This is a genomic window from Saccharothrix luteola (assembly GCF_020859565.1).
In the GTDB taxonomy this organism is placed as follows: domain Bacteria; phylum Actinomycetota; class Actinomycetes; order Mycobacteriales; family Pseudonocardiaceae; genus Actinosynnema; species Actinosynnema luteola.
On sequence record NZ_JAJHUO010000015.1, the window covers coordinates 1 to 56632 of the forward strand.

52 protein-coding genes and 3 pseudogenes (1 of these 55 cut by a window edge) are annotated in these 56632 nt (G+C 73.0%); 28 read left to right on the top strand and 27 right to left on the bottom strand.

Annotated elements, in window-relative coordinates; all coding sequences use genetic code 11:
- Together LNK82_RS21090 and LNK82_RS21095 are read left to right on the top strand one after the other, a co-directional pair.
- Positions 1-797: mandelate racemase/muconate lactonizing enzyme family protein (locus tag LNK82_RS21090; RefSeq protein ID WP_230568754.1), on the top strand; the 797-nt coding region annotated here is incomplete at its 5' end.
- Between the two features lie 16 nt (positions 798-813).
- Positions 814-1743 carry an AEC family transporter gene (locus tag LNK82_RS21095; RefSeq protein ID WP_230568755.1) on the top strand — a complete coding sequence of 310 codons (930 nt, stop codon included), beginning with the start codon at positions 814-816 and terminating at the stop codon, positions 1741-1743.
- Positions 1744-1746: 3 nt separating this feature from the next.
- Here the strand turns inward: LNK82_RS21095 and LNK82_RS21100 are convergent, their stop codons facing one another.
- The 7 genes from LNK82_RS21100 to LNK82_RS21130 all read right to left on the bottom strand — a co-directional run bounded on the left by LNK82_RS21100 (position 1747) and on the right by LNK82_RS21130 (position 11555).
- Positions 1747-4326 carry a carbohydrate-binding protein gene (locus tag LNK82_RS21100; protein WP_230568756.1) on the bottom strand — a complete coding sequence of 860 codons (2580 nt, stop codon included), beginning with the start codon at positions 4324-4326 and terminating at the stop codon, positions 1747-1749.
- A gap of 14 nt (positions 4327-4340) precedes the next feature.
- Positions 4341-5204 carry a carbohydrate ABC transporter permease gene (locus tag LNK82_RS21105; RefSeq protein ID WP_230568757.1) on the bottom strand — a complete coding sequence of 288 codons (864 nt, stop codon included), beginning with the start codon at positions 5202-5204 and terminating at the stop codon, positions 4341-4343.
- Positions 5201-7351, bottom strand: a complete 2151-nt coding sequence (locus tag LNK82_RS21110; RefSeq protein WP_230568758.1) for a glycoside hydrolase family 36 protein — start codon at positions 7349-7351, stop codon at positions 5201-5203. The genes LNK82_RS21105 and LNK82_RS21110 overlap by 4 nt, the downstream gene beginning before the upstream one ends.
- 154 nt (positions 7352-7505) lie before the next feature.
- The gene (locus LNK82_RS21115; RefSeq protein ID WP_230568759.1) at positions 7506-8537 is read right to left on the bottom strand and encodes a LacI family DNA-binding transcriptional regulator; all 1032 of its coding nucleotides are present in this window, start codon (positions 8535-8537) and stop codon (positions 7506-7508) included.
- Between the two features lie 91 nt (positions 8538-8628).
- Positions 8629-9504 (bottom strand): alpha/beta fold hydrolase, encoded by an 876-nt coding sequence (locus LNK82_RS21120; protein WP_230568760.1) that lies wholly within the window; start codon positions 9502-9504, stop codon positions 8629-8631.
- Positions 9505-9675: 171 nt separating this feature from the next.
- The gene (locus tag LNK82_RS21125) at positions 9676-9987 is read right to left on the bottom strand and encodes a hypothetical protein (protein WP_230568761.1); all 312 of its coding nucleotides are present in this window, start codon (positions 9985-9987) and stop codon (positions 9676-9678) included.
- 77 nt (positions 9988-10064) lie between these two features.
- Positions 10065-11555: an alpha/beta fold hydrolase gene (locus tag LNK82_RS21130; RefSeq protein ID WP_230568762.1), complete on the bottom strand. Its 1491-nt coding sequence runs from the start codon at positions 11553-11555 to the stop codon at positions 10065-10067.
- A gap of 150 nt (positions 11556-11705) precedes the next feature.
- Between LNK82_RS21130 and LNK82_RS21135 the strand changes: the two genes are divergently transcribed.
- The 3 genes from LNK82_RS21135 to LNK82_RS21145 all read left to right on the top strand — a co-directional run bounded on the left by LNK82_RS21135 (position 11706) and on the right by LNK82_RS21145 (position 14719).
- Positions 11706-12425: an alpha/beta fold hydrolase gene (locus tag LNK82_RS21135; RefSeq protein ID WP_230568763.1), complete on the top strand. Its 720-nt coding sequence runs from the start codon at positions 11706-11708 to the stop codon at positions 12423-12425.
- A gap of 267 nt (positions 12426-12692) precedes the next feature.
- On the top strand, positions 12693-13364 hold the full coding sequence (locus LNK82_RS21140) for a response regulator transcription factor (protein WP_230568764.1): 672 nt from the start codon (positions 12693-12695) through the stop codon (positions 13362-13364).
- Positions 13361-14719: a sensor histidine kinase gene (locus LNK82_RS21145; protein WP_230568765.1), complete on the top strand. Its 1359-nt coding sequence runs from the start codon at positions 13361-13363 to the stop codon at positions 14717-14719. Before LNK82_RS21140 ends, LNK82_RS21145 begins: the two co-directional genes overlap by 4 nt.
- Positions 14720-14747: 28 nt before the next feature.
- Here LNK82_RS21145 and LNK82_RS21150 read toward each other — a convergent pair whose 3' ends face one another.
- The 3 genes from LNK82_RS21150 to LNK82_RS21160 all read right to left on the bottom strand — a co-directional run bounded on the left by LNK82_RS21150 (position 14748) and on the right by LNK82_RS21160 (position 18104).
- Positions 14748-15257, bottom strand: a complete 510-nt coding sequence (locus LNK82_RS21150) for an SgcJ/EcaC family oxidoreductase (RefSeq protein ID WP_230568766.1) — start codon at positions 15255-15257, stop codon at positions 14748-14750.
- A gap of 146 nt (positions 15258-15403) precedes the next feature.
- The gene (locus tag LNK82_RS21155) at positions 15404-16999 is read right to left on the bottom strand and encodes a pectate lyase family protein (RefSeq protein WP_230568767.1); all 1596 of its coding nucleotides are present in this window, start codon (positions 16997-16999) and stop codon (positions 15404-15406) included.
- Between the two features lie 256 nt (positions 17000-17255).
- Positions 17256-18104: a PaaX family transcriptional regulator gene (locus tag LNK82_RS21160; protein ID WP_230568768.1), complete on the bottom strand. Its 849-nt coding sequence runs from the start codon at positions 18102-18104 to the stop codon at positions 17256-17258.
- 103 nt (positions 18105-18207) lie between these two features.
- Here LNK82_RS21160 and LNK82_RS21165 point away from each other — a divergent pair, with 103 nt between their 5' ends.
- The 3 genes and pseudogenes from LNK82_RS21165 (at position 18208) to LNK82_RS21175 (ending at position 20683) form a co-directional block, all read left to right on the top strand.
- Positions 18208-20049: a cellulase family glycosylhydrolase gene (locus LNK82_RS21165; protein WP_230568769.1), complete on the top strand. Its 1842-nt coding sequence runs from the start codon at positions 18208-18210 to the stop codon at positions 20047-20049.
- Positions 20025-20213: pseudogene (locus LNK82_RS46930) on the top strand (DUF6055 domain-containing protein); the annotation flags it as partial. The gene LNK82_RS21165 and the pseudogene LNK82_RS46930, both read left to right, overlap by 25 nt.
- A gap of 263 nt (positions 20214-20476) precedes the next feature.
- Complete coding sequence (locus LNK82_RS21175; protein ID WP_230568955.1) at positions 20477-20683, top strand: hypothetical protein; 207 nt, start codon at positions 20477-20479, stop codon at positions 20681-20683.
- Here the strand turns inward: LNK82_RS21175 and LNK82_RS21180 are convergent.
- From LNK82_RS21180 to LNK82_RS21190, 3 genes are read right to left on the bottom strand one after another with little or no spacing between them, the layout of a single operon-like run.
- Positions 20659-21567: a bifunctional methylenetetrahydrofolate dehydrogenase/methenyltetrahydrofolate cyclohydrolase gene (locus LNK82_RS21180; protein ID WP_230568770.1), complete on the bottom strand. Its 909-nt coding sequence runs from the start codon at positions 21565-21567 to the stop codon at positions 20659-20661. The genes LNK82_RS21175 and LNK82_RS21180 overlap by 25 nt on opposite strands.
- On the bottom strand, positions 21564-22175 hold the full coding sequence (locus LNK82_RS21185) for a cyclodeaminase/cyclohydrolase family protein (protein WP_230568771.1): 612 nt from the start codon (positions 22173-22175) through the stop codon (positions 21564-21566). The genes LNK82_RS21180 and LNK82_RS21185 overlap by 4 nt, the downstream gene beginning before the upstream one ends.
- 47 nt (positions 22176-22222) lie before the next feature.
- On the bottom strand, positions 22223-23650 hold the full coding sequence (locus tag LNK82_RS21190) for a serine hydrolase domain-containing protein (protein WP_230568772.1): 1428 nt from the start codon (positions 23648-23650) through the stop codon (positions 22223-22225).
- An 85-nt stretch (positions 23651-23735) separates the two neighbouring features.
- Between LNK82_RS21190 and LNK82_RS21195 the strand changes: the two genes are divergently transcribed.
- Both LNK82_RS21195 and LNK82_RS21200 read left to right on the top strand, forming a co-directional pair.
- Positions 23736-24857 carry a sensor histidine kinase gene (locus tag LNK82_RS21195; protein WP_230568773.1) on the top strand — a complete coding sequence of 374 codons (1122 nt, stop codon included), beginning with the start codon at positions 23736-23738 and terminating at the stop codon, positions 24855-24857.
- A complete protein-coding gene (locus tag LNK82_RS21200) occupies positions 24850-25503 on the top strand; it encodes a response regulator (RefSeq protein ID WP_308257244.1) in 654 nt (217 codons plus the stop codon). Before LNK82_RS21195 ends, LNK82_RS21200 begins: the two co-directional genes overlap by 8 nt.
- 14 nt (positions 25504-25517) lie before the next feature.
- On the opposite strand, the gene LNK82_RS21205 is transcribed toward LNK82_RS21200, so the two are convergent.
- Positions 25518-26390 carry an MFS transporter gene (locus LNK82_RS21205; RefSeq protein WP_230568774.1) on the bottom strand — a complete coding sequence of 291 codons (873 nt, stop codon included), beginning with the start codon at positions 26388-26390 and terminating at the stop codon, positions 25518-25520.
- A gap of 98 nt (positions 26391-26488) precedes the next feature.
- Positions 26489-27727, bottom strand: a complete 1239-nt coding sequence (locus tag LNK82_RS21210; RefSeq protein ID WP_230568775.1) for an outer membrane protein assembly factor BamB family protein — start codon at positions 27725-27727, stop codon at positions 26489-26491.
- A gap of 256 nt (positions 27728-27983) precedes the next feature.
- On the opposite strand from LNK82_RS21210, the gene LNK82_RS21215 reads away from it, so the two are divergent.
- The 4 genes from LNK82_RS21215 to LNK82_RS21230 all read left to right on the top strand — a co-directional run bounded on the left by LNK82_RS21215 (position 27984) and on the right by LNK82_RS21230 (position 31344).
- Positions 27984-29147 (top strand): PucR family transcriptional regulator, encoded by a 1164-nt coding sequence (locus LNK82_RS21215; protein ID WP_230568776.1) that lies wholly within the window; start codon positions 27984-27986, stop codon positions 29145-29147.
- Between the two features lie 66 nt (positions 29148-29213).
- The gene (locus LNK82_RS21220; protein ID WP_230568777.1) at positions 29214-29927 is read left to right on the top strand and encodes a TetR/AcrR family transcriptional regulator; all 714 of its coding nucleotides are present in this window, start codon (positions 29214-29216) and stop codon (positions 29925-29927) included.
- Between the two features lie 298 nt (positions 29928-30225).
- On the top strand, positions 30226-30999 hold the full coding sequence (locus LNK82_RS21225) for an SDR family oxidoreductase (protein ID WP_230568778.1): 774 nt from the start codon (positions 30226-30228) through the stop codon (positions 30997-30999).
- Positions 31000-31071: 72 nt separating this feature from the next.
- Positions 31072-31344 carry a hypothetical protein gene (locus LNK82_RS21230; RefSeq protein WP_230568779.1) on the top strand — a complete coding sequence of 91 codons (273 nt, stop codon included), beginning with the start codon at positions 31072-31074 and terminating at the stop codon, positions 31342-31344.
- Positions 31345-31349: 5 nt separating this feature from the next.
- Here LNK82_RS21230 and LNK82_RS47815 read toward each other — a convergent pair whose 3' ends face one another.
- Together LNK82_RS47815 and LNK82_RS47820 are read right to left on the bottom strand one after the other, a co-directional pair.
- Positions 31350-31721 (bottom strand): Rossmann-fold NAD(P)-binding domain-containing protein, encoded by a 372-nt coding sequence (locus LNK82_RS47815; RefSeq protein WP_230568956.1) that lies wholly within the window; start codon positions 31719-31721, stop codon positions 31350-31352.
- Between the two features lie 109 nt (positions 31722-31830).
- A pseudogene (locus LNK82_RS47820) lies at positions 31831-32262 on the bottom strand (NAD(P)H-binding protein); the annotation flags it as partial.
- A gap of 45 nt (positions 32263-32307) precedes the next feature.
- On the opposite strand from LNK82_RS47820, the pseudogene LNK82_RS21245 reads away from it, so the two are divergent.
- From LNK82_RS21245 to LNK82_RS21255, 3 genes and pseudogenes are all read left to right on the top strand, one after another.
- Positions 32308-32424 (top strand): annotated as a pseudogene (locus tag LNK82_RS21245) (LysR family transcriptional regulator); the annotation flags it as partial.
- 68 nt (positions 32425-32492) lie between these two features.
- Entirely contained in the window at positions 32493-33134 is a 642-nt protein-coding gene (locus tag LNK82_RS21250) for a LysR substrate-binding domain-containing protein (protein WP_230568780.1), read from the top strand.
- 142 nt (positions 33135-33276) lie between these two features.
- Positions 33277-33909: a DJ-1/PfpI family protein gene (locus LNK82_RS21255; RefSeq protein WP_230568781.1), complete on the top strand. Its 633-nt coding sequence runs from the start codon at positions 33277-33279 to the stop codon at positions 33907-33909.
- Between the two features lie 446 nt (positions 33910-34355).
- Here LNK82_RS21255 and LNK82_RS21260 read toward each other — a convergent pair whose 3' ends face one another.
- Positions 34356-35258 carry a serine hydrolase gene (locus LNK82_RS21260; protein ID WP_230568782.1) on the bottom strand — a complete coding sequence of 301 codons (903 nt, stop codon included), beginning with the start codon at positions 35256-35258 and terminating at the stop codon, positions 34356-34358.
- A 2-nt stretch (positions 35259-35260) separates the two neighbouring features.
- The gene (locus tag LNK82_RS21265; RefSeq protein WP_230568783.1) at positions 35261-36148 is read right to left on the bottom strand and encodes a LysR family transcriptional regulator; all 888 of its coding nucleotides are present in this window, start codon (positions 36146-36148) and stop codon (positions 35261-35263) included.
- Between the two features lie 83 nt (positions 36149-36231).
- Here LNK82_RS21265 and bla point away from each other — a divergent pair, with 83 nt between their 5' ends.
- Positions 36232-37161, top strand: coding sequence for a class A beta-lactamase (gene bla, locus LNK82_RS21270; RefSeq protein WP_230568784.1), 930 nt, complete (start codon positions 36232-36234; stop codon positions 37159-37161).
- Positions 37161-37733 (top strand): D-alanyl-D-alanine carboxypeptidase family protein, encoded by a 573-nt coding sequence (locus LNK82_RS21275; RefSeq protein ID WP_230568785.1) that lies wholly within the window; start codon positions 37161-37163, stop codon positions 37731-37733. Before bla ends, LNK82_RS21275 begins: the two co-directional genes overlap by 1 nt.
- Positions 37734-37737: 4 nt before the next feature.
- On the opposite strand, the gene LNK82_RS21280 is transcribed toward LNK82_RS21275, so the two are convergent.
- Positions 37738-38103 carry a DUF1330 domain-containing protein gene (locus LNK82_RS21280; protein WP_230568786.1) on the bottom strand — a complete coding sequence of 122 codons (366 nt, stop codon included), beginning with the start codon at positions 38101-38103 and terminating at the stop codon, positions 37738-37740.
- A gap of 70 nt (positions 38104-38173) precedes the next feature.
- A complete protein-coding gene (locus LNK82_RS21285; RefSeq protein WP_230568787.1) occupies positions 38174-39220 on the bottom strand; it encodes a glucose 1-dehydrogenase in 1047 nt (348 codons plus the stop codon).
- 148 nt (positions 39221-39368) lie between these two features.
- Here LNK82_RS21285 and LNK82_RS21290 point away from each other — a divergent pair, with 148 nt between their 5' ends.
- The 3 genes from LNK82_RS21290 to LNK82_RS21300 all read left to right on the top strand — a co-directional run bounded on the left by LNK82_RS21290 (position 39369) and on the right by LNK82_RS21300 (position 42966).
- Positions 39369-41513 (top strand): amylo-alpha-1,6-glucosidase, encoded by a 2145-nt coding sequence (locus LNK82_RS21290; RefSeq protein ID WP_230568788.1) that lies wholly within the window; start codon positions 39369-39371, stop codon positions 41511-41513.
- 5 nt (positions 41514-41518) lie between these two features.
- On the top strand, positions 41519-42598 hold the full coding sequence (locus tag LNK82_RS21295) for a glycosyltransferase family 4 protein (RefSeq protein ID WP_230568789.1): 1080 nt from the start codon (positions 41519-41521) through the stop codon (positions 42596-42598).
- Positions 42599-42714: 116 nt separating this feature from the next.
- The gene (locus LNK82_RS21300) at positions 42715-42966 is read left to right on the top strand and encodes a putative antibiotic biosynthesis monooxygenase (protein ID WP_230568790.1); all 252 of its coding nucleotides are present in this window, start codon (positions 42715-42717) and stop codon (positions 42964-42966) included.
- Positions 42967-42975: 9 nt separating this feature from the next.
- Here the strand turns inward: LNK82_RS21300 and LNK82_RS21305 are convergent, their stop codons facing one another.
- A complete protein-coding gene (locus LNK82_RS21305) occupies positions 42976-44022 on the bottom strand; it encodes an alpha/beta fold hydrolase (RefSeq protein ID WP_230568791.1) in 1047 nt (348 codons plus the stop codon).
- Between the two features lie 74 nt (positions 44023-44096).
- Here LNK82_RS21305 and LNK82_RS21310 point away from each other — a divergent pair, with 74 nt between their 5' ends.
- Positions 44097-45017: a LysR family transcriptional regulator gene (locus tag LNK82_RS21310; RefSeq protein ID WP_230568792.1), complete on the top strand. Its 921-nt coding sequence runs from the start codon at positions 44097-44099 to the stop codon at positions 45015-45017.
- Between the two features lie 68 nt (positions 45018-45085).
- Here LNK82_RS21310 and LNK82_RS21315 read toward each other — a convergent pair whose 3' ends face one another.
- Both LNK82_RS21315 and LNK82_RS21320 read right to left on the bottom strand, forming a co-directional pair.
- Positions 45086-45505, bottom strand: coding sequence for a cold-shock protein (locus LNK82_RS21315; RefSeq protein ID WP_308257245.1), 420 nt, complete (start codon positions 45503-45505; stop codon positions 45086-45088).
- A 122-nt stretch (positions 45506-45627) separates the two neighbouring features.
- Positions 45628-46434 carry an SAM-dependent methyltransferase gene (locus LNK82_RS21320; RefSeq protein ID WP_230568793.1) on the bottom strand — a complete coding sequence of 269 codons (807 nt, stop codon included), beginning with the start codon at positions 46432-46434 and terminating at the stop codon, positions 45628-45630.
- Between the two features lie 197 nt (positions 46435-46631).
- Between LNK82_RS21320 and dacB the strand changes: the two genes are divergently transcribed.
- The gene (dacB, locus tag LNK82_RS21325) at positions 46632-48182 is read left to right on the top strand and encodes a D-alanyl-D-alanine carboxypeptidase/D-alanyl-D-alanine endopeptidase (protein WP_230568794.1); all 1551 of its coding nucleotides are present in this window, start codon (positions 46632-46634) and stop codon (positions 48180-48182) included.
- Positions 48183-48194: 12 nt separating this feature from the next.
- Here dacB and LNK82_RS21330 read toward each other — a convergent pair whose 3' ends face one another.
- On the bottom strand, positions 48195-49151 hold the full coding sequence (locus LNK82_RS21330) for a hypothetical protein (protein ID WP_230568795.1): 957 nt from the start codon (positions 49149-49151) through the stop codon (positions 48195-48197).
- A gap of 162 nt (positions 49152-49313) precedes the next feature.
- A complete protein-coding gene (locus LNK82_RS21335) occupies positions 49314-50051 on the bottom strand; it encodes a FadR/GntR family transcriptional regulator (protein ID WP_230568796.1) in 738 nt (245 codons plus the stop codon).
- A gap of 111 nt (positions 50052-50162) precedes the next feature.
- Between LNK82_RS21335 and LNK82_RS21340 the strand changes: the two genes are divergently transcribed.
- The 4 genes from LNK82_RS21340 to ilvD all read left to right on the top strand — a co-directional run bounded on the left by LNK82_RS21340 (position 50163) and on the right by ilvD (position 54741).
- On the top strand, positions 50163-50696 hold the full coding sequence (locus LNK82_RS21340; protein ID WP_230568797.1) for a gluconokinase: 534 nt from the start codon (positions 50163-50165) through the stop codon (positions 50694-50696).
- 34 nt (positions 50697-50730) lie between these two features.
- Positions 50731-52107, top strand: a complete 1377-nt coding sequence (locus tag LNK82_RS21345; protein WP_230568798.1) for a GntP family permease — start codon at positions 50731-50733, stop codon at positions 52105-52107.
- A gap of 89 nt (positions 52108-52196) precedes the next feature.
- Positions 52197-52952, top strand: a complete 756-nt coding sequence (locus LNK82_RS21350; protein ID WP_230568799.1) for a hypothetical protein — start codon at positions 52197-52199, stop codon at positions 52950-52952.
- A 91-nt stretch (positions 52953-53043) separates the two neighbouring features.
- The gene (gene ilvD, locus LNK82_RS21355) at positions 53044-54741 is read left to right on the top strand and encodes a dihydroxy-acid dehydratase (protein WP_230568800.1); all 1698 of its coding nucleotides are present in this window, start codon (positions 53044-53046) and stop codon (positions 54739-54741) included.
- A 52-nt stretch (positions 54742-54793) separates the two neighbouring features.
- On the opposite strand, the gene LNK82_RS21360 is transcribed toward ilvD, so the two are convergent.
- Positions 54794-56632: the 3' portion of a pectate lyase-like domain-containing protein gene (locus LNK82_RS21360; RefSeq protein WP_230568801.1), read on the bottom strand. The gene runs 36 nt beyond the window's last position; the window shows 1839 of its 1875 coding nt (coding positions 37-1875); its start codon lies beyond the right edge, outside the window — the gene reads right to left on this strand; the stop codon is at positions 54794-54796.

Here is a 56632-nt window from a genome sequence, read left to right on the forward strand (position 1 = left end):
CGTTCGACATCGCGCTGTGGGACCTCAAGGCCAGACGCGCGAACCTGCCGTTGGCGAAGTTGCTCGGCGCGCACCGCGACTCCGTGCGCTGCTACGACACCTCCGGCGGCTTCCTGCACGAGACCGTCGAGCAGATCAAGGACAACGCCACCCGCACGCTGGAGTCCGGCGTCGGCGCGATCAAGATCAAGGTGGGCCTGCCGGACCGGTCGGAGGACCTGCGCCGGGTCGCCGCCGTCCGCGAGCACCTCGGCGACGGCGTGCCGTTGATGGTCGACGCCAACCAGCAGTGGGACCGCCCCACCGCCCAGCGGGTCGGCCGGGCGCTGGAGGAGTTCGACCTGGTCTGGATCGAGGAGCCACTGGACGCCTACGACGTCGAGGGGCACGCGGAGCTGGCCCGGTCGCTGACCACGGCGGTCGCCTCCGGCGAGATGCTCACCAGCGTCGCCGAGCACTACGAGCTGATCCGCGCCGGCGCCGTGGACGTGCTGCAACCGGACGCGCCCCGGGTCGGCGGGATCACCCAGTTCCTCACGCTCGCCACCCTCGCCGACCACCACCACCTCCAGTTGGCGCCCCACTTCGCCATGGAGATCCACGTCCACCTCGCCGCCGCCTACCCCCGCGAACCCTGGGTGGAGCACTTCGACTGGCTGCACCCCCTGTTCAACGAACGCCTGGAGACCCGGGACGGGCGCATGCACCTGTCCGACCGGCCGGGGCTCGGCATCACCCTCGCCGACCAGACCCGCGCCTGGACCGTCGAGACGGCCGCGGTCGACGCGCCCCGGTGACGCGGGCGAACGCCAGGTGAACGCGGTCCTGGCCGGTTTCGCCACCCTCGTCGCGGTGATCGCGGTCGGTTGGATCGCCGGCCGCGCCCGCGTCCTGGGCGAGGGCGCGGCCGGTGTGCTGTCCCGGCTGTCGTACTTCATCGCGACGCCGGCGCTGCTGCTGCTCACCCTCGCCGAGGCGGACCCGGCCGTGCTGCTGTCGACCACGCTGGTCGCCACGGCGGGCAGCGCGGTGGCGTGCGCCCTGCTCTACCTCGCCGTCGCGCGGTGGCGGTGGCAGCCGGGCGCCGGTCACCTCGCCACCGGCGCGCTCGCCTCGTCCTACGTCAACGCGGGCAACCTCGGCGTCGCCATCGCCGTGTACGTGCTCGGCGACGCCTCGCTCGTGGCCCCGGTCCTGCTGTTCCAGGTGCTGGTCCTGGCGCCGATCGGGCTGACCGTGCTGGCCGCGTCACGCGATCCCGGCCAGGGGGCACCGTCCCGCACACGACTGCTGACCCAGCCGCTGCGCACGCCCCTGGTGATCGGCTGCGCCCTCGGCCTGGCGCTCGCCGCGGTCGGCCGGCTGCCGCCCGCGCCGGTGCTGCGGCCGGTCGAGCTCCTCGCCGACCTCGCCGTGCCGGCCGCCCTGCTCGCCTACGGCGCGAGCCTGCACGGCGCGCCACGCCCGGCGTCCGGCGGCACGGCCGGCCAGGTGTGGCTGGTCGTGGTGCTGAAGACGGTGGTGCAGCCCGCGTTGGCCTACGCCCTCGGTCGTTGGGTGGTCCGCCTGGACGACCCGGCACTGCTGGCCGTCACCATCGCCTCGGCGCTGCCCACCGCGCAGAACGTGTTCGTCTACGCCACGGCCTACGACCGGGGCGCCGAACTCGCCCGCGACGTCGTGCTGCTCACCACCATCCTCTCGGTGCCGGTCCTGACCGGCCTCGCCATCGTGCTCGGCTGAGCTTCAGCGCAATGGCTTCACCGAGGACGCCACGACGAGCGGCGCGAGCTGGACCCAGTCGACGTTCGGGCCCCAGGCGGCGGGGTTGCCGAACGTGAGCGCGCCGTCGTCGGTGACCAGGTCGATCGGCGAGGTCTCCGGCCAGAAGCCGTCCCAGGTGTAGTTGTGGCGGTACGGCGCGCTCGTGGCGTGGCCGCCTTCCTCGGTGGCGACGAGCGTCCGGGTGATGGTGTCGGTGTTGTACGGGTGCCCGGTGTTCTTCTCGGCCTGCGCGTAGGCGACGGTCAGGTTGTACTGGCCGGCCCCGAACGCCGCCGGGCGATCGACGGTCAGCGTGCCGCCGTTGCCCAGCCGGCCGACGTACGAGCCCCCGGAGGCCCACGGCCCGGAGGTCACCACCGCTCCCCCGGCGAGCCGACCGGACTCGGCTTCGACGCGGACCGCACGGCCGTCGGACCCGGCGTCGCGCACGGAGGTCAGCGTGCCGAGCACGAGCGGTGTGCGGCTCTCGTTCGACAGGACGACCTCCGTGATGCCCGCCTTGAGGTGCGCCGTGACGCGGCCCGACCACGCGCCGGCCCGGTCGGCGGTCAGGTCGGGCACCCGTCGTCCGGACAGCGCGAGGCCGAGCGCGCTGCGGCCGGCACCGAGCCACGTGGTGGACAGCTCGTAGTAGCCGTCCTCGGCGGCGGACACGTACGTGGCCACGGTGTCACCGGGGCCGAGGACGACCGCGCCGGGTGCGGCGACCTGGACCGCGCGGGCGCCGCGGTCGACCGTGCCACCGGACCGGCGCGACTCGGTGAGCGGGTAGACCGTCCTCTCGGGACCGGTGACCTCGGTCAGGTCGAACCGGTCCAGCGTGATGTCGGACGGGCCGCCGAGGAAGCCGTCGGGGCCGCTGGTGCGCAACGAGACGCGGTGCCTGCCCGCGGTGAGCGCGATCGCCGTGTCGAGCCGGCCGCGGTAGACCCAGTTCAGCGTCGCCGGGAACGTCAGGTCGCCCACGTGCGCGTCGTCGACGTACAGCGCCTGCCGGCCGACGACCCCGCCGGTGCCGTAGAACACCCCGAGCCGGTACGTGCCGTCACGCGGCACGTCCACGTCGACCGTGACGCGCGAGGCGGGGTCCTTCATGGAGCCGACGTCCTTGCGGCCCGACGTGGTGTAGCGCTGGGCCATGTCGGGCGAGCCCGAGCCGTCGTCCTGGGTGACGACGACGGCGTGCTCGACCGTGCCGGACTCGGCTTCGTGGCTCGCCTGCCACGGCGCGTCGGCGGCGGGCGGGGCGCCGGGGCCCGCCCTGGTGACCACGACCTGGTAGGCGGCCAGCGGGTCGCCGCCGGGCACCGCGATCGTCGCCTTGCCGTCGACCACGCGGACGCGCGCCGCGCTGACGACGGACGGCTGTCCGGCGTCACCCTCGTAGCCCGACCAGGTGGTCTTGGCGACCCGCACGTCGACCCGGTCGCCGAACACCCGCCGGTCCAGGCCCGTCACGGCGACGTCCACCGCGTCCGCCGTCCCGCCGAGCAGGACGGTCGCCTTGGCGTCGCCCCGGTCGTAGGCGGCCAGGCCCTGCAACGTGTCCCTGGTGCTCGGCCGCGGGGGCGTGACGCGGACCGTGTCGCCGGACAGGTCGGCGTACCACTTCGTCAGCCACCAGCCGCCGTTGGCGCGGCCGGCGCGCACGGCGTGGTCGCTGAGGTTGCCCGCCATCGTCCAGAACGCCATCTGGCCGTCCACCTTGGTCTCCTCCAGCATGGCGATCCACTGGACCAGCTGGCCGGGCACGGAGGTGTCACGCCGGTTGGAGTACTCGTTGATGTTGATCGGCCGCGGCGCGATGCCGAGTTCCCGTTCCAGGTTCCGGTAGTCCTCGTAGTGCTCGCGGTAGGTGGTCAGGGAGTCGGGGCCCAGCTCGTGCCAGGTGACGATGTCGGGCAGCACGTCGTCGGCCTTGGCGTGGGCGAGCAGGTCACGCAGGTGGTCCGGGCGGTACCGCGTCTCGCCGGGGCCGGTGATGCGGGCATCGGGCAGCACGGACTTCACCAGCCGGTAGACCCTGGTCCAGTCGGCCAGGAACTCGTCCTTGTCCGCAGCCCAGTCCCCGTACCAGATCCAGTCCGGCTCGTTGAAGATCGTCCACACGAACCGGTCGCGGTCCGGCCGTGCGGCGACCTTCTCCAACTGGGGCCGCAACCGCGCGATGTAGTCGTCGATCCCCAGGTCCTGGTAGGGCCATGCGCTGTACACGTCCTGCGCGTAGATGTGCACGTCGGTGCCTCCGGCCGCGAAGTACCCGTCCGCGACCTGCAACGCGTCGCCGTTGGGGTGCTGCTCGCCGTCCGGCGCCTTCTGCGAGACCGTGCGCGGGCGCATGCCGGCGATGAGGTCGTGCGACGGGACGCCGGGGTCGCCGAGGCCGTAGAGGATGCCGGTGGCGCCGCCGTGGAACGCGCCCGTCGGCGAGTCCAGGTCGACGCGCAACGTCTCGGCCGACGACCTCCGCGCCGAGACCGCGGTCGAGGTGCCGAGGACCATCGCGGCGGCCATCGTGCCCGCCAGGAAGGGGTGTCGCATCAACGCTCCTTTTGTCACTTGACGGCGCCGCTGGTGATGCCGGAGATGATCCGTCGCTGCGCGACCGCCAGGACGGCGACCAGCGGCAGGCTCATCGAGATCACGTAGGCGAAGATCAGGTGCCGGTTGTCGAGGTGCAGGCCGGCACTGGCGACCCGGAACAGGTTGAGCGGCAACGTGTCAAGCCTCCCGCCGACCACGAAGAACGCGTGGAAGACGTCGTTCCACACGTAGAGGCAGATGAGGATGGTGGCGGTCGCCGGCACCGGCCGCAGCATCGGCAGGACGACGCGGCGGAACACCGTGACCGGGCCCGCGCCGTCGAGCTGGGCGGCCTCCTCCAGCGACACCGGGATCGTCCGCACGAACCCGGTGACGAAGAAGATCACCGTGGACAGGTGGATGCCGAGGTAGACCCCGATCATGCCGCCCGCGCTGCCCGCCAGGCCGAGTTGGCGCAGCAGCAGCACCACCGTGACGGCGGCCGGCGGCAGCACGATCCCGCTGATCCCCAACGCGTACAGCACCGCGGTGAGCCGGGTGGCACGGCGGGCCAGGACCCACGCGGCCATCGACCCGAAGACCAGCACGCCGAAGACCGTGGGCACGACCACGACCAGGCTGCCCAGGAACGCGGCCGGCACCTCGCCGTCGCCCCAGACCGTCTTCAGGTTCTCCAGAAGCTGCCACTCGGTCGGCAGCGAGAGGTCGGGCGTGAGCGCCTCGCCCTGCGACTTGCCGGCCGTCACCGCCACCAGCCACAGCGGGATCCCGATGAGGCTCACCACGAGCGCCGTCACGACGAACGGTTGCAGCCTGCACGCCGCGAGGCCGAGCGCGAGCGCCGCCGCGGAGGCGACGCGGATCCATCCGTTCATCGTGCTGTTCCTCCGGTGGGTGGGGTGGCCGGTCCTCGTCCTCCGCCTGGTGCGATCCGGAAGAGCCGCGCGGAGGCGGTGTCGTGGTGCGCGGGAGCCAGGGTGAGCGAACCCGTGCCCTGGTCCCAGGAATGGCTCCACGCGGGCAGCTCACGTGGGTAGAGCACGTCGACGTCGACCGACCTGCCGCGCAGGTGCGGCAGGGACAGCGTCACGTCCGGGCCCGCGCCGTCGCGCCGCCACACGGCCAGGTGCGTGACGTCACCGGACCTGAGGCCCAGGCTGAGCCACGGATCGCTCCACGCGGGCAGCCCCAGCGGCCACACCGGCGCCGCCACCGCCAGGTCCGCGCGGATCTCCCGGAACACCCGCACCGCGTCGCGCACGGACCGCAGCCGGCCGGGGTCCATGAGGTCCAGCCGCCCCGACAGGTAGAGCCGGCCGAGCATCCCCGTGCACACGGTGTAGGCGAACAGCTCCTCCGCCATGTCCGGTTGGGGGTAGGCCCAGCTCGCCGACTGCTCCGGGAGGACCGACATCGGCGCCGACACCGCGATCGGCGGGTAGCGCAGGGGGTCCTGCTGGTCGCTGGTGGATTGCAGCTGCATCCGGGACAGCAGCGCGTAATCCATGCGCATCGCGCCGGACGCGCAGTTCTCCAGGATCAGGTCGGGGTGCCGGTCCAGGAGCCGGTCCAGCCACTCCAGGTGGGCCCGGTTGTGCGCGAGCAGGCCCGCGCCCGCGCTGTCGGCGGCGAAGTCCGTACCAGTGCCCGGGTCGACGTTGTAGTCGAGCTTGAAGTAGCCGACGCCGAGGTCCTCGACCAGCCGGTCGACCACGTCGTCCAGGTGCGCGACCGCGCTCGGGTGGCGCAGGTCGAGCACGTACCGGTCGTGCTCGACCAGCCGGACGCCGCCGCGTTGGAGGAACGCGGCGGCCGGGAGCTTGTCGGCCATCGGGCTGCGCACCCCGATCACCTCCGGCTCCAGCCACAGGCCGGGCACCATGCCGCGCTCCCGGATGCGGGTGAGCACCTCGGCGATGCCGCGCGGGAACCTGGTCTCCGACGGCCGCCACTCGCCGACGGCGTCCCACCAGCTCGTGCCGTTGTCGTACCAGCCCGCGTCGACGCAGAACACCTCCGCGCCGACGTCGGCGGCGGCGTCGACCAGCGGCAGCAGCTTCGCCGTGGTCGGATCGCCCATCAGCGTGTTCATGTAGTCGTTGAACACCACCGGCAGGGCGGACCGGTCGGGGTGCGGGCGGACGAGCTCACGCCGGTGGGCGGTCAGCGCGGCGACCGCACCGTCCACACCGGACTCCGACACGGCCACCGACACGGGCACGGTGGTGAACGCCTCGCCGGGCAGCAGGAAGTGCTGCCACTGGTGGTCGACGTCCGTCGGCCCGAGCAACGCCACGTACGCGCCGTCCAGCCGTTCACCGACCTCCCACCGCCACGCGCCGTTGTGCTCCACCTGCCACAGCCACGCCTGACCGGTCCGGCGGTCCGCGAGCCCCGCCGTCGGCAGGTGCGTGCCGGTGGACCACGTGCCCGTGCTCACGGCGGCGAACCGACCCCGACCTGGTTGGCCGTGCAACCGGAGGTTGAGGTCGGGGGTCACGCCGTCGCGCAGCGGGTGGCGCGTCCACCGGCCCTCGCCCAGCCACTCGCTCTCGCCGCGCAGCAGCTCGACGTCGCCGACCTCGGCGCCGGGGAAGCCCGCGGCGAACGACGTGACGCCGTGCAGCAGCACCGGGACGTCACCCCGGTTGGTCACGGTGGTGCGGACCTGGCAGGCCGCGACGCCGTCGACCGACCGGAACGTCGTCCGCGCGAGCAGCCCGGTCCGCTCGTCGCGCACGTCCACGTGCAGCTCGCTCCACTTGCCGTCCCGCGTGCGGGCGGAGCCGGCGTAGACCATGCGCGCGCCGAGCGCGGTGTCGGAGAACCGGTGCGAGGCGCGGGCCCGGCCCTCGCCGGCGACCATCAGCTCCACCAGCGGCTGCGTCGCCCTGGGGTGCTCGGCCCGCGGCCCGGCGGCCAGCGTGCGGACGCCGACCGGGCCGTCCGGGGACACGTCCACGACGAGTTCCAACGCCGAATGGCCCCAGACCACACTCGTGGCGGACTCCGATGAGATCACGGTTCTCCCTGTCGTGGGTTCGGCGGCAGGCCGGCATCCGTGCTGATCAAGGTCATGTGACCGGTCACATGACGACGCCGAGTGTGACCGGTCACACGAACAGGCGAAAAGACCGCGTTATCTTGTTGTTACCGACATCGCGGTGGACGGGTTCTCAACGACCGGGCGGCGGGGCGGTCGACTCGCGGACCACGAGGGACGGCGCCGCGAGGTCGACGGCGGGCCGCGGCACGCCGGCCACCTCGGCCACCAGCGCCGCCAGGCACGCACGGCCCAGCGCCACGAAGTCCATCCGGACCGTGGTGAGCGCGGGCGTCCAGTAGGCCGCGCCGGGCACGTCGTCGAAGCCGATGATGCTGACGTCGCCCGGGACGTCCCGGCCGGCTTCGTGCAGGGCGCGGCGGACCGCCATCGCGGTGTCGTCGTTGCCGCACAGGATCGCGGTGACGCCCGGGTCGGCCGCCAGCCGCCGTCCCGCGAGGTAGGCCGACCGCACGTCCCACTCGACGGGCACCACCGGCGGCACCGGCGCGCCCACCTCCCGCAGCGCGTCGCGCCACCCGCTCTGGCGGGCGCTCGTGCCGGTCTCCGACGGGATCGCGACGTGGTGCACCGTGCGGTGGCCCAAGGACAACAGGTATGCGGTCGCGTCGGCGGCGGCCTGCCGTTCGTCCAGGAAGATCATGGCCCGCCCGGTGCCGGTCAGGCCACCCGCCTCGGTCGCGGCCACGGCGGGCACGGCGGCGGGCAGCGCACGCAGGACGCCCGCGCCGGCGGCGTCGAAGGCGATCACGACGATGCCGCCCGCGTTGGGATCGCTCACGTACTCGACCGCGTGCCGGACGTCCGCGGGGCGGTTCGACTCGACCACCCTGACGCCGACCGCGAGCCCTTTCAGGCGTGCGGCTTCCTCGATGCCCCGCAACGTGGCCGCGTACCCGTAGAGCGTGGTGTCGGCGATGACCACCGTCACCGCGCCGGCCCGGCCCGAGCCCAGCGCCCGGGCGGCCCGGTTGGGCCGGTACCCGAGCCGCTCGATCACGTCGAGCACCTGCCGGCGGGTGCCGGGGTTGACGTTGGGCGACTCGTTGAGCACGCGTGACACGGTCTGGTACGAGACGCCCGCGGCCGCCGCCACGTCGCGGATGCTGGGCGCGGCCTCCCGCCCGCGCTTCCGAGCGGGCACGCCGGGAGATCGTCCTGTCACCCCGTCATCGTGATCGCCTCCGACGACCACGTCAAAACCTCGTCGAGGGGTCGCTCGCGGCGGCCTCGGCTCAGGGGTGGCGGCTGAACCAGCCGAGCACGAGCCGCGCGACCTCGTCGGGCCGGTCGAGGTGCATGAAGTGGCCGGCGTCGGGCAGGACCCGCACCGAGGACCCTTCCGCGAGGCCGGTGGCGGCGTCGGCGAAGTGCTCCGGCGCGATGCAGCCGTCGTCCTCGCCGGCGAGGACGAGCATCGGGACGTCGGCCGGCGCCTCGGTCCTGGCGGCCAGGGCGGCGAGGTCCGGGTCGTGCAGCGACCGGTCGAAGTTGCTGCGGTAGATCCGCAGGACGTTGCGCAGCACGGCCGGGTCGCCGTACATCGCGTGCACGCGGGCGCGGTGCTCGCCGGGGTCGAGGCCGGGCGACCAGGTGGACCACAGGTAGTCGACCAGGCCGCGGTCGCTTTCCAGCACCGACTCGGCGACACCGGGCACCTGGAACAGCCACAGGTAGAAGAACCGTTGCTGCTGCGCGGGATCGCGGAGCACCGGGCCCAGCGTCCTCGGCGGCGGCACGGCCATCGTGACCGCGTGCCGCACCCGATCCGGCCACGCCGCCGCCAGCCGACCCACCACGCCCGCGCCGACGTCGTGCCCGATCAGGTCGATCCCGGCGTCCGGGGACAGGGCCCGCGCGACCGCCTCCGCGTCGGCGGCGAGCGTGATGCCGTCGGCGTGGGTCATCCGGTCCGCGGTCGTCGGGTGGTGGCCGCGCAGGAACGGCGCCACCACCCGGCGGCCGGCGGCGACCAGGTGCTCGGCGAGCGGCCCGAACGTGGCCGGGTGGTCGGGGAACCCGTGCCAGCACACGACCACCGGCCCGTCGCCCGCCGCGAGCGCCGGGAAGTCGAGCCGATCGGTCTCGATCACGATCTCCTCGAAGTCCATGACCTCGAACCTAGCGCCGTGACCGGCGGGGACGGCGCCCACCGATGGGGTCGCGTGGAGCCCACCCACGCTCCCAGGTCCGCCGGCGGCACGGCCGGCCGGAGGTTCGGGGACTGTTCGTCCACCGCAACGGCGAACCGAGCTCGGGCCCCCTCGGGAAGCCCGGACCGCTCAGTCGCCGGGGTCGATCCACACGCCGCTCTGCCTCGAAGAGGTGCCTCCACCCTCGGACGTCTTCGAGCGGCCGGTGAAGAATTCGACGCCGGCGGCCACGAAGGAGCCGGCGAAGACGAGGGTGAGGAGGGTGAACAGGAGCCGGATCCACAGGACGTGCTGTATGGGCTCACCCGCGCCGTTCTCGATGCGGATCCCGCCCGCCGCGGTGAAGACGGCGAGGACCAGCAGGCCGACGCCGACCGCGATCATGACCACACCGCCCACGCGCTGCCCGATGCCCGGACCGGGCGACCGCTCCTCGGCCATGGCCACGACGCTACTCGGCCACCGACGTCCCGTGAACGCCTGACCGCGCGGTTCTACCGGATGTCGCAGACGCGCCACTAGCCGCGGACGGGCAGGCGCACGGTGACGTCCCGCAGCACCATCGCGCTCGGCGTGCGGCTGCCGTGCAGGAGGAACATGTCCGAGATCGGGGTGACGGTGAGGAACAGCGACTGGCCGGCCGGGACCGTCGCGGCGACCGCCGGCAGCTCGATCGTGCGGCGGGTGCCCGGGTTCAGGCTCGGCTCGCGGTGCGGCAGCACGTTGTTCTGGATCACCTTGGCGGTCAACGGCGACGTGCCGGCGCTGAGGGCGAAGAACGCGCGGCTGTCGAGGCCGAGCGTGCTGACGACGGCGTCGAGCGTCGGCGACCCGGCGACGGTGAGCGGGCCGTCCGCGATCTTGATCGCCTGGGGCAGGCCGACGCCGGCCGTGGTGACGATGTCCGGCAGGGCGGCGGTGGTGGTCGGCGCGACGGAGTCCACCGTGACGCAGCCGCCCTCGGCGGTCATGAGCTGGTAGCGGCCGTGGCCGGTGATCGTGCGCGGCGCGCCTTGCAGGTTCTCGGCCAGGAACCGCAGTTCGAGGTCGTCGTAGCCGCCGTGACTCGTGGAGCACGCGTCACCCGCGACGGCGTGCCCGGCGGGGATGGCGTTGGGCAGTGCGTGACCGCCGTTGTAGCCGATGAGCAGGCTGTTCGCGCGGGCACGCGGGGTCAGGGCGCGGTCGAAGTTGTCGATCGCCTGGTCGAGCGGGAACAGGTTGTCGCTGATGCCCTGGCGCAGCAGCACCGGGATGTCCAGCCGGCGGCCGGCGGCGACGTGGTGCGCCGGGCCGTTGTCGCGGAAGAACCCGTCCATGGTGGTGGGCCAGTTGCCGGTGAGCAGGCCCTCGGCGTAGCCGGCGTGCAGCGTCGAGGTGTGCGCGTCGAGCGCGGCGGCGTACAGGGCGGTGACCCACGTGGTGCGGACGACGTCGCGCGGGGCGAGGCTGTCGTTCAGCGAGTGCCAGGTGATCTGGGGCGCGAGGGCGTCGAACCGGGTGCGGCCGGTCTTCATGATCTCGGTGAACGCGCCCGCGAACTGGAAGCCGCCGCCGTAGGAGCCGCCGACGGCGCCGAGGACCGGGTCGCCCGGACCGCTCGTGCGGACCCAGTCCAGCGCGGCGACGTGGTCGATCACCCGGATGACGTCCTCGCCCTCGAACGCGGGATCCTCCACGTGCGCCTTGCCGCCGCTCTCGCCGAAACCGCGCTGGTCGATGCTGACCACGCCGAACCCCGCGTCCAGGTACCGCCGGAACGAGCCGGGCGCGGACGTGCGGCTGCCGCCCCAGCCGTGGCTGTGCAGGAGCACCGGCGCCCGGTGGTCGCGGGAGGCGGTGGCGGGCTTGAAGACGCTGACGCAGATGCTCACCGGTCCGGGCTCCAGCGGATCGGTCTCCGGCACGCTCGCGACGCAGACGTCCTCCGGCGCGGGGTGATCGGCGCTCGCGGCGGCGGGAGGGGTCACGGCGACGGCCGCGACGACGAGTGCGATCACCAGGCGCATCGGGTTCCTCCGGTCGATCAGGGCGCGTCGATCGCGCGGTGGGTCCAACGAGCGAGGGTGAAGATCGTCACGTTGCAGGTACCTTGTGCACAATTTAATCGGGTACTAGCTTTATGGCATCACCCCGCAAGACGAACCGAGGAGCACACGATGACCGGCCAGAACCCCACCGTCGTCCTGGTACACGGCGCGTTCGCCGACGGGTCCAGCTGGGCCGAGGTGATCGACCTGCTGCGGGCGCGTGGCGTGGAGGCGCTCGCGGTGAGCAACCCGTTGCGCGGGCTGGCGCACGACGGCGACTACGTGGCGAGCGTCGCCGGGCAGGTGGACGGGCCGGTCGTGCTGGTCGGCCACTCGTACGGCGGCCCGGTGATCACGCACGCCGCCACCAAGGCGCCGAACGCCAAGGCGCTGGTGTACGTGGCGTCGTTCGGCGTGGACAAGGGCGACAGCGCGTTGAGCTCGGTCGAGAGCTTCCCGCCGGTGGAGCTGAACACGTCGCTGGTGCCGCAGCAGTTCCCGGACGGCGACGGCAGCGACACGGAGTTCACGATCCGCCGTGACGCGTTCGCGAGCGTGTTCGCCGCCGACCTGCCGGACTCGGTCACCGCCACCGCGGCGGTCAGCCAGCGCCCGATCGCGGCCCGCGCCCTCGGCGAGCCGCTGTCCGTCGAGCCCGCGTGGAAGACCCTGCCGTCGTGGTTCGTGGTGGCGACCGCGGACAACGCCATCCACCCGGACTCGCAGCGCGCCGCCGCGGACCGGCTCGGCTCGACCACCGTCGAGGTGGAGGCCTCGCACGCCATCGCCCTCTCCCGCCCGACCGAGGTGGCCGACCAGATCCTCGCCGCCGTCACCGCCATCTCTTAACCCCCGCGCGTGTCGAACGCTCGCGTCCCGCGTGTCGAACCTCCAGGACCGGCGTGTCGAACCTTCAGGACCCGCGTGTCGAACCTCCAGGACCCCCGAGTTCTACGTTCAGGTTCGCCCCGGACCGCTCGGCCGTGTCCCGAACGTGGAATTCGGGGGTCCTGAGTGGACGACACGCGGGACGCGAGCGTTCGACACGCGGGGCCTGAGCGTTCGACACGCGGGACCGGGAGGTTCGACACGCGCGGTGGTGGAAGGATTTCGGGCATGCGGGTGTTGCTGGTGGAGGACGACGAGCCGATCGCCGAGTCCCTCACGCGGGGGTTGGCCAGGTACGGGTTCGACGTCGAGTGGGTGCGCACCGGGGCCGAGGCCCTGGCGGCGGAGCCGACCGACATCGTGCTGGTCGACCTCGGCCTGCCGGACATGGACGGGCTGGACGTGTGCCGGGAGCTGCGCGCCCGCGGCGACGTGCCGATCATCGTGATCAGCGCGCGGGCCGACGAGACCGACCGCGTGGTCGGCCTGGAGATCGGCGCGGACGACTACGTGTCCAAGCCGTTCGGCGTCCGCGAGGTGATCGCCCGGATGCGCGCGGTGCTGCGGCGGGTCCGGCCCGCGCTGCCCCAACCCGACGCCACCCGGTCGCCCGACGCCCAGCCGAGCAGGCTCACGATCGACCGCCGGGCACGACGGGTGCACGTCGACGGCATCGAGATCACCCTGACGCCCAAGGAGTACGACCTGCTGGCGTTCCTCGCCGAAGCGCCCGGCGCGGTGTTCACCCGCGAGCAGATCATGGAGGCGGTGTGGGACGCCAACTGGTTCGGCCCGACCAAGACCCTCGACGTGCACGTGGGCGCGCTGCGCCGCAAGCTCGGTGACGCGGTCGCCGTGGAGACCGTGCGCGGAGTCGGGTTCCGGTTGGTGCTCACGTGATCCGCCAGCTGGTCGCGAGCTACGTGCTGCTGGTGCTGGTGGCGATCGCCGCGTTCACCGTCCCGGTGGCGTTCACGCTCACCGACCAGCTCTACCGCGACGAGGAGAACTCCGCCCGCCGGGAGGCGGAGACGGCCGCGCTGCTCCTCGCGCCCGGCGACGCGCCGTCCCGCCAGGCGCTGGCCCGCCTGGTCGAGGCCTACCAGCGGCAGACACCGGGCCGGTTGGACGTGCTGACCGCCGCACGCACCGCCGTCGACCCGCTGCCGCTGCCCGCCGCCACCGACGACCCCGCGTTCACCGAGGCGTTGAACGGCCGCGAGTCCCTGAGGTGGGGCGAGGCCGAGGCGCTCGGCGCGGAAGGCCTGGTGCTGGCCGTGCCCGCCAGGTCCCCGGACGGCGCGGTCGTCGGCGCGGTCCGGATCAGCTACCCGTCCGGTCCGCTGAGCACCCGGCTGTGGCAGATCTGGGGTTTCCGCGCCGCCCTGGCCGTCACGGTGCTGATCGCGGCGGCCGTGGTCGGCTTCTTGCTCGCCCGCCGGCTGACCCGCCCGCTGCGCGAGCTCAACCGGATGGCGGGCAGGCTGCGCGACGGTGACCTCACCGCGCGGGTCGAGGAGACCGGCCCGCCGGAGACCCGGACCCTCGCCGGCACCCTCAACACCGCGACGGAGACCATCGGCACCCTCGTCGGCTCGCAGCGCGCGTTCATCGGCGACGCCTCCCACCAGCTCCGCACTCCCCTCACCGCGCTGCGCCTGTCGCTGGACAACATCGCCGACGGCGTGGACGACCCGTACGTGCGCGAGGACGTCGACCACGCCACCGCCGAGGTGGTGCGGATGAGCAGGCTGGTCAACGGCCTGCTCACGCTCGCCAGGGCCGAGTCCACCGTGGCCACCCCGGAACCCGTCCGGATCGGCGACGTGGTGGCGGGCCGGTTCGACACCTGGCGGGCCGCCGCCGAGGAGCGCGGCATCCGGCTCCGGCACGACGCCGCCGACCCCGACCTGCGCGCCCTGACCGGGCACGGTCACCTGGAGCAGGTGCTGGACAACGTGCTGTCCAACGCGCTCGCCGTCTCACCGGACCACGCCGCGATCACCGTGGTGAGCAGGCGGGAAGGCCGCAAGGCGGTGATCGAGGTGGTCGACCGGGGTCCGGGCCTGCCGGCCGCCGACCGCGAGCGCGCGTTCGACCGGTTCTGGCGCGGCCCGGGGCTGACGGGCCGCTCCGGCTCGGGCCTCGGGCTCGCGATCGTCAAGCAGCTGGTGTCCGACGACGGCGGGTCGGCGAGCCTGCACGAGGGCGAGCACGGAGGGCTGTGCGTGCGGATCGTGCTGCGGGCACCCTGAGCGCAGTGCGCCCGGTCAGTGCGCCCGGTCAGTGCGCTTCGGGCATGGCCGACGAGTGGTGGTTGACGATCAGCCACTTGCCGTCGACGCGCTCGTAGGCGAACGTGTAGCGGGCGTCGACCTGCGTGCCGTTCGCGGCCAGGGTGAAGCGGTAGACGCCCGCGTCGATCGCCGTGTCCGGGCCGAGCACCGCCACGTGCGACTCCAGGATCTCGCCGCTGGGCTTGTTGGCCAGGAAGTGCTCGAAGTAGTCCACGATCTCGGCGCGGTCGGAGCGGACGTTGTCCGACAACGTCGGCAGCAGCACGGCGTCCGGCGCGTAGAGATCGGCGACCTGCTGCGGGTCGCCGGTGGCCAGCGCGCGGTTCCAGGTGTCGAACAGCGCCTCGACCTCCTGCGTGGACGGCCCGGCGACGGCGGTGGTGGCAGGGGCGGTGGTCGGTTGCTCGTTGCCTGAGGCCGTGCCGCACGCGGTCAGCGTGACGGCCAGGGCCACCGCGGTGATCGCTCCGGAACAGGTGCGGCCAACGTTGCTCATCGTCATCTCCTGCGGGTGGTGCGGATGTCGCGTTCCACTTTCGTGTGACGTGTGGAAGCGACAGCACAGGAGGAAGACAACGCCGGGTAAGGGTTCCGCCAAGAAAGCGGCGTGGCCGACCCGGGAGCCGGCCACGCCGTCGCCGGTCAGCCGACCTTGCCGACGCCCGCCCCGGCCATGACCGCGGCCTTCACGGTGTTCGGGTCGTCCAGCGTGTAGGAGTAGTAGTCGCGCGGCTCCTGCACGCTGCCGCTGCAGTCGGGCTGACCCGACTCACCGGCGAACACGTTGTTCCGCGCCACGCACCGCCCGCCGGGACCGGCGTAGTTGTTGCTCACCGGCTCCTCGACGTCCTCGAAGTAGTTGCCCTCGACGACGCAGCCCGAGTCCGCCTGGCACGCCACGCCGACGTCGGTGTTGTAGAGGTAGTAGTTGTTGAACACGTGCACCGGCTCGCCGAACCGGACGCGCGGGTTGCGCTGCGGCGTCCTGTCGAACCAGTTGTGGTGATAGGTCACCTTGAGCCGGCCGACGTCCTGCGCGCCGTTGCCGTCGTCGTGGCCCAACAGCATGTTCTTGCTGTGGTTGTGGGTGTGGTTCCACGAGACGGTGACGTAGCTGGAGCCGCGCTTGATGTCGATCGCGCCGTCGTACCCGTTCGACAGGTCGTTGTGGTCGATCCACACGTGGTGGGAGAACATCTGCACGTTGATCGCGTCGTCGGCCCAGTCGCGGAACACGAGGTTGCGGACGATGACGTTGCGCACCGCGTCGGCTGGCGGCGAGGTGACGTTCGAGACCGGCAGGCCGATGTTCAGCCCGCCGCCGGTGAGACCGGAGGCCGACCCGATGCCGACGATCGTCTTGTCCGACGTGACGTCGTGCATCGGCCCGGGCAGCGCGATCATGCCGCGCACGCAGATGTTCAGCGGTCCGACCTGGGCGATGGCGGCCAGGAACTCCGCCGCCGTGTCGACCTCGATCGTGGGACCGCCGGCGCCGCCGGTCGTGCCGCCCTGACCCCACGCGGTGACGGAGGCGAACCCCTGCGGACGCCCTGACGTGGCGCACGTGCCGGGTTGTTGCGAGGTGGTGGTCGTGGTCGTGGTGCTCGTCGGCCCGCCCGGTCCGGCCACGTCGGTCACCACCACGTCGTCGAACGTCGCCGACGCGTAGTAGGTCGCCAGGCCGATCCGGCCGCTGCCGAACGTGGTGTCGGTCGCCGTGACGACCTGCGCGCCGTCCACGAAACCGCGCAGCGTGCTGCCGAAGACCTCCAGCCGCACCGTGCGCCAGGTGCCGACGGCCACGGCGACCGGCGCGGTGGCCAGGGCGGTGTGCCCGCCGCCGACCCGCTTGCCGAGCACCGCGAAGCCTGCGTTGGACAGGGCCAGGTAGTAGTAGTTGCCGGTGTTCTGCACCCGGGCCGTCACGGCGACGTGCCGGTTCGAGCCGTTGAACGCGGTCGGCTTGACCCGAGCCTGCACCGACTGGCCGGACCACACCGTGCCCGCGGTCGCCCTGGCGTCGGCGCTGGTGCCGGACTGGCGCCAGGCGCGCGACCCGTCGGCGACCACCGTCCAGCTGCCGCCGCTCGAGCTCCAGCCGGTCGCGTTGCCGTCCTCGAAGTCGTCGTCGAACAACGTCGCGGCCGATGCCGAAGGCACCAGCAAAACCGCCACCGCGACCACGAACGCGCTCGCCACGGCGGCGAGCGACGCTAATCTGCCGTGCTTGCTCAAAGGAGCCTCCTGTGCTGAACCGGGCGTTCTGCGCCCGATTCCGCCGACCCTTCGGCGTTCACGGTGGTGAATGCGTTCACGCTGGTGAACGTGGGTGTGGACGCGTTCGGGCGACGGCTGCCGACAAACGGAGGCGGCGGTTGGCGGCACGCTCTCGAAAGTGCTTCGAATCCTTGCGGCGAAGGTAGGGCTTCGTTTCCGGGACGTCAACGCCACATCACGCGACGGGTTCGGAAACCGATCCGGGAACGGGTTTTCAGGGGCCGTCGACCGGGATCGTGTCGAGGACCGACGCGGCGATCGACGCGGCCGGTTCCACGTACGCGCCGGCGAGGGCTTGGAAGACCTGCTCGGCCCGGATCGCGGGCCAGTCCTCGGGCAGGTGCTCGGCGGGCAGCCGGGGGTCTTGGCGGACGAGTTGCAGCCACTCGGTGTGCAGCAGCAGCTGCCTGGCCAGGTCGTCCGGCGCGTCGGCCAGCGGGCGGTCGTGGTCCCAGCGGCGCAGGAACACCTGGTAGCGCTCGGCGATCGCGGGCACGTCGAACGCGGTGCGCGCGATCTGCTCGGCCTCGGTCGGCTTGGCCGTGTGCGCGGTGAACACCTTGAGGTGGTCGTCCAGCTCGAGGTCCTCGACCAGGGCGGGCACGTCGACCACGCCCGGCGCGACCCACAGGCCGTTCTGCAGCGGGCCGAACCCGCCCCAGATCAGCCGCGAGCGCAGGTCGTGCCGCTGGCTGCGCCACGACTCGGGCACGGAGAAGCCCACCACCGTCCAGGCGCCGTCCCAGTCGCTGTTGATCGCGCCGCTGCGCCAGACCCGGTGCTCGCCATCCTCCAGCACGGCCGTCGAGCGCGCGGTCAGCCCGAAGTACGTGCGCCTGCCGACGCGGTGCCGCGCCAGCAGGTCCCGCTTGACCATGCGGGTCAACGTCGAGCGCACGGCGTCCTCCGACACCCCGACCCGGGCGAACACGTCGATGACGCTGCCGGAGAAGACCGCGACGCCCCGGTTCAGCACGTGGATGCCGAGGAAGCTGAGCATCAGCGACTGCGGCCGGGCCGATGCCTCCTGCTCACGGTCCTGCGAGTCGTCGTGCGGGATCACCGGGCGAGCGTAACCCCGGCTCCGCGCCCTTGTGCGACCCGGCCGATCCGCTACCCTCAACGTGAAACACCTTCATCTTCGGGTCGAGTGAAGGGCGGTCGCGGTGAAGCGGATCGCGTTCCTGCTGGCGCTGGTGCTGACCACCTCCACGGCCCCCGGTGTCGCCGCGCCGGACGGGCTGTGGTTCGACGGCTCCGCCGTGACCGTCGCCGATGGCGCGTTCCGCGACGAGCACGGCCGCGAGGTGGTGTTGCGCGGGTTCAACGTGTCCGGCACGGCCAAGCTCGCCGAGCACCGCGGCCTGCCGTTCGCCGGCACGGCGGACGCGCGGTCGTCCGCGGCGGCGATGCGGCGGATGACCGGCGCGAACGCGGTGCGATTCCTCCTCACCTGGGCGTGGGTCGAGCCGGAGCCGCGCCGGATCGACCTCGCCTACCTCGACCGCGTGGGCGAGCAGATCCGCGCGTTCACCGACCAGGGCATCCGGGTCTACCTCGACTTCCACCAGGACCTGTACTCGCGCCACCTCTTCAACCGCGACAGCTGGTACACCGGCGACGGCGCGCCGGAGTGGGTCGTGCGCGCGGGCGGCTACCCGAAGGAGTCGTGCGGGATCTGCGTGCACTGGGGCCAGAACATGAAGAGCAACAACGCGGTCACCGCCGCGACGCGCGACTTCTGGCACAACCGGGAGATCACCACGTCCGCCGGGCCGATCCGGATCCGCGACGAGTTCCTGCACCAGGCGGGCGAGGCGATGCGGCGGCTGAAGTCGACGCTGTCGGCGGAGGCGTTCCGGCTCGTGCTCGGCGTCAACCCGCTCAACGAGCCCTACGCCGGACGGTACGACGAGGGCCAGGACGGCGTGGCCTGGGAACGCGACCTGCTCATGCCGTTCTACCGGCAGTTCCGGCAGCGGATGGACGACGCCGGGTGGGCCGACAAGCCCGCGTTCGTCGAGCCGCTGGTGTTCTGGAACCAGAACGTGGAGTTCTTCGCCGAGCCGGGCGGTTTCCCGGCGGTGCCGACGCTCGGCGACCGCTTCGTGTTCAACTCGCACTTCTACGACGGCAAGGCGCAGTCCGGTCTGCTCAAGCCGGGCAAGGTGGCCGACGGCGAGTACACGGCCGACTTCAACCGGATCCGGGATCGGGCCGATGCCCTCGGCACGGCCGGGATCGTGTCGGAGTTCGGGCACCCGGTCGCCGGTTTCACCTCCGACAAGAACCCGACCGTGCTGAAGGCGATGTACCAGGCGCTGGACTCCCGGCTGCCCGGCGCGCGGTGGTGGGCGGGCGCGGCGGGGTCCGGGCCGGTGTTGTCGGGCAGCCAGTGGCACTGGGACGTCAACTACGGCCGGCACCACGAGCTGATGAACGACAACCCGGACAAGGTCCGCACCGAGGGTGACGCGATGAACGACGAGCACTTCTCCGCGGTGCGCGTCGACGACGGCGGCGACCCCGTGCTGACGGTGGAGGGCCGGATCGTCGACCGGCTGTTCCCGCGGGCCGTGGCGGGCCGGACGGCGGCGTTCACCTACGAGGACCGCGCCCGGGACGGCGGCGCGGTGCTGTCGTGGAACCGGGTCCCCGACACGATGCCCTCGGTGCGGGCGCTCGTCGGAACCGGGCAGTTCGGCGTGCTCGTGTGGCGTGGCAACGGTGTCGCCGCACCGACGGAGCTGCACCTGCCGTCGTCGTTCCCGCCCGCGTCGACCACGGTGGTGAGCGATCTCGGCTCGCTCACCGGGCTTCCCGCGCACACCGGCACCGAACCGGTGTCCGTCGCACCGGAGCCGGGCGTGCCCGGCGTGAACCGGCTGCTGCTGTCCACACAGGACACCGGGCCGCACTTCGCGCTCGTGACGAACAACGCGCCCGCCGGACCGGTGGCCGCCGCACGGGCGGAACTGGCCGCGTGGGTGGCCGCAACCTTCGCCTGACCCCCGTCACGGCACGCCCGACAACGCCGTCCCAGCTCCAGTCCGGGGAGCGGGAGGTCTGGCTGGTCGTGACCGGCGCACCGGCCACCGCGGTGCCGCACTACGTGTTCCTGGACGGCTACAACGCCGCCCGGCGGTACCCGTACGAGTTCCGGGTCTCCGGCGCCACGCCGTCGGGCTTCGATCCCGGCCACGTCAAGCCGGCGCCGACCGGCGGCGGTCGCCGGCACGCCAACGGCGGTGGTCGGCTCGCCGACACCGCCTCCGTGTCCGCCTCCGCGCGCGTCGGGTCGAAGGCCGCGGCAGCTACGCCTCGGCCGCCGACCAGGACTTCGCAGCTGTCCGCTGCGCCGACGGGGCGTGCACGCGACTGGGCGGCTCGTCGGGCTACGGCCCGTACACCCCGGAGGCGATCAACGAGGCGACCGTGCTGTCGGAGAACGGCCGGGTCGCGCACGGCGACCAGTCGCTCAACGAACGCGGCGACGTCATCGGGTGGACCGCGGCCAACGAGTGGTCGTCAGCCCGAGGGTTCCTCTGGCGCGCCGGCCGCACCACGGGCACCGACAGCACCAACCGGCCCGTGATCTGGACGCCGCTGCCCACCGCTCACGACGGGTGGGCGTTGCGGTAGAGGCGGACGGCGTTGCGCATCGCCATGGTCACGGTCATCGAGCCGACCCGGGGCACGAAGACCGAGGCGCGGTCCACCACGTCGTCGGCGAAGTTCTTCATGGTGGAGAAGTTAAGGCACACCGCGCCCGGTTTGATCTCGTCCGCCCGGACCAGCGGGAAGTCGCGTGACGGCACACCGGTGACCACCACGTCCGCCTCGGCGAGGGCGGTGGCCCGGTCGGTGGCCACGGCGTCCACGTGGTGGCCCTGGATGCCGGCCGCGTGCCGGAACGCCAGCGAGCCCGAGAGGTCGAACGACGTGACGTCCGCGCCGTCGTTGGCCAGCATGGCGGCCAACGGGCGCCCGACGATCTCGCTGCGGTTGAAGACGCACGCCTTCACCGACGCCAGCGGGGTGTCGCCGTCGCCGCGGAACGCGCCCGCCTCGCCCAGCAGCTTCATCACGGCCAGCGGGGTGCAGGGCAGGACGGCCCGGCGGGTGCCTGCGTCGTCGATGAACCGCCGGTTCTCGTAGAGGCAACGGCTCCAGAACGAGTGCAGGCCCTCAACGTCCTTGCGCGGGTCGACCAGCTCGCGCAGCCAGCGGTCGCGTTCGGGGTCACGGACCGGGTAGTAGACGAACACGCCGTGCACGCCGTCGTCCGCGCCGGCGTCGCGGACGGCGGCCTCGACGTCGTCGGCGCGTGGCGTGCGGAGGTCGAAGTCGATGCCGACCTCCGCGCACGCGCGCCGGGTGTACTCGGCGTAGGTCCGGGCCGGCCGGTCGCCGTCGACCAGGAAGCCGACCACGGTGAGGCGTTCCGGGATCGTCGCCAGGTCGGCGCGGATCCCGTCGCGGATGGACTCGGCGAGGTCGGCCGGGTCGATGGTGCGGGCGGTCATCGGGACTCCTCCGGGGTGCTGCTCTCGATGCGGGTGTGCGCGGCCACGGCGGCGCGGCGCACGGCGTCCAGTCGTGCGGTGAACGCCGCCGCGTCGGCACCGAGCCCCGCCACGTTGGCCTCGGCTCCGCGCAGGGTGGCCAGGACGGATCCGAGCAGCAGGTCGGCGCCCGCCCGGACATCGCTGACGACCGTGCCGCTGACGACGGGCAGCACCGAGTGCGCCCACTCCAAGGCTTCCACCGCGTCCGAGGCGGCGGTCAGCGGGCCTTCCGTGGCCGCCGCCGAAGCCGCCGCCACCGCGGCCTCCCGGGCGGCCCGTTCCCCGTCCGTTGAGCGCGGCAGCCGCCGTGCCCGGAGGTAGTCCTCGAACAGCTCCACGTCACGGTCGGCGGCGGGACCGAGGCGGTCGAGCAGCGACTTGCCCGCCGTGATCGCGTCGCCGACCGACGGGTCGCGCCGGGCGGTGATCTCCAAGGCCATGAGCACCAAAGCGCAGCCGAACGCGGCCGTCACCGCGGCCACCGACCCGCCGCCGGGCGTCGGGCTCGCACTGGCCGTCCGCGCGCGCAGGTCGGCCACGCTCAGTTCCCACAAGGTGTCCGTCACGCGAAGATCATCGCTCGTCCGGGCCCCGGCTGCCACAGCATCGCGGATCAACCCGGCCCCGTGCGGCCGGTCAGCGCGATGGCCCTGGCCGCGAGCAGGGCGACGCAGCCCAGAGCCGTCACCGCCAGCGCGACCACGAACGTCGGGTACAGGTACGGCACCTGGAGCCACGCCACGTCACGTCCCCGGTACAGGTAGCCGACGACCCGGTGGACGGTGAGCAGGAGCAGGAGCGGCAGCACCAGCGGGACCAGGCGCGCCACCGTCGACGCGGTCGACCGTGGGCGGGCGGCCCACCGTCGCGACCGGACCACGCCGCGAACGGTCAGCGCCGCGAACACCAGGGCGAGGCCGAGCAGCACCGCATCGACGACGGTGTTCGGGTCGCCCACGGGCGGCAGTTGCCTGCCTTCCACCAGGGTGACCAGGCGCGCGCCGAGCGCCTGGGCGTCGCCGTGCCGCATCCCGGTGTTGGCCAGGACGGCGATGCCGTGGCCGGACCCGGGCAGCAGCGCCTGGTACGCGGTCGAGGTGAACAGGTCGCCGCCGTGGTCGACCAGCGGCGCGCCGGCCGCCGTGACGCCCACGAACCAGCCGAGGCCGTACGACTCCGACACGGTGGTCGGCGTGTGCGTCTCGGTGATGCTCCGCGGGGTGGCGATCGACGTGCCGTCGGGTCCGCGTCCGCCGTTGTTCTGCACGATCAGCCACGCCGCCAGGTCGTGGGCGGAGGTCAGCACGCCGCCGGAGCCGTTGCCGAACGCCGGCGGTTCGGGCAGCGCCACGGGCACGCCGAGGACCCTGACGTGCCCCTCGGCGCTCGGGGGCAGGTCGCGCTCGGTGTCGGCGGTGCGGCTGTCGGCCATGCCGAGAGGGTCGAACACCTCGCGGCGCAGGTGGTCGGCGAACGGCAGGCCGCCGACGACCTCGACCAGCCGGGCGGCCACCTGGAAGTTCGGGTTGTGGTACTCCCAGCGCGAGCCGGGTGCGGCGGCCAGCGTCGAGTCGCGCATCGCGGCCACCGCCTCGGCCAGGGTGCGCACCGGCGGGCCGCTGAACGACCGGTGGGTCGTGTCCGACATGCCGGAGGTCTGGTCGAGCAACTGGCGCACGGTGATGTCGGCGGCGCGGGGGTCGGCCATCGTGAACTCGGGCAGGTGCGCGCGCACCGGGTCGTCGAGCCGGATCCGGCCGCTCTCCACGAGCCGCATCACCGCCACCGCCGTGAACGACTTGCTCACCGACGCGGCGGCCATGATGGTGTGCTCTGACACGGCGTCGCCGTCGGGCGTGTGGCCGTACCCGGCGGTGTGCACGACGGTGGCGCCGCGGGTGACGGCCACCGCGACACCCGGCAGCGCGGTCTGCTCCCGGTACTCCCGCACGACCGCGTCGATGGCCGCGGCGTCGACGGTGGGTGCAGCCGTGAGGGACGTGGCGGAGATGATCAAAGCGGACAGGATCGAGGTGAACACCCCAGGCAGTCTCCGGGCGTCCCGGTCGCGTGCCATCGGACCGTGGTCCGAGTTCCGCCGGTCGTCGCCCGGCTACGGTGCCACCATGGTGCGACTCGGCCCGAAAGGACTGCTGGTGGACGTGGTGGCCGCGGGCGTGGTCGTGGCGTGGGCGGTGCTGCGCGCGCCGGCGGTGGACGTGCTCGCCGCGGTCGCGGCCGTGGCGCTCGGGGTTCCGCTCGCCGTCCGCGGGCTCCGGCCCACCGCGGTGCTCTCCACCGTGCTGCCGGTCGGCTCGGCGGCGATCGTGGTCGGCACCGGGAACGAGTCGACGCTGGCCGCCATCGCGTTGGCGCTCTACCCGGTCGTGTTGTCGTCGTCCCGGTCGGGTGTCGTGGGCGCGGTCGCGTCGCTGGCGTGCGTAGTGGTGGCGGGGGTGACGGTGGCGACCGTGCCGGGTCTGCCGCTCGTCCCGGCGCCGGCGGGCACGGAGTCGTTCGCCACGAACCCCTTGTCCACCCTGCTGTTCAGCGCGGTGGTCGTCATCGGGTCCTGGGCGGTGGCCGCCGCCGTCCGCACGCGCCGGCGGCACGCCGCGGAGCTGGCCGAGTCGCGCACCGCGCGGGCGGTGGCCGAGGAACGGCTGCGCATCGCCCGGGACATCCACGACGTGGTCGGGCACAACCTCAGCCTGATCGCCATGAAGGCCGCCGTCGCCAACCACGTGGCGGGCACGCGCCCCGACGAGAGGGAGGCGGCGCTGAGGGGCATCGAGCAGGTCAGCCGGTCGGCCCTCGCGGACGTCCGGACCGTGCTCGGCGGGCTGCGCGAGCCGTCGGCCCCGGCGGGCGCCGCCGGGTTGGACCGGCTGGTGGACGAAGCGCGTTCGGCCGGCGTCACGGTGACCGCCGAGCAGGCCGACCTGTCCGGGGCACCGGCCGCGGTACGGGTCTCGGCCTACCGCATCGTGCAGGAGGCGTTGACCAACGTGCGGCGTCACGGCCACCCGCCGCGGTGCCACCTGGTCACGGCCGTCGAGCCGGGCAGGCTCGTCATCTCGGTGGTCGACGAGGGCACGGCCGCGCCCGGCGCCGACGGGCACGGGCTGCCGGGCATGCGGGAACGGGTCGCGCTCCACGGCGGCACGCTGGACGCGGGCCCCGCTCCCGGCGGCGGGTTCGCGGTCCGCGCCACGCTCCCGTTCGACACCGGCGCCCACCGTGGCTGAGCCGATCCGCGTGCTGCTGGCCGACGACGAGCCGATGTACCTCGACACGATCCGGTTGCTGATCGACGCCGACCCCGGGGTGGAGGTGGTCGCGGAGGCGGGGACCGGCCGGGAAGCGTGCGAGCTGGCCGCCCGGCACCAGCCGGACGTCGCGGTCGTCGACGTCCGGATGCCCGACCTGGACGGCATCGCCGCCACCCGGCGCCTCACCGCGCTGCCCGAGGCGCCCAAGGTCCTCATCCTCACCACGTTCGACCTCGACGGCGTCGTGTACGAGACGTTGCGGGCGGGCGCGAGCGGGTTCCTGCTCAAGGACGTCCCGCCGCACCGGCTGCTCGACGCCATCCGGACGGTCGCGGCCGGTGAAGCGCTGCTCGCGCCGACCGTCACCCGCAGGCTCATCGCGGACTTCCTCCGCACCCCCGCGCCGCCCCGCGCCCGACGACCGCTCGACCGCGTGACCCCTCGGGAACAGGAGGTGCTCCACCTGATCACGCGAGGGCTGTCCAACACCGAGATCGAACAAGCGCTGCACCTGAGCCGGCACACGGTCAAGACGCACATCGGGCACCTCATGGCGAAGCTGGCCGCCCGCGACCGGGCACAACTGGTGATCGCGGGCTACGAAGCCGGTCTCGCCGACTGACGCACCCGCGGCGGTCACGTCGGCGGACGTCGTGCGGCCGCGACACCGGCGGCGGTCAGGCTCGCGGCCGTCAGGACGAGGACGCCGGCGGCGCCCGTGCCCGCCGCGAGCAACCCCGCCGCGCTGGGCACCACGACCTGGCCGAGCCGGTTCCCGGTGAGGCGCAAAGACATCGCCCGGCCGCGCAGCCCCGGCGGCGTCGCCTCCGCCAGCCACGACATCGTCAGCGGTTGGCCCACACCGAGGCCGAGCCCGACCACGAGGACGACGAAGCCGAGCAGCCACACCGGCATCGGCACGGCCGCCGCGGCGAGCCCGACCGCGGCCGGCGCCACGCTGCCCGACAACAGCCGACGCCTGCCCAGCCACGCGGCGAGGCGGCCGAGGAACAGGCGTGACGTCATCGACGCAGCCGCGCGCACCGCGAGCAGCACACCGACCACACCGGACGGGATGCCGCGCTCGGCGCCCAGCGCGGGCAGGTACACCAACGTGATGTCGACCGCCGCGATCACCGCGCAGCTGACCGCGAGCGTCCGCACCAGGCCCGGCCGTCGCAGCAGGTCGCGCACGCCGTCCGGCGCACCGTCCACTGTGGCCGCACGACCGACGGCGGGCGCGCGCAACGCCAGCGTGACGCCGATCAGGACGACGGTGATCACGAACGCCACCACGAACACGGTGTCCGTGCGCGGGATCGTCCGATCACCGTCGAACAGCAGGATCAGGCCCGGCCCGACCGCCTGCCCCGGCGACGCCGCGAACGTGTGGTAACCGAACGCGGCGTCGTGGCGCGAGGTCTCGGTCGTGTTCGCCACCAGGGCCTGCTGCGCGACCACCGAGCACAGGTGACCGGTGCCGAACAGCACGCTGCCGGGGCTCGACACGGTCAGGCACTTGGGACCTCCTCGCTTGTAGCGCCTCGGTCCGGACGTGCGGAAAGCGGTGGCCGGCAACCGCGCCGACCACCGCTCCCCTGGCCGTTTCAGCTGGTCGAGGGCCCCGTCCAACCGGTGGGCACGTGGCCGACGCGCACCCGCTGCGGGTGGTCGCCGACCGGCACCGAGACGAGCTTGCGCCCGGTGGCGAAGTCGATCGCGGTCACCTGGTCGGAGCCGCTCTCCGAGATCACGCAGCTGCGCCCGTCACCGCTGACGGTCGCCCAGTAGGGCTTGGACGCGGGCACGAGCGCGCCTTCGCGCAGGGTCGCCCGGTCGACGATCACGGCGTAGTCGTCCATGGTCCCGGCGATGCACAGCTTGTCGCCCCGCGGGCTCATCGACATGCCGTGGTGGCGCGAGTCGTTGACCCACGTCGTGCGGTCCTCGCTGGTGTTCGGGTTCTTGGGCAGTTCCTTGAGGCGGGTGACGCGGTCGGTGGCGACGTCGTACTCCAGGAAGCCGTTGAAGAACGACACCTGGAAGTACAGCTTCGACTCGTCGGGCGTGAACGCCACCGGCCGCACCGAGTCGGACAGGTCGGAGCGGCCGAACGCGTCCAGCCGCGGCCTCATGTCGATCACCTTGACCTGCTGGAACGTCGCCGCGTCCACCACCGTGACGCGCCGGTCCCCCTTGGTGAAGTCGAACGCCGGGTCGTCCAGGGCGGTGTTGACCTCGCCGATGGACATGTTCCACAGGTACCGGCCGCCGTCGGTGAACACGTTCTCGTGCGGCTTGTCACCGGTCGCGAACGAGCCGACCTGGCGACCGGTCTCGATGTCGAGCACGTGCACGGTGTTGGAGGTCGAGGCGGACACCGCGACCCGGCGGCCGTCGGGCGAGACGGCCATGTGGTCGGAGCGGAAGCCCGAGACCGGGAAGCGCCAGTTCACCCGGCCGGTGGCCAGGTCGATGGACACCACGTCGGCGAAGCTCGGCCGGGAGGCGACCACGGCGCGGCCGTCGGGCGTGGTGTACATGTCGTCGACGAACTGGTCGTGGCCCTCGCCGGGGCCGGACCTGATGCCGAGGAAGAACGCGAGCTTGATCGGGTTGAGGTAGATCTCCCACAGCCGCTCCTGGCGGTCGGGGATGATGTTCACCCGGCCGATCTTCGCGAAATCGCCGCTGGAGGCGATCACGTCGGCGGTGCCGTCCCAGTTGTTCCCGACGAACATCACCTCGCGCAGCGCCGTGCCCGCGGGAGGGGCGGCGACGGCGGGTGCGGTGGTCGCGACGAGCACGCAGGTGGCCAGGAGGCCGAGCAGGCGCGTGCGGGGCACGCGCTTCCGTCCTCCCGACCCGGATTTCTTGTCCACGACAGCTCCAAACCGGATGCGCGAGTTGTCACATCCGTGCAGGGTTTGCGATTCGTCCACGCCGGTTCCAGAACCCGTGGCCCCCGGGTCCGGCCGGACTGTTACCGTTCAGTAGGCAATAGATACCGGCTCGCGGCGGGTCCGCGGTAGGGGCCGGCGCCCAACGAGCCGGGTGCTCGTTATGCCACTGCCACAACGTCGCGGCGGGAGGATGTGGCCGGTGTCGGCAGCGCACGATCGCGGTCGCCTGCTCGGGCAGGTGCTCAGGGGCATGGCGACCGATCGCGGTGTGGTCGAGGAGCTCGTCCGGGCCGCGCGCGGCCAGTCCCCGGAGGTGGCGCGGCTGCCGGAGGCGGAGAACCGCCGGCACGTCGAGGTTCTGCTGGCGACCGGGCTCGACTTCTTCGAGCGGTCCGACGAGCCGGAGGCGCAGGACTTCGAGGCAGCCGAGGCGTTGGGCGCGGACCGCGCGGCGCAGGGGATCTCCATCGACGGACTGCTGCGCGGGGTCCAGGCCGGCCGCACGACGGCGATGAACATCGCCATCGCCCGCAGCCGGGCGGCCGGCGTGCCCGACGAAGTGCTGCTGGAGGGGTTGGTCGACCTCGACCGCTACACCGGGGCGTTGGAGCGGCACGTCATCAACGGCTACCACACGGCCGAGCTCGAACTGTCGCGCACGAACCGGGACGCGAACACGCACCTGCTGCGACGGCTGCTCGTGCACGGCGACGGCGCGCCGCCGGAACCCGCGGAGCTGCGGCGCGCGGGTTTGTCGTCCGACGGGCTGTACCACTGCCTGGTCTCCGACGTGACCCTGCCGGGCGAGGCGCGTGCGCTGGAACAGCGGCTGCTGGGGTGCGGCGGCGTCTACGGGTTGGTGGAGGGTCGGCTGGCCGGGTTGGCCGCCCGACCGCCGGCCGACCTCGGGCCGGACGTGCTGCTGGTGGTCGCGCCCGCGACGGGGCTCGCGGTCATGCGTGACATCCACCCGTTGTGCGTGGCGGCGTTGCGGATCGCCGGTCGGGCGGGGCTGCGCGGGGTGCGCGACCTCACCGACCTGGCGGGCGAGGTGGCGCTGGCCGCGCAACCGGTGCTCGCCGACCTCCTGCGCGGCTCGCTCGACGGCCTCGACCACGACGACGACTTCCACCGCGAACTGGTCGGCACCGCCCTGGTCTACCTCGACCACGGCCAACGCCTCGGTCATGCCGCCGCCGCGCTGCACGTGCACCCCAACACCGTCCGGTACCGGCTCGACCGGCTGGCCGAGATCACCGGCACGCCGTGGGACGACAGCGCGGACGACCCGTCGACCGTGTTGGGCACCCTGCGCCACTGGTGGGCGCTGCGAACCTGGCTCGACCACAGCCCGTCCCGGTGATCTGCCCGTATCATCGCTAACGGCAAACTGTTGTCATCGATCCGCACCTGTGTTATCGTTGCTAACATGGACAACAGATCAGCGATCCTGGCGGCGGCCACCGAGCTGCTGGAGACCTCGCCCAACGGCGACATCTCCACGCGCGGCGTCGGGGAGAAGGCCGGGGTGCAGCAGCCGGTGATCTACCGGCTCTTCGGCGACAAGGACAGCCTGCTCGCCGCGGTCGTCGATCACTGGTTCGCGCAGTACCTCGCGGCCAAGCGCGCCGCCGTGCCGACCGAGGACCCGGTGGCGGACCTGCGGCGAGGGTGGGACGGGCACACGCGCTTCGCCCTCGATCACCCGAACGTGTACCGCCTGATGTACACACCCCGCCTGTCGTCCCCGCCGCAGGCGGTCCGCGAGGCGAACGAGCTGCTGCGCGGCGTGCTCGAGCGGATCGCCCAGGTCGGTCGCCTCGCCGTCGAACCCGACCGCGCCGCCGACGTCGTGATGGCCGCCAACACGGGCGTCGCCCTGTCCCTGCTGAACCGACCCGAGGCGGACCGCGACCCCGAGCTCTCGGTGCGGGTGAGGGAGATCGTGCTGCCCGGCATCCTGACCCCGGAGCCGGACGCGGATCCCGCGGACACCCCGCCGTCGGTGGCGCAGGCGGTGGCACAGGCGGCGACCACTCTCGGCGCGTTGCTGCGCTCGAACCGGCCGGAGTCGTTCAGCCCGGCGGAGTTCGCCCTCCTCACCGAATGGCTGACCCACCTCGCAACCCCCACCAAGCCCTGACTCCACCCCAACCCCGCTTGCACCTGCCGCCAACTCCCCACGACCCCGACCCACCAACGCCGCCGCTGCACCCGCTGCACCCAGCAGCCACACACGGCCGGCCGCAGCCCCCTGCCCAACCACCACCGCAGCGCCGCCACCGCATGGCCCGCCGCAGAGCCGCCATGCCCCGGCCCGCACACCCCGGCCGTCCACGCGGCCCCACCGCGCCGGCACACATAGCGCCCGCCCTGTCTCCGGCCGCACCGTCGCCGTATCCGGCACACACTGCGCATCCCTTGCGCCGAAAGGAAATGTCATGTCCGAGAACACCGCCACTGAACCCACCGCCGGCAATCCCACTGCCGCCACCCGGGTCGCCCTCGTCACCGGCGGCAGCGGGGGGATCGGGCGGGCGGTTGCCGAGCGGCTCGTTGCCGACGGTTTCGCGGTGGGCGTGCACTACGCCCGCAACAAGGGCAAGGCCGATGCGATCGTCGCCGACATCACCGCCCGCGGCGGGCAGGCCATCGCGGTGGGTGGGGATGTCGCCGACGAGCACGACATGAGCGCCGCGTTCGACGCCGTCGAGACGGCTTTCGGCGGCATCGACGTGGTCGTGAACACCGCCGCGACCATGGTCCTGGCACCGATCGCCGAACTGGACCTCGACGACCTGGACCGCATGCACCGCACCAACGTCCGCGGCACGTTCGTCGTCGCGCAGCAGGCCGCCCGCCGCGTCCGCCGGGGTGGCGCGATCGTCAACTTCTCCACCTCGGTCACCCGCACCCAGCTGCCCACCTACGGCGCCTACGTCGCCGGCAAGGCCGCCGTCGAGAGCATCACCCTGATCCTCGCCCGCGAACTGCGCGGCAAGGACATCACCGTCAACGCGGTCGCACCCGGCCCAACCGCGACCCCGTTGTTCTTGCAGGGCAAGGACGACGCCTTGGTCGCCAACTTCGCCAAGGCCACCCCGCTCGAACGGCTCGGGCAGCCCGAGGACATCGCCGAAGCCGTCTCGTTCCTCGCAGGTCCCGCCCGCTGGGTCAACGGCCAGGTCCTCTTCGCCAACGGCGGCCTCGCCTGATCCCGACACCGGCAACGACCTCCGCGCGACCGAGCTCGACGTGAACTCGCACGAGTCCACAACGCGGGCCACATGGTCACCGGTCCCGCCGAGTCGTTCACCCCCGACCAGCCGGCCGAGCTGTACGACGTGAACGTGCCGAGCACCCAGCGGGTCTACCGCACCGCCCTGCCCGGCATGCTCGCCACCCTCACGCTCGAAGGCACCGACGCCTCGCTCGTCGCCGACGAGATCGCCCGGATCGCCGACCCCGTCCGCCGCGACTTCCTCACCCGCATCGACCTTGGGCGACCCGCTCACCGTCCAGCCAGCCCCTACAGAAATCAGTCAACACTGAAGCTATAGAGCGATTAGGGAAGCGCGGCGGACCGGTCGTGGACTTCCAGGACGTCGCGCAGCGGCACGGTAGGCCGTCCGATCAGACCGGAGAGAGCGGGGTCGACCCGTGCGAACGCACCCTGACGACTCGCCGCGAACATCCCCAGCAGCAAGTCCGCGACGTGCTCGGACAGCCCACGGGCGACGGGCGCGGCCCGGTAGTCGTCGTCCGACACGACGACGCGGCGGATCGGCCGGCCCGTCACCTCCGACGCGATCGCCGCGACGTCGGCCAGGTCCACGGCCACCGGACCGGCGAGGGCCGGCGTCACCCCGTCGAAGACGTCCTCGGTCAACGCGAGCGCCGCCGCCTCGGCCAAGTCGTCGTGGGACGTCCAGGACACCGGACCCTCCGCCGGCGGCCAGCTCACCCGTCTCCACCGCGCCGGCGAGCAGCATGACCGCCGTCGACGCGTAGAAACCGTTGCGCAGCGACGTGAAAGCGAGGCCCGACTCCCGCAGCACCACCTCCGTGGCGGCGTGGTCGACCGTCGGCGCGAAGGGCGACGACGGGTTCGAGCCCATGTGGCTGGTGTAGACGACGCGCTCGACCCCGGCCTTCCCGGCGGCGTTGATCGCGGTTTCGCGCAGGCGCACCGCCGTCTCACCGCCGGCGTCCACGGACACGACCAACACCCGTGACGCGCCCTCGAACGCGTGCGCCAGGCTCCCCTCGTCGGCGAAGTCGCCCTGCCTGACCCGAACGCCCCGCTCCGCCAACCCCCGAGCCCGCTCCGGGTCGCGGACGCACACACCGACCCGGTCCGACCCGGCGCAGCAGCCGTTCCACCACCGCTCGACCGAGTTTCCCGTTGGCACCACTGACAATGACCATGCGACAAACCCTGCCCGCGGCGCCGCCGTACCGGAAGGATCACCGAGCACCGGCTTGTCACCCTCAGGGACATACCGATCGGAGGTGGGTGCCGCTTGGAGTCACGCCCCCTGCGCTACTTCGTCGCCGTCGCCGAAGAGCTCAACTTCGCCCGCGCGACCGAGCGGCTGGGCATCTCGCCCCCTCCCCTGTCCCGCACGATCCGCAAGCTGGAAGCGGAGTTGGGCGTCACGCTGCTCGAGCGGACCACCCCCAGCGTCGCGCTGACCCCGCCGGTGCCGTGCTCCTCGACCAGGCCCGGATCGCCCTGGACGCGTTGCGGGCGGCCGGGCGGCGAGCGCAACGCGCCGCGGAGCCGAAGCTCGTCCTGGCGGTCAAGGCCGACGGCGACGCGGGCCTGCTGGAGACCATCCTGGCCGGGTACGCGGGCGACCCGGCGTCGTCCCTGCCGGTCGCGGTGCGCGTGCGCCGGTGGGGCGAGCAAGCGGGGCTCCTCCGCCAGGGCGAAGCCGACGCCACCCTGATCTACGAACCGTTCGACCGCACCGGCCTCGACGCCGAGACCGTCGAACGGCACGTCGCCGCCGTCCCCACTGACCACCCGCTCGCGGCACGCGGGCACGCCACCCTCGCCGAGCTCGGGCTACCGATCGACGACGCGACGCGGCTGGACCAACTCCACCGCCACCTCGACGGGATCGTCGCCCGGCACGACGTGCACGACCTGCCCCCACTGCTCAAGCTGGTCGAACTCGGCGAGCTCGTCACCCTCCTGCCGGAGTCCGTCGTCGGCCACCACCCACGAGCGGGGATCGCCTACCTCGACGTGCCGGACACGCCGCCCGCGACCCTCTCGATCGCCTGGTGCCAGCAGGCCCGCTCGACGGCCACCGCGGCACTCGTCCGCGCGGCCGCCCGGTGACGACCCGCCGACCGCTGGGAACCGGACGCGGGTGTCGACCGACCACTGTGGTGAACCGCTAACCGGGGAGGTCACCGTGGAACGTCGTACGTTCTTACGCGCGTCGGCGCTGTCCGTCGGCACGATGGGAGCAGTGGGAGGGATGTCAGGCGGTGCGGCCACCGCGTCGGCGGCGGCGCCGCTGCGGGTGCAGGTGCTGCTGTTCGACGGGGCGGAGGAGCAGGACTTCATCGCACCGGTGGAGGTGCTGGGGCTCGGCGGGCGGATGAGCGGCGGCGCGTTGACGACGACTCTGGTGACCACCGGTCGTCCCGGCACGGTCACCTGCACGTACGGCACCGAGGTCCGGGCGCCCGGGGGCTGGTCGCCGGAGAAGGCGGACGTGCTGGTGGTGCCCGGTGGCGGGTACAACGACAAGACGGGGCCGGGGGTCAACCGGCTCGTCGCCGACCAGGGCTTCCTGCGCCGCCTGGCCGCCGTCGACGCGCTGCGGGTCGGCATCTGCACCGGCACGATGGTGCTGTCCGCGGCGGGGTTGACCAAGGGCCGCAACGCGACCACGCACACCGGCGCGAAACCCGACCTGGCCGCACAGGGCGCCACCGTCGTCAACGCCCGCGTGGTGGACGACGGCGACCTGATCACGGGCGGCGGCATCACGTCCGGGCTGGACGTGGCGCTGTGGTTGGTGGAGCGGTTCCTCGGCGCGAAGCTCGCCCAGCGGGTGGAGACGGTGCTGGAGTACGAACGGCGCGGCACGGTCTGGCGCGCCTGAGCGCTTCGACCGGCGGTCGCCGGAAACCGAGGGCCGACGACCTCGACGTCCGGGCGCCGACTCGCCTTCCCGGCGGCGGGTGGCGTTGTGGGCGGGGTTGGTCGCCGCGCCCACCTCGCCGGTCATCGCGGTCGGGTTGGGACGGTCGGTCGGGGTGATCGCCGTGGAGGCGGCCGCGGTCGGTGTGGGGCAGGGCGGCGTGCCGCCCGGCGTCCCAGGCGCTCACGACGGCGTCGCCGGCGCTGGTGGTCGGCACCCCGACGTCGATAGTCGCGACGGCGGTGCTGTGGTTGGGCGCGGCGCTGGTCCCGCCCTCGGGCGGGGTCGTGGTCCCGGCGGCGCGTCGGCGTTTCGCGGCCGGGTGTCGTCCTTGGACTTCCTGCTCTCCTAGGGCCTCGCTCCGGCCGCCGCCGCGCTCGTGCCGTCCGCGCGCGACTTCCGCTGACTCACGACGCCCGCAGCTCGTCGCGCAGCGTGCGGGCGACGTGCGCCATCAACGCCTCCGCGCCGGGCTGCACCACGGCCGGCACGCGCGACTCGGTGAGCGCGGCGACGGCGAACGCCTGGCCGTCGGCGTGCTCGACCACACCGACTTCGTGCCGCAGGTTGAGCAGCGTGCCGGTCTTGGACGACCACCGCGACGCGTCGGAGCTGAAGTCGGGTGCGAGCCGGTGGCGCAACGCGTTGTCCCCCATCAGTTCCCGGACCCGTTCGGCGACGGCGGGCCGGATCGTCGTCGGCCGCCAGACGCCGTGCAGGAGGTCCACGAACGCGCGGGCGGAACCGGCGTTCGCGCGGCTGATGTCCAGCTGCGTCACCGGGTGCCCGCGGCCCTCGGTCGCCGCCGCGATGGCCAGCGAGTGGGCGAGGTGGCCCTCCGCCGGGGTGAACCGCTCGGCGGGCGTGTCGATCAGGTCGCGCATGAGGTGGCGGACCGCGATGCCGTCGTGGCGGAGCCGGCGCAGCTCGGCGGCGACCGCGTGGGGCGGGGTCAGCGCGAACAGGGCGTCGGCGGCGGTGCTGTCGCTGATCGCCATGCTGAGGTAGAGCAGGTCGTCCAGCGCGATCGTGGCGGGGTGGCGGAACTTGGGCAACCCGATCGGCCCGCGAGCGGTGACCCGGCCCGGTGTCACGACGACCGGGGTGGCGGCGTCGAGCTCGCCCCGGTCGACGCGTTCCAGCGTGGCGATCGCGAGCGGCACCTTGACCAGCGACGCGACCGGGTACTCCACGTCGGCGTCGAGGCCGAGCTCGTCGCCGGTGTCGAGGTCGCGCACGAGGAACGAGCCGCGCAGGCCGGCGTCGTGCAGTGCTTCCCGCGCCTCACGCAGGACCCTGGTCGTCCCCATCCTCACGCCTCTCCGGCCGGGATGCCGAGGCAGTGCCCGATCACGGCGGGCGGCAGGTCGCGGATCCGCCGGCCGTCCTCGCGCGACCCGGCCGTGACCGCGTAGCCGCGCGCCAGGTCCAGCTCGCCGACCGGCCGCCAGTGCAGACCGAGCTCGTCGGCCTGGCCCGGTGAGCAGAGCAGGAGGTCGGTCGAGGCGAGCACGTCGGCGGTGGCCGCGACCAGCGAAGCCGCCACGACCACCTGGGAGGGTTGCAGGCCAACGGCGTCGCACAGGCGCGTCAGGCGGTCGCGGACGTGCGGCACGTCGTCCTCCGGCTGGAGCCGGATCCGCCGCCGGCGGGTGGTCCGCTCGGCACGGCCGGCGCGCAGGGTCTCCACGTAGACCGCCGAGATCGCGCCGGGGTCGGCGTGACCGGCGAGGCCGAGCGGCACCCGCCAGGCGCCCTCGTCGGGCGGCACGGCGACCAGCGCGGCCCGGACGTCCAGCGTGCGGACCAGTTCCGCGCGTTCGACCGGACCGGCCGGGCGCGGGTCCAGTTCGAGGTCGTGGCGGCGGGCGTCGGAGACGAGCCGGGCCAGCGGGCGCGGCGCGCACACCTCCGGCACGGCCAGCCGGAAGGGGCGCAGCTTGGCGCGCTCGGCGTCGTGCTCCATCGCCTCGGCGAGGTCGACCAGCCGCCGCGCCGACGGCAGCATCTCCCGGCCGAACGGCGTCAGCGCCACGCTCCGCGAGGTCCGGGTGAACAGCCTCGCGCCGAAGTGCCTCTCAAGCGCCGCGACGCGCCTGCTTGCCACGGACTGCGGTATCCGCGCCGCGGCGGCGCCGACGGTGAAACTGCCATGCCCGCTCACGGCCACGAACGCCTTGCACGCCTCGACCACGTCCACGGGCCTCGACTATGCCAGATCGGCATCGATGCCCACCTCGGTGTCTTGGACAGCATGCACGATCGCCTGTGAAGCTCGTCGGCGTGACACCGCCGCACCGAACCATCAGCCGCCGCGCGTTCCTGGGCGCCGCCGCGCTGCTCCCGCTGGCCGGCTGCGCCCAAGAACCGACACCGCCGCCCGCACCGTCCTCCACGCCGGCCGGCACGACGCCCACGCCCTCCTCCGTGCCGACCGATCACCTGGTCGAGCTGGAACGGCGGTTCGACGCGCGACTGGGTGTGTACGCCCTGGACACGGGCACGGGAGCGACCCTCGCGCACCGGGCGGACGAGCGGTTCGCGTTCTGCTCCACGTTCAAGGGGTTGGCGGCGGCCGCGGTCCTGCACCGCAACCCGCTGTCCCACCTGGACACTGTCGTCATGTACTCCGAGGACGACCTGATGGCGAGTTCCGCCATCACCCGGCAGCACGTGGCCACCGGCATGACCATCCGCCAGGTCTGCGACGCGGCGGTCCGCCACAGCGACGGCACGGCGGGCAACCTGCTGCTGCGCGAGCTCGGCGGCCCGGCCGGGCTGACCGACTACGCGCGCGCCCTCGGCGACACCGTCACCCGGTCGGACCGGTTCGAACCGGAGCTCACCACCGCGGTGCCGGGAGACCTCCGCGACACGACCTCGCCCCGTGCCATCGGCACTGACTACCGAAGAATCGTGCTCGGCGACGCCCTCGAGCCCGACAAGCGCGCCTTCCTGCGCGACCTGCTCGAACGCAACGCCACCAAGGCCGGCGCGCACCGCGTCCGCGCCGGCGTGCCGCAGGGGTGGACGGTGGCCGACAAGACCGGCACCGGCGACCACGGCACGGTCAACGACATCGCCGTGGTGTGGCCGCCGGACGCCGCGCCGCTCGTGATCTCGATCATGTCGAGCAAGGCGACCGCGGACGCCGAGTACGACCAGGCGCTGCTCGTCGAAGCCACCGCGTACGCCGTGGAGTCGCTGACCTGATGCGGCGCGTCGTGATCGGTCTGCTGCTGGCACTGCTGTCGGCCGTGGCGTCGTTGGGGGCGCTCGGCGCGACCGGCCGGGTCGTGCTGGTCCACCACCCGGTCGCCGGACGTCCAATGGCGATCGTGGAGGAGGTCCCGGGCCCGGAGACCGGGCAGGTCTGCCCGCTGGACGGGCGTTACGTCGACGAACGGCCCGACGGCCTGCGCCCGGAGGTGCTGCAGGCGTGGCACCGGCTGAAGGCCGCCGCCGACGCCCAAGGAGTCGGGCTGTGCCTGAACGACGGCAAGCGGAGCACCGGCCAGCAGCGGCGGGAGTTCGAGGACGCGGTGCGGCGGTTCGGCACCGCGGAGCTCGCCGCGCGGTACGTCCTGCCGCCGGAGAAGTCGATGCACGTCAAGGGGATCGCGGTGGACGTGCAGCCGCTCGGGTCGGCCGCCTGGGTCGAGGCCAACGGGTCCGCGTTCGGCTGGTGCCGCCGCTACCTCAACGAGGAGTGGCACTTCGAGCACGACCCCGCGTACGCGACCGCCGGCTGCCCGCCCATGCTGCCCAGCGCGAGCGGCTCCTGAGCGCTCAGGCCCACGGGGTCGTCGCCTGGAGCACCGCCTCGGTCAGCGCCCGCGTGCGCAGGTGCGTGACCTGCTGGTACTCCGGGTCGGCGACCATGCGGCCGAACGCGGCGCGGTCGGGGTAGCGGACGACCACCACGGCGTCCCAGCTCTGCCCGTCCTCGGCCACCAGCGCGGTGGAGCCCGTGCCCGCGTAGAGGACCTCCGCGCCGTAGCGGGGCAGGAAGGTCTCCCGCAGGTGCCGCGCGTACTCCTCATAGGACGCCGGACCGCCCTCGGCGAACCGCAGCAGGTTGAGCATGACGACCGGTCCGCCGGTGTCCTCGGCGAGCAGTCGCTTCAGGTCGGCACCACGCGGGTCGACAGCCATGCCGACAGCATGGGCGCACGTGATCACGCCCGCATCGGTGAGACCACCTGCCGTACCGATCCAGACGACCTCACAGGGCGATGACCACCTTGACGTCGTCCGGCCGGGCGGTGAACGCGTCGGCGAACCTCTCCAGCGGCACGCGGCGGCTGATCAGGCCGTCCAGCCAGTCCCGGTCGGCCTTCGCCAGCGCGTCGGCCGCCTGGCGGTAGTGGCGCAGGTTGGCGTTGACCGAGCCGACCACCACGTCGTTCTCCAGCACCATCACCCGGTTCGCGCCCGCGACGTCCACGTCCACCGTGTGGCCGCCCGACGAGATGCCGGTCAGGCACACCACGCCGTACGGCGCGGTGTTGCGCACGACGGAGATCACCACGCTCCCCACGCCGGTCGCCTCGATCACCACGTCGGGCCGCAGCAGGGAGGCGGCCTCGTCCACGTCGCCGTGGTGGTAGGTCGCGCCGAGCCGCCGCACCAGCCGGGGCTTCGGGCCGTCCGCGACCCGGTCGAGCACGTGCACGTCCAACCCCTGCTGCACGCCGATCATCGCGGCGAGCAGCCCGATCGGCCCGGCGCCCGTCACCAGCGCGCGTTCCGGTTCGTACCACGCCCGCTCCCCCACCCGACCGACCTGCTCCCACGCCTTCGCGACGACGGACGTGGGCTCCATGAGCACGCCGGCGTGCGCCAGCCCCGGGTCGAGCACCACCGCGTAGTCGGGCTCGACGGACCACCGCTCGGACGCGTACCCGTCCAGCTCCTTGATGCCGCGCTCGGTGTAGTCGCCGTTGCGGCAGTTGTCGAACTCGCCGTGAGCGCACGCGCCGCAGGGCGCCGGATCGGGTCGCCGGACGACGCCCACCACCAGGTCACCCGCCGTGAAACCACTCTCCGGAGGGGCCGTCGTCACCCGGCCGAGCGACTCGTGGCCGAGCACCAGCCGGTCGCGGCCCGGTGGCGCCCAGCCGTACTCGGCGCGGGCGATCTCCTTGTCCGTGCCGCAGACGCCGACGGCCAGTCCCTCGACCAGCAGGTCACCGGGCCGCGGCTCGGGCTCCGGGACGTCGGTGACCTGCAGCGAATCCGCCGTCTTCGGGTCGAGCGTGAGCGCGCGCATGGTCGAGGGCTACCCCCGCGCGCGACCCGCATGCGGGCCCGGCCACCGGCGTCCCCCGGTGGGATGGGTGTTGTTTGCCCACCTCGAGGGGTGGCACCCGTGGTGGACCCGGTCGGTGCGAGGGAACACCCGACGGAGGAGGGCGACGATGACCGAGGGTGGTTGGGCCTACGACGGTGAGCCCGTCGCGCTGTCACCCGACACCGTGACGCTCGTCCACGGCACGTCGTTCTGCGTCTGCGGCAGCGACGGCAACGTGGACGGCGCCGCCGCCCAGGGCGTGTTCTTCCAGGACACCCGGATCGTGTCCGGCTGGGCGTTGCGGGTGGACGGCGCGGCCGTCGAGCACATCACCACGCTCACCCGCGACCCGTTCCGGATGACGTTCGTCGGCCGCGGCCGGTCCCGCGGGCACGAGGCCGAGAGCACCCTGCTCGTGCGGCGCGAGCGGTACGTCGGCGCGGGCATGCGCGAGGACATCACGCTGCGCAACTTCGGCCGGGAGTCCGTCGCGCACGTCATCTCGGTGCACGTGGAGGCCGATTTCGCCGACCTGTTCGAGGTCAAGGAGAGCCGGGTCCGCGCACGCGGGCGGCACCAGTGCGACGTCGAGCCGGACGAGCTGCGCCTGACCCGACGCCTGGACGGCCAGAGCCGCGGCGTGCGGGTGCACGCGGACGGCGCCGACTACTCGCCGTCCACCCTGACCTTCCGCGCCGTCATCCCGCCCAAGGGCGAGTGGTCGACGTGCGTGACCGTGCAGCCCGTCGTGGACGGTCGGACGACCGAGACGATGTTCCCGCCCGAACGCCCGATCGACGAGTCGGTCCCGGTGCTGCGCGCCCGCCGGTGGCGCGAGGACGTGCCCGTCCTGCGGTACACGGGCAATCCGGCACTGGGCGCGACGCTTCTGCGCAGCAGGCAGGACCTGGGCGCGTTGAGGATCTTCGACCCGGACCGGCCCTCGGACATCGCGGTCGCCGCCGGCGCGCCCTGGTTCATGACGCTGTTCGGCCGCGACTCGATCCTCGCCTCGCTGATGTCGCTGCCCATCGACCCCAACCTCGCCCTCGGCACGGCCCGGACCCTCGCCCACCACCAGGGCACGCGCGTCGAGCCGAACAGCGAGGAGGAACCGGGCCGCATCCTGCACGAGATGAGGTTCGGCGCGGACGCCTCGCTGGCGCTGGGCGGCAGCAACGTCTACTACGGCACGGCGGACGCCACACCGCTCTTCGTGATGCTGCTGGGCGAGCTGTCCCGGTGGGGCATCGACCGGGACCAGGTCGAGGCGATGATCCCGCACGTCGACCGCGCGCTGGAGTGGATCGAGCACTACGGGGACCGCGACGGCGACGGTTTCGTGGAGTACCAGCGCGCGACCGGCGGCGGCCTGGTCAACCAGGGGTGGAAGGACTCGTGGGACGGGGTGAACTTCGCCGACGGGACGATCGCGCAGCCGCCGATCGCGTTGTGCGAGGTCCAGGGCTACGCCTACCACGCCTACCTGGCACGTGCCTGCATCTGCGAGGACTTCGAGGACCCGGACGGCGCGCGGCGCTGGCGCGAGCGCGCGGCACGGCTCAAGGAGCAGTTCAACGACCGCTTCTGGTTGCCCGACCGGGGTTACTACGCGGTCGCCCTGGACGGGGACAAGCGGCCTGTGGACGCGCTCACGTCGAACATCGGGCACTGCCTGTGGAGCGGCATCGTGGACGAGGACAAGGCCGAGCGGGTCGTCGAGCACCTGCTGTCGCCGGAGATGTTCACCGGGTGGGGCGTGCGGACCCTCGCGTCCGGCATGGGCGCGTACAACCCGATGAGCTACCACAACGGATCGGTGTGGCCGCACGACAACGCCCTCATCGTGCACGGGCTCATGCGGTACGGCTTCGTGGAGCCCGCGCAGCGGGTGACGATCGCCGTGCTGGAGGCCGCCGAGGCGTTCGGCGGCAGGCTGCCCGAGTTGCTGTGCGGCTTCGACCGCGCCGAGTACCCGGACCCGATCCCGTACCCGACGTCGTGCTCGCCGCAGGCGTGGGCGTCGGCCACGCCCGTGCACCTGCTGCGCGTGCTGCTGCGGGTGGAGCCTTACGCGCCGCGCCGCAAGGTGTGGCTCGCGCCCGTGGTGCCCGAGTCGTTCCAACCCTTGGCCCTCGACGGCGTGCCGATGCTGGGCGCGCGCGTCGACGTGGAGGTCGACGGCGACGAGGTGCGGGTGCGCGGCCTGCCCGACGACGTCGAACTGGTCCGGGCACCGGTAGGGGTGCACCCGGGATTGGACCGGGGGTGAGTTCGGTGACACCGCTGCGCGTCGCGATGATCGCCCCGCCCTGGTTCGAGCTGCCGCCGTCGGGCTACGGCGGCACCGAGGCGATGTGCGCCGACCTGGCGAACCGGTTGGTCGCCCGCGGCAACCACGTCGTCCTCGTCGGGGTCGGGCGCAACGGCACGGCCGCCGAGTTCCGGGCCACCTGGGACCGCCCGCAGTCCGACCGGATGGGGCAGGGCATACCGGAGGTGGTGCACGCCGCCGCGCTGCCCGCCATCCTGTCCGACCTGGAAGTGGACGTCGTGCACGACCACAGCCTGGCCGGACCGCTGCTGGCGCGCGGCCGTTCGGTGCCCACCGTGGTCACCACGCACTCGCCCGTGACCGGCGAGATGGGCCGCTACTACCGGGGCCTGAACGGCAGCGTGCACCTCGTGGCCGTGTCGAACACGCAGCGCCGGCTCGCGCCGGACCTCGACTGGGCGGGCACCGTGCACAACGGGATCGACGTCGGCCTCTTCCCGTTCCGGCGGGACAAGGAGGACTACGCGCTGTTCCTCGGGCGGACCGCGCCGTTCAAGGGGATCCCCGAGGCGATCGCCGCCGCGACCAGGGCCGGCGTCCCGCTGCGCATCGCGGCCAAGTGCCGTGAGCCGGCGGAGCGGGAGTACTTCCGGCAGGAGATCAGGCCGTTGCTCGGCCCGGGCGTCGAGTGGCTCGGCGAGGTGGGCCGCGAGGAGAAGCTCGAGTTGCTGACCGCCGCGCGCTGCCTGCTGTTCCCGATCAGCTGGGACGAGCCGTTCGGGTTGGTGATGGTGGAGGCGATGGCGTGCGGCACGCCCGTGGTCGCCACCCGCCGCGGCTCCGTCCCGGAGGTCGTCGCGCACGGTGAGACCGGCTTCGTGTGCGAGGACCACGCGTCGTTGGTCGCGGCGCTGCGCCGGGTCGACCGGTTGTCGGCCGAGCGGTGCCGGGCCGAGGCGGCCCGGCGGTTCGACGTCGAGCTGATGGCCGCCCGGTACGAGGACGTCTACCGCTCCGCCGCCGCCGAGTCCCCGCACGTGATCGAGGCGGTGACCACGACGCGGACGGCCGCCGCCCGATGACCCGGACGGCCGCCTGCCTCGACGCCAGGGTCGCCCAGCCGCGCTCCACCTGGGCGATTTCCCGGAAACGGCAACAGGAGTTGTCGTTTCCGGCCGGGCAGGCCGAACCTGGTGCCATGACCGAGAACGACAAGCCGGTGGTGACCCGGGGCGGGCCACCGCCGCGGCATCACCTGGCCCTGATGATCTGGCTGGCCGTCTTCCCGACGCTCACCGTGCTGCAACTGCTGCTCGGCGACCTCCTCGACGGCGCGCCGACCGTGCTGCGGACCCTGGTCCTGGCGACGATCGCGGTGCCGATCGTCATCTACGGGCTCATGCCTCCGCTGCAACGGCTCCGCGTCCGCCTGATCGCCCGGCGGTCGTGACGCCGCGCCCTAGCGGAGCCACCGCACCACCTCGTCGAGCAACCGGTCCCGGCCGTGCGCGGCCCGGTCCAGGTGGGCGAAGTGCGTCGCGCCGTCCAGGCGCGTCGCCCGCACGTCCGCCGCCCGGTCGAGGTCGGCGACCAGCGTGGTCACGTCGCCCTCGCGTGACCAGAAGTCGTGCTCGCCCCGCAGGACCAGCGTCCGCGCGGTGATCGTGCCCGCGTGCCAGAGGCGTCGGCCGGTCGCGAGGTGGAAGCTGTCCTTCATCGCGCCGGTCGGCGCGCGGAAGCTCGGCGGCTCGCGGTCGGCCGACGTCGGGTCGCTCGCCAACGCGTGCTCGACGTAGGCCGCCGCGACGCGGGGGTCGCGCCACGCGGACTTGTCGTCCACCGGGATGCCGGAGTTCCAACTCGCCAGCAGGCCCGGTCCGGTCGAGAGCCGGTACGCGCCGTGGCGCGCGTCGTCGAAGTGGCCGGGCCGGGCCGGGTCCTCGTAGTCCGTGCCGCGGCCCAGCATCGGGTGCCCGTCGATCGCGCCGTACAGGCTGTTGTAGATCACGAGGTGCTCGACCCGGTCCGGGTGCTCGCTCGCGTACCAGGCGGCCCAGTGCCCGCCGGTCGCCCAGCCGACGAGGTCGACGCGGTCGTGGCGGGTCGTCGCGCGCAGCCGCTCGACGACCGAGGCGATGTCGCGCACCACCTGCTCGCCGGTCACCGCGGGCGGGTTGGCCGACGGTGGCGCGTCGAGCGCTGCGGGCCGGTCGGAGGCGCCGTAGCCGCGCGCGTCCACGATGAACACCCGGTGGCCTTCGCGCGCGAGGTCGGCCGCCAGCGATCCGCCCGGCACGGGCAGGTCGAACGACGCGACGCCCGGGACGCGCGCGCCGTGCAGCAGCAGCACCGGCCGGCCGCGCGCCGACCGGGCCGGGCGCACCTCGCGGACACCCAGGTGCCCGGCGTCGCCACGCACCTTCCAGTCCTTGCGCACCACCTGGTCGGACGGCGGCGCCTGCGTGATCGTCGCGGCCATCGCGAGCGTGAGGATCGTCTTCAGCATGCGGCCAGGATGCCGCCGGACCGGTCACCTGATCTGATCGTGCACAGGATCGGTGCGATTGATACGGGGTGGATATGGATCTCAGGCACCTGCGGGCCGCCGTCGCGGTCGCCGACCACCTGCACTTCGGCCGGGCCGCCGCCGCGCTCGGCATGGCGCAGCCGCCGTTGAGCCAGACCGTGAAGGCGCTGGAGACCGAGCTCGGGGTGTCGTTGTTCCACCGCGACACCAGGAACGTCCACGTCACGCGGGCCGGTGAGGCGTTCGTCGCGGACGCGCGCGCCGCGCTGTCCATGGTGGACACGGCGGCGCGGCGGGCGCGTGCGGCGGGGCGTGGCGAGGAGGGCTCCCTGTCGATCGGGATGGTCGGCTCGTCCGTCCTGCACCCGCTGCCGATGATCATCCGCGAGTTCCGGGCGCGCTACCCCACCGTCACCCTGTCCTTCTCCGTGCTGCCGACGATGCCGCAGGTCGAGCGGCTGCGCACGGCGGCGCTGGACGTCGGCCTGGTCCGCCCGCCGCTGCCCGGCCCGTCCGACGACCTGGAGCTGGTGCCGGTGTCGCGCGAGCCGCTGGTCGCCGTGGTGCCGAACGACCACCGCCTGGCCCGCCGGCGGCGCGTGCACGTCCGCTCCCTGGCCGGCGAGCCGTTCGTGCTGTTCCCGCGCCACCTCGGACCCGGGCTGCACGACGAGATCACCGCGCTGTGCCGACGCGGCGGGTTCACCCCCGAGGTCGCGCAGGAGGCCGTGCAGATGCCGACCATCGTCGGCCTGGTCGCGGCGGGCTGCGGGGTGAGCATCGTGCCCGGCTCGTCCGCCGCGCAGCCGCGGCCGGAGGTCGCGTTCCTGTCGCTGAGCCCCACCGTGCGACTGGTCGACCTGGCGATCGCGCTGCCCGTGCCGAACCGCTCCCCGGTGGCCGCCAACTTCACCGCCCTGGCCCGGGACCTCACCAGGGCGCGCGGAACCACGCCGGCCGGGCGACCGGTGTGAACTCCGGTCCGCCACGGGGTCCCGGGATCGGGCGACCGGCGCTCGGTCCTCGAGCCGGTCGTGCTCGCTCAGTCCTCGAGCCAGTTGTACTTGCGCGCCATCCCGACCAGGTTCTTGCGCACGTTCAGGATCTGCTCGGCCGTCATGCCGGGCGCCGAGGCCAGCAGCGTCTCGGTGACCTCCTGCAAGTAGCGCTTGGTCGACACGACCTCGCAGAACATGTCGTTGCCGTTGACGTCGTCACCCGAGTGGTACGACGGCGCCCCGGACCGCACGGACGCTTCCCGCACGAGGCTCACCCGGGAGGCCTTCGGCCCCCGGTCGCCCATCTCCACCAGGAACTCGACCAGCGCGCCGGGCGCCATCAGCCTCTTGTCGAAGTCGATGTCGTTGACGTGGATGAACACGTCCTCGCCACCCTCCTCGGGCGACACGAACCCGTACCCGCGCACCTCGTCGAACCGGACGACCTTGCCCTTCACCACCACCGCAACCCCTTACCAGCAGCACGCGCCACACCCGTGGCGACATCACCACGATCCTATCCCGGACGCCATCGCGCGACTCGTGCGCACGACGGCGCCCGGACGCCTCCGTCGTCGGAGTGCGCTCAGCCCGCCTTGCGACCGACGGCCGCGAACGTCGACATCTGCTTCGGGTCCGGGTCCTCGTCACCGGGTTCCGGCCGCCACTCGGTCAGGTAGACCACGCCGGGATCGACCACCTCCACGCCCGCGAGCAGGTCGGCGATCTCGGCCCGGGTGCGCATCGAGAAGTCCGTGACCCGGTTGCGGAACTGCTCGGTCGCCTCCTCCGCCCGGTCGGCCTCACCCTCCAGGCTCGCGTGCGAGAGGGCGAGGTAGCTGCCCGGCGCGGTGGCGTCGAGGTACTCCTGGACGATCTCGGCGGGCTTGTCGGAGTCCGGCACGAAGTGCAGCACCGCGAACATCAGCACGCCGACCGGCCGGGTGAAGTCCAGCGTCCGCACCGTCTCCGGGTGGGCCAGCACCTCCCGCGGCCGACGCAGGTCGGCGTGCACCGCCGTCGCGTTGTCGTGCTCGCCGAGGATCGCCCGGCTGTGCGCGACCGCGACCGGGTCCACGTCGACGTAGACGATCCGGCAGCCCGGGTCGGCGCTCCAGGCGACCTCGTGCACGTTGCCCGCCGTGGGGATGCCCGACCCGAGGTCGAGGAACTGGGTGACGCCCTGGCCGACCAGGTAGCGCACCGCACGGCGCAGGAACGCGCGGTTGGCCCGCAGGATCCGCGGTAACCCCGGCATGACCTCGACGATGCGCTGCGCCGCCTCCCGGTCCACCTGGAAGTTGTGCGCGCCGCCCAGGTGCACGTCGTAGACCCGCGCCGGGCTCGGTCGCGAGAGGTCGATGTCCGGGCCGACCCACGATGGTCTTTCCACGCTGCCACTCCTCGGTTCACCACAGGCCGTGATTGCTCCGGTGCACGCTACAACGGGAAACCCTTTGCGGGGCCCCTATCGCGGTTCGCAACCAGGCGCCCAGCCGACCGACCCGGAGTGTCAGAACTTCACAAGCCATCGGGATAGGTGGACAATCCTTGACCAGCAGTCGCACCGGCGTCCCTGGAGGAGCTCCCATGCCCAGATCACGGTCGTTCGCGCTCGCCCTGGCCGCTGTCGCGTTCGCCGCGGCGCCGGCCGCCGACCTGGTGACGTCCGCGTCCGCGCGGGCCGACGACGCGCTCAGCCGGGACCTCGACGCGATCATCACGAGCACGGCCCTCGACGGCGCGGACGTCGGGCTCGTGGTCCGCCACGCCGGCACCGGCGCCGTCGTGTTCGCCCGGGAGGGCGACAAGCGCGGCCAGCCCGCGTCCAACGGCAAGCTGATCAGCTCCGCCGCGGCGCTCGACATCCTCGGCCCCGACCACCGGTTCCGCACCACTGTGGCCGCGACCGGCCGCGAGCGCGCCGGGGTGCTGGCCGGCGACCTGCACCTGCGGGGCACGGGCGACCCGACGATGCTCGCCGCCGACTACGACGCGCTGGCCGCCGAGGTCGCCCGCAGTGGCATCAGGCTGGTCCGCGGCAAGCTCGTCGCCGACGACACCTGGTTCGACTCCGTGCGCCTGGGCACCGGCTGGGCCTGGGACGACGAGCCGTACTACTACAACGCCCAGATCTCGGCGCTGACCGTCTCACCGGACACCGACTACGACGCCGGGACCGTCATCGTCCGTGTCGCACCCGGCGCGGCGGGCCAACCCGCCGCGGTCACCACCGACCCGCCGACGGACTACGTCACCATCGCCAACACCACCGTCACCGGCGCGCCCGGCTCGGCGTCGAGCGTCTCCGTCGAACGGCAGCACGGCACCAACGTGATCGCCGTGCGCGGCAGCATCCCCGCCGGCGGCGCCGTCGAGAGCGAGTGGAGCACGGTCTGGGAACCGACCGGGCTGGTCACGTCCCTGTTCCGCGACGCCCTGACCCGGCACGGCGTCCACGTCCTCGGCGGCACGGGCACGGGCGCGACCCCGGCCGACGCACGGGTGCTCGGCGAGCACCGGTCCATGCCGCTGTCGCAGCTGATGGTCCCGTTCATGAAGCTCAGCAACAACATGCACGCCGAGATCCTGGTCAAGACCGCCGGCCGGGCCGTGCACGGCGAGGGCAGCTGGGACGCGGGGCTGCGCGCGATGACGGCGAAGCTCGGCGAGCTGGGCGTGGACCCGGCGGCGCTGTCGCTGCGGGACGGCTCCGGACTGTCCAGGATGGACCAGGTCTCGCCCGACCAGGTGGCCGCGCTGCTGCTCGCCGCCCGGCGCGAGCCGTGGTTCCAGCCCTGGTACGACTCGCTGCCCGTGGCCGGGAAGAGCGACCGGATGGTCGGCGGCACCCTGCGCAACCGGATGCGCGGCACGCCGGCCGAGGGCAACGTGCGGGCCAAGACCGGCACCCTGACCGGCGTCAGCGCCCTCTCCGGCTACGTGACGACCGCCGACGGCACCCCGCTGGTGTTCGCCATGATCAGCAACAACACCCTCACGTCGGCGAAACCGTTCGAGGACGCCGTCGCGATCCGGTTGGCCGGCCACCGGGACGGCGCGACCCCGCCCGCGGCCAGGGTCGCGCCCGAGCCGGTCGCCGACGAGCGGCTGGAGTGCAGTTGGACCAAGTCCTGCTGAGCCGGGCGGTGATCAGGTGACGACGACGCGGAACGCGTGCACGCACCACGGGCCGTCGTAGCTGGTCACCCAGAGGTTCGTGGAGTGGCCCCCCACCTTCTGCCCCTTGGCCGTGCCCTTGAGGTAGGCCTGGAAGGAGTCCTCCCCCGTCGTCCGGCCGTCCATCGCCGGGTCGACGGCCAGGTCCGGGTCGTACCCGACCAACTTCTCCACGTCCGCCGCGTCGTTGATGGCGTCCGAGCACAGCAGGCCGGCCGCGGTCGCCGCGTCACCGGCGTTCACGCTGTCCAGGAAGGACCGCATGGCGGCGAGCGCCTGGGGCGGCACCGGCTTGCCGCCGGCCGTGGGCTCGCGGTCGGTGGTCGGCACGGTGGTCGCCGTCGGGCGTCCGCTCGCCGACGGCCCGTTCTCGGCCCGCGCGATGTCCTGCCAGCACCAGTCGCCGTCCTCGCGGACGACCGTCACCTCGACCTGCGACGTCCGCGCGGACGTGGTGACCTCGACGGTCCCCTCCACCTTGTCGTCGGTGACCTCGTCGCTGCCGACGAGCTCGGCCTTCCTGAGCGCGGACACGTCCTCGATGGCGTTGTCCACGCCGGACTTGGCCTTCGGGCACTTGAGCTTCTTGAGGGCGGCGGCGTCCTGGGAGTCCAGCCCGGCGACCAGCGCCTCCAGCAGCTTCTCCGCGTCGCCGCCCTTCGCCGTCGTGGACGACGCGGTGGTCGGCGGCGCGGTCGTGGTCGTGGTGGGGTCAGCAGCACCCAGGAAGAACCCGGGCCGCACGAACCCGGTGAACGCCACACCGCCCAGCACCAGCACGACCACGACGACGGCGGCGACGATCGCCCCGGTCCGCTTCTTCGGCGCGGGAGGGGGCTGCGGCGCGAACCCGCCGTACTGGTAGCCGCCGTACTGGCCGGGCTGCCCGTAGGGGTCCTGCCCGCTCGGCGGTTGCTGTGGGTAGTTCACGGCGCCTCCCCGTTCGTGGTTCGCGCCTTCGACGGCGAACGGGGGCCGTGCGTTCCCGGCACGGTGGCCTCCGACCGGCCGGGCTCGTCACCGCGGGCACCACGCTGGGCGATGTCCACTGCGGACCGGCCACGACCGACAACCGTCGGTTCGCACCCACGATCAGAGAACCGCGCGCGGACCGTTCACGGGAACCACGGCGTCGCGCACCTCGGTCACCAACGCGCGCATGGCCAGTTCGGCGGCTTCCGGGTGCCGGGACGCGACCGCCCGCGCCACCTCCTCGTGCAGGTCCAACGCGCCGGGCACGGGCTTCTCCGGCATCAGCCCCAGGTTCGTCCGCCCGCGCAGCACCACCGCGACCACGTCCTGGAGCGCGGCGAACATCTCGTTGCCGCCCGACTCCAGCAGCAGCGCGTGGAAGGCGACGTCCAGTTCGAGGAACTCCTCCAGCTCGCCCGCCTCGCCCAGCCGGCGCATCCGCGTGGCGAGGTCGAGCAGGCGGTCGCGCTCCTTCGCCGACGCGTTCCACGCCGCCCGCGCCGCGGCCACCGGCTCGACCGCGATCCGCAGTTCGGTGAGCGCGCGCAGCTGGGCGTCGCGGTGCGGCCCGGCCAGCCGCCACCAGATCAACCGCGGGTCGTAGACCTGCCAGGACGACGGGGGCTGCACCGTGATGCCGACCCGTCGCCGTGACGTCACCAGGCCCATCGACTCCAGCACCCGCATGGTCTCGCGGGCGACGGTCCGGGACACCCCGAACTGCTCCTGGATGCCGTCGAGCGTCAGGACCCGCCCCTCGGCCAGGTCACCGCTGGTGATCCGCAGCCCGAGGGTGTCGAGCACGGAGGTGTGCAGGGCGTCGCCGCCCGGCGCTCCCCCACGACGTTGTACCGGCACGGCAGCAGCGTAGCCCCGGGGCGCCTTCCTCAGCCCGTTCAAAGGTGATACCTTTCGCCGCCAAAGGTACTACTTTTGATCGTCTCGTCGTCGCAGCCGAGAGGTGCACCCATGACCACGAGCGCCGAACCGACCTGCGTGGTCGTGATGGGCGTGTCCGGATCGGGCAAGAGCACGGTCGCCCGGATGCTGGCCGACCGGCTCGGCCGGCCGATGGCCGAGGCCGACGAGTTCCACCCGGCCGCCAACATCGGGAAGATGTCCGCGGGCACCCCGCTCACCGACGCCGACCGCGCGCCCTGGCTGGCCGCGATCCGCGACTGGATCACCGAACGCGCCGCCGCGGGCGAGAGCACGGTCGTCACGTGCTCGGCGCTCAAGCGCGCCTACCGCGACGTGCTGCGGGGCGCGGACGCCCGGGTCCGCTTCCTCCACCTGCACGGCACGGCCGACGTGATCGGCGAGCGGATGTCGCACCGGTCCGGCCACTTCATGCCGCCGTCCCTGCTCCGGTCGCAGTTCGACGCCCTCGAACCGCTGACAGCCGACGAGGACGGCGTCGCGGTCGACGTGGCGCGGACGCCCGAGCTGATCCTCGAGGACGCCGTGACCCGGCTCGACCTCGCCGCCGGACACCCGGCGTGACCCGCCGGGACCTTCGAGAACGACGGAGCTGCCGATGACCGCCGACGACGACTGGGTCCAGACCTTCGGCACGGGCGCCCTGCTCGGCATCGCCGCAGGCGCGATCGCCCTCCTGCTGTTCCTCATCATGTACCTGCGGGTGCACGCGTTCCTGGCGTTGGTGCTGGTCAGCCTGCTCACCGCGTTCGCCGCGCGCATCCCGGCCGAGTCGGTGGTCCCCACCCTCGTCGGCGGGTTCGGCACCACCCTCGGCAGCGTCGCGCTGCTCGTCGGCCTCGGCGCGATCCTGGGCAGGCTCGTGGAGGTCACGGGCGGCGCGCAGTCGTTGACCGACGCGCTGATCCGCCGGTTCGGCGAGCAGCGCGCGCCGCTCGCGCTCGGCGTCAGCTCGCTGGTGTTCGGCTTCCCCATCTTCTTCGACGCCGGCCTGGTCGTGATGCTGCCGATCGTGTTCGCGGTGGCCCGGCGGCTGGGCGGCGGCGTGCTGCGCTACGGCCTGCCCGCCGCGGGCGCGTTCTCCGTGATGCACGTGTTCGTCCCGCCCCACCCCGGTCCGGTGGCGGCGACCGAACTGCTCGGCGCGGACGTCGGCCTGGTGATCGCGTTCGGCCTGCTGATCGCGATCCCGACCTGGTACACGACCAGCTACCTGTTCGGGCTGGCGATGGGCAAGCGGCTGGTCCTGCCCGTGCCGACGATCCTCAGCGGCGGTCCGCGGGCCGAGGACCACGAGAACCCGCCGCGTCCGGGCACCGTCGTCGCGCTGCTGCTGCTCCCGCTGGTCATGATCTTCACCAACACCGGGCTGGACGCGGCGCGTGCCGCCGGGTGGGTCGACGGCGAGGCGTCCTGGTTCCAGGTCGCCCGCGCGCTCGGCTCGACGCCGGTGGCGCTGCTGGTGACCGTGCTCGTCGCCTCCTACGCCCTCGGGCTGCGCAAGGACGCGGTCGAGAAGCTGACCGACTCGGCCCTCGGGCCGGTGTGCGCGGTCATCCTCATCACCGGCGCGGGCGGCATGTTCGGCGCCGTGCTGCGGGCCGGCGGCATCGGGGACGCGCTGTCGGACGGGCTGACCGACATCGGGCTGCCGGTGTTCGCGGCCGGGTTCGTCATCGCCGCCGCGCTGCGGATCGCGCAGGGCTCGGCGACGGTCGCGTTGACCACGGCCGCGGGCCTGGTGCAGCCCGTCGTGCAGGCGGGCGGGTTCAGCGCGGTCGAGCTGGCCGCGATCGTGCTCGCCCTGGCGGCGGGCTCGGTGATCGCGAGCCACGTCAACGACTCGGGCTTCTGGCTGGTCGGCAACCTGATGGGGATGGACGTGCGGACCACGTTGACGACGTGGACGGTCATGGAGACCACGATCAGCCTGGTCGGCTTCGGCCTGTCCGCGGTGCTGTTCGTGCTCGGGTGACCCCGGCCGCGCTTCGGGGTCGCACACCGGGGGTGATACCGGGGATCTACCGGATCATGGGCGCGGCGCGGGGCGGGAGGCTCGGCGGCATGACGAGAACCTCCCGCCGCGCCGCCGTCGCGGCACTGGCGAGCACGGCGCTGATCGGCCTGGCCGCGGTGGCGCCCCAGCAGGCCGCCGCACAGGCCGCCCCGGTCCCGCAGCAGGCCGCCGCGCAGCCGACGCCCGCGTTCGACTTCGCCGACTGCCCCGCGATCCCCGCGGGCGCGGACCCCGCCCAGTGGCGCTGCGAGGTGCTGATGTCCAGCGGCACCGTCAAGTTCGGCGACCTGGCCGAGCAGAGCACCGGCGCGATGCGGCTGACGTTCGCCGAGGGGCGGGTGGACGGCGAGTTCGCGCAGGTCTTCGGCGCCCTGCGGGCCGAGCCGACGACCGTGCCGGGCGGCCTGCTCGGCGTGCCCGGGCACCACCCGGTGCTGCGCGCGGACCTGCGCATCGAGTACGCCGGGTTCGCCGACTTCCTCTCCGACGGCGACCGGATGGGCGTGCAGCACCTGAAGGTGCGGGTGATCAACGGGCTGCTGCCGCGGACCTGCTCGATCGGCGACGAGGACGACCCTCTCGTGTTCCGGCCCGTCCGGACCAGCGGCCCCGACCGGATCTCCGCCGACCCGCCCGTGCTCCGGTTCACCATCGAGGACAACGCGTTCGCCGTACCCTCCGCGCGGGGATGCGGCGGTCTGGACCGCTTGGTGGACAAGCGGTTCGGCCTGCCCTCCCCCGCCGGCGCGAACTCGATGAAGCTCACCACGCTGGTCGGCCTCAAGAGCTACACCGAGCTGTGACGGGCTCCCGGCCTCGACCGCGTCGACCGGTCGGGGCCGGGCTCGACCGGTCGCCGGTGCGACGACCCGGCCGGGACGTTAGGTTTCGTCCATGAACGAGACCCCGGACATCAAGCCGCGCAGTCGCGACGTCACCGACGGCCTGGAGAGGACCGCCGCGCGCGGGATGCTGCGGGCGGTCGGGATGGGCGACGACGACTGGGTCAAGCCCCAGATCGGCGTCGCCTCGTCGTGGAACGAGATCACGCCCTGCAACCTGTCGTTGGACCGGCTGGCGAAGGCGAGCAAGGACGGCGTGCACGCGGCGGGCGGCTACCCGCTCGAGTTCGGCACGATCTCGGTGTCCGACGGCATCTCGATGGGCCACGAGGGCATGCACTTCTCCCTGGTGTCGCGCGAGGTCATCGCGGACAGCGTGGAGACGGTCATGCAGGCCGAGCGGCTGGACGGGTCGGTGCTGCTCGCGGGCTGCGACAAGTCGCTGCCGGGCATGCTCATGGCCGCCGCGCGGCTCGACCTGGCCTCCGTCTTCCTCTACGCGGGCTCGATCCTGCCCGGCCGGGTCACCCTGACCGACGGCAGCGAGCGCGAGGTCACGATCATCGACGCGTTCGAGGCCGTCGGCGCGTGCGCCCGCGGCCTGATGAGCCGCGAGGACGTCGACCTCATCGAACGCGCCATCTGCCCCGGCGAGGGCGCGTGCGGCGGCATGTACACCGCGAACACGATGGCGAGCGCGGCCGAGGCGCTGGGCATGTCGCTGCCGGGCAGCGCCGCGCCGCCCGCCACGGACCGGCGGCGCGACGGGTTCGCCCGCAAGTCCGGCGAGGCCGTGGTCGGGATGCTGCGCAAGGGCATCACCGCGCGGCAGATCATGACCCGGGAGGCGTTCGAGAACGCGATCGCCGTGGTGATGGCGTTCGGCGGGTCGACCAACGCCGTGCTGCACCTGCTGGCCATCGCGCACGAGGCCGAGGTGGAGCTGAGCCTGGACGACTTCACGAGGATCGGCGCGAAGGTGCCGCACCTGGCCGACGTCAAGCCGTTCGGCAGGCACGTGATGACCGACGTCGACCGCATCGGCGGCGTGCCCGTGGTGATGAAGGCGCTGCTGGACGCGGGCCTGCTGCACGGCGACTGCCTCACCGTCACCGGCCGCACGGTCGCCGAGAACCTGGCCGACATCGCGCCGCCGGACCCCGACGGCACGGTGCTGCGCGCGATGAACGAGCCGATCCACCGCACCGGCGGCATCACGATCCTGCGCGGCTCGCTCGCGCCCGACGGCGCGGTGGTGAAGTCCGCCGGGTTCGACTCCGACGTGTTCACCGGGACCGCCCGCGTGTTCGACCGCGAGCGCGCGGCCATGGACGCGCTGGAGGACGGCACGATCACCGCCGGCGACGTGGTCGTCATCCGCTACGAGGGCCCCAAGGGCGGGCCGGGGATGCGCGAGATGCTCGCCATCACCGCCGCGATCAAGGGCGCCGGGCTGGGCAAGGACGTCCTGCTGCTCACCGACGGCCGGTTCTCCGGCGGCACGACCGGCCTGTGCGTCGGCCACGTCGCGCCGGAGGCGGCGGACGGCGGTCCGATCGCGTTCGTCCGCGACGGCGACCCGATCACGCTCGACGTCGCCAACGGCACGCTGGACCTCGGCGTGGACGCCGCCGAGCTCGCCGCCCGCCGCGAGGGCTGGACGCCGCTGCCCGCGCGGTACCAGCGGGGCGTGCTGGCGAAGTACTCGAAGCTCGTCGGCTCCGCGTCCGGCGGCGCGGTCTGCGGCTGACGCGCGAACGGTGCCCGACCCCCGCGGCGGGGGTCGGGCACCGCGTCCTGGCTCACGGAGCCGGGTACTCCGCGATGTAGACCGGAGCGCCCACGTTGGTCAGGTCGGCCGGGCCGCCCACGCCGTTGACGACGTGGTCGATGACGCCCGCGCTGAGGTTGACCGTCATGATGTGGTGCAGCTTCACGCCCGGCGCCTCCGGGACCTCGAAGCCGTTCTCGGTGTGGATCGTCGGGTTGTTCTGGTTGAACACGTAGACGCCACCGCCGTGCAGGGTGTGCTCGCGCACGTGGTCCCCGACCTTGTAGCCGGCCCAGCCCTCGACGTCGCCCTTCATCCAGTCGGCCTGCGTCGGCGGGTCGTAGGGCAGCTCGTTCTGGTACAGCACGACCTTGCCGCGCTCGCCGTTCCACACCGTGTTGTGGCGCTGGAAGTGCTCCACGAACAGACCGGTCGCGGTCACGTCGTCACCGTTGACGACCACACCGGTGAGGCCGGTGTTGGTGTTCCAGCGCTGCGTGTCGGTGAAGCCCTCCACGCCGTGGTCGGCGCGCCACACCCACGTGTGGTCGATGAGCACGTGGTCGCTGTTGACCTCCAGCGCGGTGTCCACCTTGCCGACGTGCGGCCCGCCGACGCGGAAGTACACGTCCGACAGCGTGGTCGGGTTGGCCGGGTCGGCCGGCCGGTGGCCGTGCTTCTTGCCCACGCGCAGCAGCACCGGGGACAGCTCCGTGCCCGCGTCGATCGTGACGCCGGCGATGACCACGCCCGGCACGTCCGCGACGTCCAGCGGGGTCGAGCCGTTCACGGCGGTCAGCGTGGCGTGCCCGAGACCGAGGACCACGGTGTCGGCCCGCTTGACCTCGATGCTGCGGGCGATGTCGTAGACGCCCGGCGTGAGCAGCAGGTGCTTGCCGCGCGCCAGCTGGTTGTTGATGTCGCGCACCGAGTCGCCGGGCTTGGCGACGAAGAACTCCGACAGCGGGATCGTGCGGCCGGGCGTCAGGCCGTTCGCCCACGACACACCGCTGGTGTCGCGCTTGGCGGCCGGGACGCGGACCTGGTAGCGGCCCTTGTCGTCGACGAACAGGTACGGCTTCTCACGGCTCAGCGAGGTGGTGTCGAGCGTGGTGTAGGGCGGGGTGGGGAACGCCGCGTCGTCGGGAGCGCCCGCGACACCGGAGAACACCTGGTTCCACACGCCGTTGGACCAGCTGCCGAGCTCGCTGTTGCGGGTCAGCCACTGCTGCTGCGAGCCGTTGACGACGGACGGCAGCCGGGAGTCGGCGATGAAGCCGCCGCTGGCGTACTGGGGGCCGGCGGTGCAGTAGTCCATCAGCGTGAACGTGCCGCTGGTGACGTTGAGCCGGCGCAGCGACACCGCCTGGGACACGGCCCAGAAGTTGGCGCCGGCGCGGCAGCCGTCCTGGCCCTTGCCGTCGATGTTGATCGTCAGGTTGCCCAGCGTGCGCCAGAAGTTGACCAGGGCGAGGCAGTTGGCCGTGCCGCCCTCGGTCAGGCAGCGGTTGTAGACCTCGACCTTGCCGTTGATCACGACGTCGGTGGGCGAGGCGCCGAGGCCCGCGATCTCGGTGTAGTAGCCGACCTTGATCTGCAACGGCCGCTCGGCCGTGCCGTAGTGGCCCGGCTTGAACAGGTACGCGTACCGCTGGGCGCCCATCTCGTTGTCGACCTGGGCGGCGTGCGTGGCGTCGAGCGCGGCCTGGATCTCGGCGACCGGCATGGAAGGGTCGAACACCTTCACGTTCACGCCGAGGTCCTGCGTGCGCCGGGGCGGGTCGGCGCTCACGGCCGGCGCCGCGGCCGTGGTGGCGGCGGCCAGGGCGAGACCGAGCACGAACACCCGGCGCAGTCTCGCGGGAGCGCT

Excerpts from the sequence above, each read along its gene's own strand:
- LNK82_RS21310 (WP_230568792.1), top strand. The coding sequence starts at position 44,097 with ATGGATCTCAGGCACCTGCGGGCCGCCGTCGCGGTCGCCGACCACCTG.
- LNK82_RS21105 (WP_230568757.1), bottom strand. The coding sequence starts at position 5,204 with ATGAACGGATGGATCCGCGTCGCCTCCGCGGCGGCGCTCGCGCTCGGC.
- LNK82_RS21130 (WP_230568762.1), bottom strand. The coding sequence starts at position 11,555 with ATGCGCCTGGTGATCGCACTCGTCGTCGCGGCCGTCGCCGTGACCCCT.
- LNK82_RS21100 (WP_230568756.1), bottom strand. The coding sequence starts at position 4,326 with ATGCGACACCCCTTCCTGGCGGGCACGATGGCCGCCGCGATGGTCCTC.
- LNK82_RS21345 (WP_230568798.1), top strand. The coding sequence starts at position 50,731 with ATGACCGCCGACGACGACTGGGTCCAGACCTTCGGCACGGGCGCCCTG.
- LNK82_RS21220 (WP_230568777.1), top strand. The coding sequence starts at position 29,214 with ATGGACAACAGATCAGCGATCCTGGCGGCGGCCACCGAGCTGCTGGAG.
- LNK82_RS21275 (WP_230568785.1), top strand. The coding sequence starts at position 37,161 with ATGCGGCGCGTCGTGATCGGTCTGCTGCTGGCACTGCTGTCGGCCGTG.
- LNK82_RS21300 (WP_230568790.1), top strand. The coding sequence starts at position 42,715 with ATGACCGAGAACGACAAGCCGGTGGTGACCCGGGGCGGGCCACCGCCG.
- LNK82_RS21350 (WP_230568799.1), top strand. The coding sequence starts at position 52,197 with ATGACGAGAACCTCCCGCCGCGCCGCCGTCGCGGCACTGGCGAGCACG.
- LNK82_RS21140 (WP_230568764.1), top strand. The coding sequence starts at position 12,693 with ATGCGGGTGTTGCTGGTGGAGGACGACGAGCCGATCGCCGAGTCCCTC.
- LNK82_RS21135 (WP_230568763.1), top strand. The coding sequence starts at position 11,706 with ATGACCGGCCAGAACCCCACCGTCGTCCTGGTACACGGCGCGTTCGCC.
- ilvD (WP_230568800.1), top strand. The coding sequence starts at position 53,044 with ATGAACGAGACCCCGGACATCAAGCCGCGCAGTCGCGACGTCACCGAC.
- LNK82_RS21285 (WP_230568787.1), bottom strand. The coding sequence starts at position 39,220 with ATGCGCGCGCTCACGCTCGACCCGAAGACGGCGGATTCGCTGCAGGTC.
- LNK82_RS21280 (WP_230568786.1), bottom strand. The coding sequence starts at position 38,103 with ATGGCTGTCGACCCGCGTGGTGCCGACCTGAAGCGACTGCTCGCCGAG.
- LNK82_RS21230 (WP_230568779.1), top strand. The coding sequence starts at position 31,072 with ATGGTCACCGGTCCCGCCGAGTCGTTCACCCCCGACCAGCCGGCCGAG.
- LNK82_RS21255 (WP_230568781.1), top strand. The coding sequence starts at position 33,277 with ATGTCAGGCGGTGCGGCCACCGCGTCGGCGGCGGCGCCGCTGCGGGTG.
- LNK82_RS21305 (WP_230568791.1), bottom strand. The coding sequence starts at position 44,022 with ATGCTGAAGACGATCCTCACGCTCGCGATGGCCGCGACGATCACGCAG.
- LNK82_RS21125 (WP_230568761.1), bottom strand. The coding sequence starts at position 9,987 with ATGGCCGAGGAGCGGTCGCCCGGTCCGGGCATCGGGCAGCGCGTGGGC.
- LNK82_RS21195 (WP_230568773.1), top strand. The coding sequence starts at position 23,736 with ATGGTGCGACTCGGCCCGAAAGGACTGCTGGTGGACGTGGTGGCCGCG.
- dacB (WP_230568794.1), top strand. The coding sequence starts at position 46,632 with ATGCCCAGATCACGGTCGTTCGCGCTCGCCCTGGCCGCTGTCGCGTTC.
- LNK82_RS21120 (WP_230568760.1), bottom strand. The coding sequence starts at position 9,504 with ATGGACTTCGAGGAGATCGTGATCGAGACCGATCGGCTCGACTTCCCG.
- LNK82_RS21340 (WP_230568797.1), top strand. The coding sequence starts at position 50,163 with ATGACCACGAGCGCCGAACCGACCTGCGTGGTCGTGATGGGCGTGTCC.
- LNK82_RS21180 (WP_230568770.1), bottom strand. The coding sequence starts at position 21,567 with ATGACCGCCCGCACCATCGACCCGGCCGACCTCGCCGAGTCCATCCGC.
- LNK82_RS21260 (WP_230568782.1), bottom strand. The coding sequence starts at position 35,258 with ATGGGGACGACCAGGGTCCTGCGTGAGGCGCGGGAAGCACTGCACGAC.
- LNK82_RS21290 (WP_230568788.1), top strand. The coding sequence starts at position 39,369 with ATGACCGAGGGTGGTTGGGCCTACGACGGTGAGCCCGTCGCGCTGTCA.
- LNK82_RS21150 (WP_230568766.1), bottom strand. The coding sequence starts at position 15,257 with ATGAGCAACGTTGGCCGCACCTGTTCCGGAGCGATCACCGCGGTGGCC.
- LNK82_RS21225 (WP_230568778.1), top strand. The coding sequence starts at position 30,226 with ATGTCCGAGAACACCGCCACTGAACCCACCGCCGGCAATCCCACTGCC.